This is a genomic window from Streptomyces sp. NPDC001100 (assembly GCF_053598575.1).
This window is the reverse complement of sequence record NZ_JBSFKO010000056.1, coordinates 1-56,723: the sequence shown is the minus strand read 5'-3', so window position 1 is coordinate 56,723 and position 56,723 is coordinate 1. Positions and strand designations below refer to the sequence as shown.

41 protein-coding genes, 1 tRNA gene and 1 pseudogene are annotated in these 56,723 nt (G+C 70.5%); 19 read left to right on the top strand and 24 right to left on the bottom strand.

All coding sequences use genetic code 11. The features are described 5' to 3' along the window. From ACWDEW_RS45440 to ACWDEW_RS45425, 4 genes are all read right to left on the bottom strand, one after another. On the bottom strand, window positions 1-1,396 hold a 1,396-nt coding region (locus ACWDEW_RS45440), incomplete at its 3' end, for a condensation domain-containing protein (protein ID WP_450521729.1). Between the two features lie 250 nt (window positions 1,397-1,646). Further along, window positions 1,647-2,975 (bottom strand): sensor histidine kinase, encoded by a 1,329-nt coding sequence (locus tag ACWDEW_RS45435; protein WP_450521728.1) that lies wholly within the window; start codon window positions 2,973-2,975, stop codon window positions 1,647-1,649. A gap of 1 nt (window position 2,976) precedes the next feature. Beyond that, window positions 2,977-3,630: a response regulator transcription factor gene (locus ACWDEW_RS45430; RefSeq protein ID WP_450521726.1), complete on the bottom strand. Its 654-nt coding sequence runs from the start codon at window positions 3,628-3,630 to the stop codon at window positions 2,977-2,979. A gap of 130 nt (window positions 3,631-3,760) precedes the next feature. Further along, entirely contained in the window at window positions 3,761-4,414 is a 654-nt protein-coding gene (locus tag ACWDEW_RS45425) for a response regulator transcription factor (protein WP_450521725.1), read from the bottom strand. 199 nt (window positions 4,415-4,613) lie between these two features. On the opposite strand from ACWDEW_RS45425, the gene ACWDEW_RS45420 reads away from it, so the two are divergent. Continuing rightward, window positions 4,614-6,578 (top strand): SMI1/KNR4 family protein, encoded by a 1,965-nt coding sequence (locus ACWDEW_RS45420; protein ID WP_450521723.1) that lies wholly within the window; start codon window positions 4,614-4,616, stop codon window positions 6,576-6,578. A 120-nt stretch (window positions 6,579-6,698) separates the two neighbouring features. On the opposite strand, the gene ACWDEW_RS45415 is transcribed toward ACWDEW_RS45420, so the two are convergent. The 3 genes from ACWDEW_RS45415 to ACWDEW_RS45405 form a co-directional block, all read right to left on the bottom strand. Continuing rightward, entirely contained in the window at window positions 6,699-7,151 is a 453-nt protein-coding gene (locus tag ACWDEW_RS45415; RefSeq protein WP_450521721.1) for an amidase family protein, read from the bottom strand. A gap of 28 nt (window positions 7,152-7,179) precedes the next feature. Beyond that, complete coding sequence (locus tag ACWDEW_RS45410) at window positions 7,180-7,953, bottom strand: hypothetical protein (protein WP_450521720.1); 774 nt, start codon at window positions 7,951-7,953, stop codon at window positions 7,180-7,182. Between the two features lie 323 nt (window positions 7,954-8,276). Continuing rightward, a complete protein-coding gene (locus ACWDEW_RS45405; RefSeq protein WP_450521718.1) occupies window positions 8,277-9,131 on the bottom strand; it encodes a class II fructose-bisphosphate aldolase in 855 nt (284 codons plus the stop codon). A 170-nt stretch (window positions 9,132-9,301) separates the two neighbouring features. On the opposite strand from ACWDEW_RS45405, the gene ACWDEW_RS45400 reads away from it, so the two are divergent. Continuing rightward, on the top strand, window positions 9,302-10,090 hold the full coding sequence (locus ACWDEW_RS45400; RefSeq protein ID WP_450521716.1) for a DeoR/GlpR family DNA-binding transcription regulator: 789 nt from the start codon (window positions 9,302-9,304) through the stop codon (window positions 10,088-10,090). 50 nt (window positions 10,091-10,140) lie between these two features. Here ACWDEW_RS45400 and ACWDEW_RS45395 read toward each other — a convergent pair whose 3' ends face one another. The 3 genes from ACWDEW_RS45395 to ACWDEW_RS45385 are packed head-to-tail and all read right to left on the bottom strand — an operon-like array spanning window position 10,141 to window position 13,255. Further along, window positions 10,141-10,968, bottom strand: a complete 828-nt coding sequence (locus ACWDEW_RS45395) for a carbohydrate ABC transporter permease (RefSeq protein WP_355977361.1) — start codon at window positions 10,966-10,968, stop codon at window positions 10,141-10,143. A 56-nt stretch (window positions 10,969-11,024) separates the two neighbouring features. Next, window positions 11,025-11,969 (bottom strand): carbohydrate ABC transporter permease, encoded by a 945-nt coding sequence (locus ACWDEW_RS45390; RefSeq protein ID WP_450521714.1) that lies wholly within the window; start codon window positions 11,967-11,969, stop codon window positions 11,025-11,027. A gap of 26 nt (window positions 11,970-11,995) precedes the next feature. Beyond that, window positions 11,996-13,255, bottom strand: coding sequence for an extracellular solute-binding protein (locus ACWDEW_RS45385; protein ID WP_450521712.1), 1,260 nt, complete (start codon window positions 13,253-13,255; stop codon window positions 11,996-11,998). Window positions 13,256-13,451: 196 nt separating this feature from the next. Here ACWDEW_RS45385 and ACWDEW_RS45380 point away from each other — a divergent pair, with 196 nt between their 5' ends. From ACWDEW_RS45380 to ACWDEW_RS45330, 11 genes are all read left to right on the top strand, one after another. Further along, the gene (locus ACWDEW_RS45380) at window positions 13,452-14,348 is read left to right on the top strand and encodes an SIS domain-containing protein (RefSeq protein WP_450521711.1); all 897 of its coding nucleotides are present in this window, start codon (window positions 13,452-13,454) and stop codon (window positions 14,346-14,348) included. Window positions 14,349-14,779: 431 nt separating this feature from the next. Then, complete coding sequence (locus ACWDEW_RS45375) at window positions 14,780-17,740, top strand: TIM-barrel domain-containing protein (protein WP_450521731.1); 2,961 nt, start codon at window positions 14,780-14,782, stop codon at window positions 17,738-17,740. A 54-nt stretch (window positions 17,741-17,794) separates the two neighbouring features. Then, on the top strand, window positions 17,795-19,660 hold the full coding sequence (locus ACWDEW_RS45370; protein WP_450521710.1) for a glycoside hydrolase domain-containing protein: 1,866 nt from the start codon (window positions 17,795-17,797) through the stop codon (window positions 19,658-19,660). Further along, window positions 19,657-23,298 carry a beta-galactosidase gene (locus ACWDEW_RS45365; protein WP_450521708.1) on the top strand — a complete coding sequence of 1,214 codons (3,642 nt, stop codon included), beginning with the start codon at window positions 19,657-19,659 and terminating at the stop codon, window positions 23,296-23,298. The genes ACWDEW_RS45370 and ACWDEW_RS45365 overlap by 4 nt, the downstream gene beginning before the upstream one ends. After that, on the top strand, window positions 23,295-27,002 hold the full coding sequence (locus ACWDEW_RS45360) for a beta-galactosidase (protein WP_450521706.1): 3,708 nt from the start codon (window positions 23,295-23,297) through the stop codon (window positions 27,000-27,002). The genes ACWDEW_RS45365 and ACWDEW_RS45360 overlap by 4 nt, the downstream gene beginning before the upstream one ends. Further along, a complete protein-coding gene (locus ACWDEW_RS45355; RefSeq protein ID WP_450521704.1) occupies window positions 27,002-27,328 on the top strand; it encodes a hypothetical protein in 327 nt (108 codons plus the stop codon). The genes ACWDEW_RS45360 and ACWDEW_RS45355 overlap by 1 nt, the downstream gene beginning before the upstream one ends. Window positions 27,329-27,465: 137 nt before the next feature. Further along, window positions 27,466-29,553, top strand: a complete 2,088-nt coding sequence (locus ACWDEW_RS45350) for a GDSL-type esterase/lipase family protein (RefSeq protein WP_450521702.1) — start codon at window positions 27,466-27,468, stop codon at window positions 29,551-29,553. A 33-nt stretch (window positions 29,554-29,586) separates the two neighbouring features. After that, window positions 29,587-31,032 carry an alpha-L-fucosidase gene (locus ACWDEW_RS45345; protein ID WP_450521700.1) on the top strand — a complete coding sequence of 482 codons (1,446 nt, stop codon included), beginning with the start codon at window positions 29,587-29,589 and terminating at the stop codon, window positions 31,030-31,032. Further along, a complete protein-coding gene (locus ACWDEW_RS45340) occupies window positions 31,029-31,967 on the top strand; it encodes a hypothetical protein (protein ID WP_450521698.1) in 939 nt (312 codons plus the stop codon). The genes ACWDEW_RS45345 and ACWDEW_RS45340 overlap by 4 nt, the downstream gene beginning before the upstream one ends. Next, a complete protein-coding gene (locus ACWDEW_RS45335) occupies window positions 31,964-32,878 on the top strand; it encodes a beta-glucosidase (RefSeq protein WP_450521696.1) in 915 nt (304 codons plus the stop codon). The genes ACWDEW_RS45340 and ACWDEW_RS45335 overlap by 4 nt, the downstream gene beginning before the upstream one ends. 20 nt (window positions 32,879-32,898) lie before the next feature. Next, window positions 32,899-35,997, top strand: coding sequence for an alpha-N-acetylglucosaminidase (locus ACWDEW_RS45330; protein ID WP_450521695.1), 3,099 nt, complete (start codon window positions 32,899-32,901; stop codon window positions 35,995-35,997). 142 nt (window positions 35,998-36,139) lie between these two features. Here ACWDEW_RS45330 and ACWDEW_RS45325 read toward each other — a convergent pair. From ACWDEW_RS45325 to ACWDEW_RS45310, 4 genes are all read right to left on the bottom strand, one after another. After that, window positions 36,140-36,213, bottom strand: a tRNA-Pro gene (locus tag ACWDEW_RS45325). 60 nt (window positions 36,214-36,273) lie between these two features. Next, window positions 36,274-37,188, bottom strand: coding sequence for a YceI family protein (locus ACWDEW_RS45320; protein ID WP_450521693.1), 915 nt, complete (start codon window positions 37,186-37,188; stop codon window positions 36,274-36,276). Between the two features lie 87 nt (window positions 37,189-37,275). Next, window positions 37,276-38,022, bottom strand: coding sequence for an NUDIX hydrolase (locus ACWDEW_RS45315; RefSeq protein WP_450521691.1), 747 nt, complete (start codon window positions 38,020-38,022; stop codon window positions 37,276-37,278). Window positions 38,023-38,048: 26 nt separating this feature from the next. Continuing rightward, window positions 38,049-39,515: an MFS transporter gene (locus ACWDEW_RS45310; protein ID WP_450521690.1), complete on the bottom strand. Its 1,467-nt coding sequence runs from the start codon at window positions 39,513-39,515 to the stop codon at window positions 38,049-38,051. A gap of 147 nt (window positions 39,516-39,662) precedes the next feature. Between ACWDEW_RS45310 and ACWDEW_RS45305 the strand changes: the two genes are divergently transcribed. Continuing rightward, complete coding sequence (locus tag ACWDEW_RS45305) at window positions 39,663-40,241, top strand: TetR/AcrR family transcriptional regulator (protein WP_450521688.1); 579 nt, start codon at window positions 39,663-39,665, stop codon at window positions 40,239-40,241. Window positions 40,242-40,264: 23 nt separating this feature from the next. Here the strand turns inward: ACWDEW_RS45305 and ACWDEW_RS45300 are convergent. From ACWDEW_RS45300 to ACWDEW_RS45290, 3 genes and pseudogenes are all read right to left on the bottom strand, one after another. Then, window positions 40,265-41,295: pseudogene (locus ACWDEW_RS45300) on the bottom strand (maleylacetate reductase). A gap of 35 nt (window positions 41,296-41,330) precedes the next feature. Then, entirely contained in the window at window positions 41,331-42,191 is an 861-nt protein-coding gene (locus ACWDEW_RS45295) for an intradiol ring-cleavage dioxygenase (protein ID WP_450521686.1), read from the bottom strand. A 27-nt stretch (window positions 42,192-42,218) separates the two neighbouring features. Further along, a complete protein-coding gene (locus tag ACWDEW_RS45290; RefSeq protein ID WP_450521684.1) occupies window positions 42,219-43,955 on the bottom strand; it encodes an FAD-dependent oxidoreductase in 1,737 nt (578 codons plus the stop codon). A gap of 161 nt (window positions 43,956-44,116) precedes the next feature. Between ACWDEW_RS45290 and ACWDEW_RS45285 the strand changes: the two genes are divergently transcribed. Then, the gene (locus tag ACWDEW_RS45285; RefSeq protein WP_450521682.1) at window positions 44,117-45,811 is read left to right on the top strand and encodes a helix-turn-helix domain-containing protein; all 1,695 of its coding nucleotides are present in this window, start codon (window positions 44,117-44,119) and stop codon (window positions 45,809-45,811) included. Between the two features lie 38 nt (window positions 45,812-45,849). Here the strand turns inward: ACWDEW_RS45285 and ACWDEW_RS45280 are convergent, their stop codons facing one another. Continuing rightward, window positions 45,850-46,368, bottom strand: coding sequence for a hypothetical protein (locus ACWDEW_RS45280; RefSeq protein WP_450521681.1), 519 nt, complete (start codon window positions 46,366-46,368; stop codon window positions 45,850-45,852). A gap of 123 nt (window positions 46,369-46,491) precedes the next feature. Between ACWDEW_RS45280 and ACWDEW_RS45275 the strand changes: the two genes are divergently transcribed. After that, window positions 46,492-46,836, top strand: a complete 345-nt coding sequence (locus ACWDEW_RS45275; protein ID WP_450521679.1) for a cupin domain-containing protein — start codon at window positions 46,492-46,494, stop codon at window positions 46,834-46,836. Window positions 46,837-46,852: 16 nt separating this feature from the next. On the opposite strand, the gene ACWDEW_RS45270 is transcribed toward ACWDEW_RS45275, so the two are convergent. Beyond that, complete coding sequence (locus ACWDEW_RS45270; protein WP_450521677.1) at window positions 46,853-47,884, bottom strand: LacI family DNA-binding transcriptional regulator; 1,032 nt, start codon at window positions 47,882-47,884, stop codon at window positions 46,853-46,855. A gap of 107 nt (window positions 47,885-47,991) precedes the next feature. Between ACWDEW_RS45270 and ACWDEW_RS45265 the strand changes: the two genes are divergently transcribed. The 3 genes from ACWDEW_RS45265 to ACWDEW_RS45255 all read left to right on the top strand — a co-directional run bounded on the left by ACWDEW_RS45265 (window position 47,992) and on the right by ACWDEW_RS45255 (window position 51,286). Beyond that, window positions 47,992-49,167: a phytanoyl-CoA dioxygenase family protein gene (locus ACWDEW_RS45265; RefSeq protein ID WP_450521675.1), complete on the top strand. Its 1,176-nt coding sequence runs from the start codon at window positions 47,992-47,994 to the stop codon at window positions 49,165-49,167. 95 nt (window positions 49,168-49,262) lie between these two features. Continuing rightward, window positions 49,263-50,267: a Gfo/Idh/MocA family protein gene (locus ACWDEW_RS45260; RefSeq protein WP_450521673.1), complete on the top strand. Its 1,005-nt coding sequence runs from the start codon at window positions 49,263-49,265 to the stop codon at window positions 50,265-50,267. Then, a complete protein-coding gene (locus ACWDEW_RS45255) occupies window positions 50,264-51,286 on the top strand; it encodes a Gfo/Idh/MocA family protein (RefSeq protein ID WP_450521671.1) in 1,023 nt (340 codons plus the stop codon). The genes ACWDEW_RS45260 and ACWDEW_RS45255 overlap by 4 nt, the downstream gene beginning before the upstream one ends. Here ACWDEW_RS45255 and ACWDEW_RS45250 read toward each other — a convergent pair. From ACWDEW_RS45250 to ACWDEW_RS45230, 5 genes are all read right to left on the bottom strand, one after another. Then, window positions 51,235-52,959 carry a hypothetical protein gene (locus ACWDEW_RS45250; protein WP_450521669.1) on the bottom strand — a complete coding sequence of 575 codons (1,725 nt, stop codon included), beginning with the start codon at window positions 52,957-52,959 and terminating at the stop codon, window positions 51,235-51,237. The two genes, ACWDEW_RS45255 and ACWDEW_RS45250, sit on opposite strands and share 52 nt — an antisense overlap. 94 nt (window positions 52,960-53,053) lie before the next feature. Beyond that, on the bottom strand, window positions 53,054-54,073 hold the full coding sequence (locus ACWDEW_RS45245; RefSeq protein WP_450521667.1) for a Gfo/Idh/MocA family protein: 1,020 nt from the start codon (window positions 54,071-54,073) through the stop codon (window positions 53,054-53,056). Between the two features lie 52 nt (window positions 54,074-54,125). Further along, window positions 54,126-55,034 carry a sugar phosphate isomerase/epimerase family protein gene (locus ACWDEW_RS45240; RefSeq protein ID WP_450521665.1) on the bottom strand — a complete coding sequence of 303 codons (909 nt, stop codon included), beginning with the start codon at window positions 55,032-55,034 and terminating at the stop codon, window positions 54,126-54,128. Window position 55,035: 1 nt separating this feature from the next. Next, window positions 55,036-55,950, bottom strand: coding sequence for an ATP-binding cassette domain-containing protein (locus tag ACWDEW_RS45235; protein WP_450521663.1), 915 nt, complete (start codon window positions 55,948-55,950; stop codon window positions 55,036-55,038). 5 nt (window positions 55,951-55,955) lie between these two features. Next, window positions 55,956-56,723, bottom strand: a 768-nt coding sequence (locus ACWDEW_RS45230) for an ABC transporter permease (protein WP_450521661.1), incomplete at its 5' end; no start/stop codon positions are given.

Genomic DNA, 56,723 nt, shown 5'->3' with positions numbered 1-56,723 from the left:
CCGCCCACCCACGGAACCGCTCCACCACCATCGACGCATCCACATCCCGCGCCGTACCGCTCCACCCGCTCATCACCAGGGCACGTTCGTCGTCGCCCGCGACTCCGATCCGCCGCACCGGCGCCGTCGGGTCCTCGACCGCGCGCGTGACGAATCCGGCCAGCGAGCGCTGGACCGCCCGCACCCACGCCCGGTCGTAGAGCGCCGCGTTCGCCTCAACGGTGATCTCGGTCCCGGAGCCCGTCCGGTCGATCAGCACCCCGAAGTCCTCGACCAGTCGGGTCGACACGTCCCGTGCGACGCCTCGGCAGTCGCCGAAGGCCAACTCCCCTGTCCGCGGCAGGATGTTCAGGTAAGGGCCGAAGTGCCAGCGGTCGCCCTCCGGCCAGCCCAGGTCCCGGCGTAGGTGTTCGCCCCGGTACCGCTGGTGGCGAAGGAGTTCGCCGACGGCAACGTCTGCCGTCCGGGCGAGGTCGAGGAGGCTCGCCCCGGCCGGGACCGGGAACCGTAGGGGCAGCATGTTCGCCCGGGTGATGCGGGCCCGCAGGTCCGTCTCGCCCACGCGCCCAGTCATGGGCAGGCTGAGCAGTGCTTCGGCCGCACCGGTCATACCGCTCACGAAGGCGCCGGAGGCGGCGGCGAGCAGCCGGGACGTCCGCAGGCCGGTGCTGTCCGCTGCGGAACGCAGCGCGTCCGTTGCGGCGGGTGCGAGGCTGCCTGTTTCGCGGAGCACCGCTCCGGCCCCGGTCTCCTGGAGGAATCCGGAGACACCGGAAAGGCGCGGGACCTCGGCCAATTCCGGCCGGTCCGAGAATCGGTCGTGCAAATACCGTCGGTCGTCGGTGAATTCGGGCGAGTTCCGGTACCTCGCCTCCTCGTCAAGTGCCTCAGTCAGCGAGACGAACTCGGTCTCCGGATATACGACACCCCTGACGAGGGCCGAATACACCTCGGCGACGCAACGCGCCATCAGCGTGCACGCATATCCGTCGAGCAGCAGATGGTTATAGCCCTGGAACCAGCAGTACCGATGGGGGTCGAGACGGAAGAGCACGAAGGAGAACAGCCGCTCTCCGCGCGGGTCTTCCACGCCTGCGAGTTCTTCGCGCATCCGGGTTTCCATCCACGCGCGCAGGTCGCCGCCGCCCGCGTCAGGCTCCTCGATGCGCAGCGACCATCGCCGATCGGGGTGCGGTACGGCGCGTGCGCTGCCGACCGCGTCCTCGGCGAATCGCACGCCCAGGATCTCCGTCTCCTCGACCGTCCGCCGCAGCGCGGCCTCGAAGGCGGGCACGTCGAGCGTGCCCGTGATCTCGACGGCCTGCCCGACGCTGTAGAGCGCGCGAGCGCCTCCGAGGCGCTGCGCGTGCCAGATTCCCTCCTGGCTGTCGGACAAGGAAAAGCTGCCACCGATTCGCTCGCTCATATCTAGGACTAACCCCTATTCCCTCTCCATGGGCATGCAGCTGCCCAATGCACCATTTCGCAGGAAACGCAAGGCAAAGAGCTTCCGCTCGGGAAGCTCCTGAGAATCCCCACCCGTGGACCGAAAAGCCCGGTGAAACGTCGTCAAAGCCCGTTCACGACCGGGGCCGGTCAATCAGAACAATACCTATCGGACGGTGTCGTCCAACCCGCCGTTCTGGTCACTTGGACGCAGTGGCCGCGCGCGGCTGTGACCAACCCTCGTATCGCTCCCCGGCCTTGACAAGGAGGGGAAAGGAGACCTCGACGACGAGCCCGCCGCCCGGCCTGGCGTGGGCGGTGAGGGTGGCGTCGTGGGCGGCGGCGATGGCGCGGACGATCGACAGGCCGAGGCCGTGGTGACCGTCGCCGGCGGTGCGGTACATGCGCTGGAACGGTTCGAAGAGCTGGTCGACCCGGTCCTTGGGGACCTCGGGGCCGGTGTTGGAGACCGTGAGGACGGCGCGCCGGTCGTGGCGCCGCACGGTGATGTCCACGGTGCCGTCGGGAACGTTGTAGTAGACCGCGTTGTGGACGAGGTTGGCGACCAGCCGCTCCAGGAGCGCGGTGTCGCCGGCGACCGGCGTCGGCTCGGTGCGGTCCTCGATCCGTACGCCGTGCCGCAGGGTCTCCGGGACCTGGGTGAGCAGCACGGACTCGTTGATCTCGGCCAGGTCGACGGGCTCGGTCCGCTCCACGCCCCGTTCGCTGACGGCCAGGGTGAGGAGCGATTCCAGCAGGGCTCCCTGGTGGGTGCTGATCCGCAGCAGGCGCTCGAAGTTCTCGCGGAACGACTCGGCGGTGGCGTCGCGGTCGAGGAGGGACTCCTCCAGGAGGGCGCGTTCCACCGTGAGCGGGGTGCGCAGCTCGTGGGCGGCGTTGGCGACGAAGCGCTTGTGGGACTCCAGGGCGGCTTCGAGCCTGGCGAGGAGCCCGTCGATGCTGTCGGCGAGTTCGCTGATCTCGTCGCGGGGGCCCGCGACGGCGAGGCGCTCGTGCACGTTGCTGGCGGAGATCCGGGCGATGCCGGCGTTGAGGGTGCGCATGGGCCGGAGCACCCGCCGGGCCAGGAGCCAGCTGAGCACGATGGAGATCGCGGCCATGATGGCGAGGGCGGTGCCGGACTGCACGAGGAGGTCGTGCATCTGGGCGTCGTGCAGATGCTCGGTCTGCCTGCGCAGTTGGTCGTTGAGCCACACGGTCAGGTCCTGCGGGGACCCGGACCCCGGGCCGGGCCGGATGACGGTCCCCGGTGACGAACCGCCTCCCGGTAGCCCTTCGTCGTGTACGGCGGTGACGACGTTGTGGGTGGGGCGGTTGACGAGCAGATAGGTGATGCCGAGCAGGACCGCGCCGGAGGCGATGAACAGCAGCCCGAAGAGCATGGCGAAGCGCACCCGGACCCGGCGGGGCGTGAGGAGGCGGACCACGGCTCGCACCCGGGCGGCACCGGGGCCGCTCAGCCAGGCATGGGCGCGAACTCGGGCGCGGGCCACAAGGGTTGTCGCCATGTCAGATCCGGTAGCCCTCTCCGGGCACGGTCTGGATCACGGAACGGTCGACGAGTTTGGTCCGGAGCCGGTTGACCGTGGCCTTGACGGTGGTGGTGCCGGGGTCGGTGACCTCGTCCCACACCTTGGCGAGCAGCTCGTCGGCCGGGACAGTCCGTCCCTCGGCACCGAGCAGGTAGGCGAGCACACCGAACTCCTTTGCGGTGAGGGGAAGTTGGGTGCCGGCGTGGCTGGCGGTACGGCGGGCGGGGTCGAGCAGGAGGGAGCCGCGGGCGAGGACGGGTTCCCGCACGGGGTGAGCGCGGCGGCCGAGGGCGCGGGTGCGGGCAAGGAGTTCGGCCCAGGCGAAGGGCTTGGGGAGGTAGTCGTCGGCGCCGAGGCCGAGGCCCTCGACCCGGTCGGCGATGGAGGCGGAGGCGGTGAGCATGAGCACCTTGGTGCGGATGCCCTCGGCTGTGAGTTCGGCACAGACCTCGTCGCCGTGCACGTCGGGGAGGTCGCGGTCGAGGACGACCACGTCGTAGTCGACGTCGATGGCGAGGTCGAGCGCGGTCCTCCCGTCGTAGGCGGTGTCCACCGCGAGGCCCTCGCGGCGGAACACCCTGGTGATCGAGTCCGCGAGTTCCGTATGGTCCTCAACCACCAGTACCCTCATCGCTCCCCCTACGAGACACACGTCACGGACCCCAGGCTCCCCCACCCCGGGTCACACCCGGGTTACTCCCCTCACAGGCTGGCGCACCGTCACCCGCCTGGCAACAACGGCCGTCCCGCGGTCGCGCCCGTCAGATCCGGTAACCGACGTGCGGGAGCGTCTCGATGACCGGCGGATCGCCGAGCTTCCGGCGCAGCCGGCTGACGGTGACCTTGACGGTGTTGCTGAACGGGTCGGCGTCCCGGTCCCAGGCCCGTTCCAGCAGTTCCTCGGCGGATACGACGGCACCGCCGGCGGCGAGCAGCACCTCCAGGACGGCCATCTCCTTCGGAGAGAGATCCACCTTGCGTCCGCCGCGGAGCGCGGTACGGCGGGCGGGGTCGAGCTCGATGTCGCCGCGGACGAGGACGGGAGGCACGGCGGGCTGATCGCGTCTGTCCAACGCCTGGACACGGGCGATGAGTTCGGCGAAGGAGAAGGGCTTGGCAAGGTAGTCGTCCGCGCCGAGGTCGAGGCCGTCGACACGGTCGGCGAGGGTGCCGGCGGCGGTGAGCATCAGGACGCGCGACGGGCTGCCCTGCCGGACGAGCGCACGGCAGATGTCGTCACCGTGGACGAGCGGCAGGTCACGGTCCAGGACGACGACGTCGTAGGCCCCGCTCGACGCCCGGCTCAGCCCCTGCTCGCCGTCGTGCGCGAGCTCGACCTCCATGGCATGCCGACGCAGCCCCCTCGCGACGCTCTCCGCGAGATCCTTGTGGTCCTCCACGATCAGTACGCGCATGCCCCAACTCTGGCAGCAGGAAGGTCACTTAGAGGTAACAGGGGACATAGGCGGCTCATCACGGTCGTGGCCTCCGACGCGGTGGACCACTGGGTGCGGGACCGGACAGTCACGGACTCGGATACCAACAGGCGGTCCCGCAGCGGTGGTTGCGGCCGACAGCGGGGCGTTGTCAGTGATGGGTGGCAGCATCGGGCGTATGACGGATTCCACGGCATTCGACTGGCGGTCCTTCCTGCTCGGGTGGAGCGGGGAGTGGGCCGATTCCCTGCCGGACGGCGAGACGCGGGGCGAGGGCGACGAGGCGGCGCGGCGGGCGCGCTGGCTGGGGTTCCCCGCCGCGTCTGAGGAGCGGATCGCGGCGATGGAGGAGCGCCTCGGCCGGCAAGTGCCCCCGTCGTACCGGGAGTTCCTCAAGGTCAGTGACGGGTGGCGGCACGCGGGCGGTTTCGTGTCGCTGCTGGCGGGGACCGAAGACGCCCGCTGGCACAACAACGCGTCAGGGCTCGCGGACATGTTCGAGGAGTACCTGGACGAGGACACGGGGCCCGAGGAGCGGCAGGAGTCGGACCTCTGGCGGCGCGGGCTGCAGCTCGACGTCGAGTCTGACATCACGTACGTCCTCCTGGATCCCGAGGACGTGGACGAGGACGGCGAGTGGGCCGTGTACACGTGGTCGAGCTGGCGGGCCGAGCCGCCCGAACGGCACGCGAACTTCCTCACGTTCATGCGGGACATGCACCGCGAGTTCCACAGCCTTCAGGCGCGCCGGAGCGACGGGGAGCCGGTGTTCGCCAACGACACGACGCGAAAACTGGACGCCCAGGTGGAGGAAGCCCGGCTGGAGGCGCTGCGCGGCGGCTGGGAAGAGGCCGTGAAGGCGCTGGACGAGGCCAAGGGATACAGCAGGGCGCGGGCCGCCGGGCTGGGGGACCAGATACGCCGACTGCTCGGCCAGACCTACATGGTGTACTACGACGGCCTGGTGACGGACCCGCAGTACGCGCCCGACCTATTGCCGCCGCTGGTCGCCGAGCACGCTAGACACTCGTACCGGGACGACTCCACACTGGCGTACCACCTCCGGGGCGCCGACGACGACCTGATGTCACTGGCTCACGCGACGCTGGATCAGGTGAGGGAGGGCGCGTACCGGTACACGGCGGCCGGACCGTTCGGGGAAGCGGTCGAGCGGGCACGGGAGTCGGCGCGGTGGGGAGACTCCGACGGGGCGTGGCGGACGCTGACGAACGCCCTTCCCCTGTGGGAGCCGCTGGGCCCGGACCATCTGGCACCGCTGGGGTGGGTGGCCGATCCCGTACTCGGGCCGCTGTTGACCCCGGAGCGGGGCCGCGAGCTGCTGTCCACGCCAAGGGGCGGACAGGTCGGCGAGGCACCGAGTCCGACGGCCGACCTCGACCCGGGCGACCTGGCGTGGCTCGCGGAACCGGACCGGGGCAACAACCGCACGTCCTACCGGTTCGTCCTGGTCGAAGGCACGGAGCCGAAGGAGTTGCCCGGACGCCTCGCGGACGCTGACGGGGACGGGCACGGCACTGTGCTGAACGAACCCATGACCTTCTGGGAGGCGCTCCAGAGGTCGCGGTACAACCGGAGGGAGTTCTCGTCCTACGACGACAGGGCCCTCATGGCAGTCGGCCGGGCCGGTACCGGCTGGAGCTTCGCCTTCGACGGCGCTCCCGCCCCGTTCGGCCGGCAGCGTTTCGTCTCCCCCGCCGCGACCGCCTGCGAGGGCACCCGCGCGGTGGTGGTGTGGAGCGGCTTGAGGACACCGCACGGGAAGCCGTTCTTCCACCTCTCGGTGGCACGAGACGGTGCCGAGCAGTACGCGTTCACGTACGCGGACGGAGAAATCCAGCGGAGCGGGGAAATACCGCGGGCGCTGGATCCGAGCCGGTTCTTCGACGACCCGGAGGACAGCGCCCGAGCAGAACGACCCCTGCTGGAAGCGGTGGCGGAGGAGTTCGGTGCGTCTCTACCGCGTCATGCCATCACGAACGGGCGCCTGCACACACTCACCACCCGCTCCTGGACCCGACCACCAAGGGACGGCGAGACGTACGCGGTGATCCGCATGCACCCGGCAGGCACGCGCCCGGCGGACGGCGAGCGGACGGAAATCAGCGGGCCGGAAAGCAGGTAAGCAGCCCGAGGGGACAATGCATGGAGCCGCCGGGTGGGCATCCCGGCCCGGAGCAGATGGACAGTGCCGGTTCCCCCACGACGGGATAGAGGGCTCGCTGCCCCAGGGTTCGGGGGACACCTACGGTGCGGGGAACCCGCCGACCGCCCGTTCACAGGTGTGCGCGACGCTCAGCACGGTGGTGTCGCCGAAGGGCCTGCCGGTGATCATCAAGCCGGCCGGGAGGCCGTCGACCAGGTCGGTCGGGACGCTGCACGAGGGGTGGCCGGTCGCGTCGAAGGGTGCGGTGTTGCCGACCATCGACAGCGCGAGGTGCAGGTAGTCGGCCAGGGAGATGTCGGCCGGCGGGATCTCCTTGGCCGTGTAGGGGACGGTGCGCATGACCAGCACGTCGTACCGGTCCAGTGCCGCGTCGTAGGCCGCGCGGACCTCCGGCAGGAGGCCGCGGGCCATGGCGAGAGAGCCCGCCACCGCGGGCGCGAACTCCTCCGACTCCTCGGCGGACAGGCCGAAGTGGAAGTGCTTGTCGATCGCCGCGAGGCGGGCGGCGTCAGATGCGGGGAGTGAGGACAAGGGACGACTCCTTTCAGCTGGACACGCATCAACCCGCCCGTGAGCAGCGGTTCTGTGATGTTGAGGGCGAACGTGTGCCGCCACCGGTGTGCGTGCAGCTTGAACAGCCCGGCCTCAAGACCCCGCCGCTTGAGCATGATGTTGATGCCGTTGGGGGCGAGCGGACGCATCCCGCGCTCGGCCAGCCACAGGTCCCGCAGGCTGGCCGCCTTGCGCTTGGCACGGGCCCGCAGGTAACGGCTGACAGCCCGTGCGTGTTGCAGCACAGGCGGATGATCGCCTCGTCCCGCAACTGGGCGAACCGCCTGCCCCCGCACGTACCGAGGACTTTCGCAGTCTCCTCGTCACGGATGACCGGGATCAGCTTCTGCGACATCTTGGGCTGGCTGACCCGCTCCATCGGCGACCGGTCGATCTCGCCCTCGCCCTCGCCCTCGCCGAGCATCAGCCACTTGAAGAACCGCTGCAGCGCCTTGTGCTTGTGCAGCGCCGTCGACGCCGACCGCGTCTCGATCATCCACGCCTGGAACGCCTCGACATACTCGCGGCGGCTGACTCCGCTCGGATCCTCGGCCGCGTCGTCGGCCTCCGAGTCCGGCGAGTACTCCCCCAGGTAGCGGCCCGACTGGGCGGCCGCGAGCAGATAGTTGTAGCGGGTGGTCTCCGGATAGTTCCCCGACCGCAGCGAACGGTCCCGGTCCCGCAGAAACCCCGGCCAGGTCGACAGACCCGCAGTGATCTTGGCCAGGTCCAGCAACGGCATTTTCACCGGCCTCCGAGTAAAGACGCCGATGAGCGGCATGCTCAACCCCGAAGACCGGAAACGACCCATACGAAAAGGGCCCCCGCAGGCTCTCGCCTGCGAAGACCCTTCACACCGTCGGGACGACAGGATTTGAACCTGCGACCCCTTGACCCCCAGGGGTGCAGATCACCCCTTTTGTCTGCATATACAACGCGAAATCAGGGTGTACGACGTCCGTTGCCGTGCGTGCCGTTCAAGTGCGCGGACACCGTGCGGTCCCCAACTGGTCCCCACGGCACGGGCACCAAGGCACCGACGTGGACTCCCGGGGCACCCGGGAGCGGTTCGGGACGCCGCCGGTCCGGCGGACCCCGGTCGGTTCATTCCGTCCCGTACCCGTCGCCCGACAAGATCCGCAGCGCCGAGGTCACGGCATCGGCCATCGCCCGGCGCGCCGCGGTGAGGGCCGGCCGGGGGTCGACGGCCGCGGGCGCCGCGTCGAGTGTGTCGCGGACCGCGCCGGTGAAGGCGGCATTCAGTGCCGTACCGATATTGACCTTGACCATGCCGGCCGCCACCGCCTGCCGGAGCTCCACGTCGGGCACGCCGGTCGAGCCGTGCAGAACCAGCGGCACGGGGACCGCCTGAGCGAGGCGGGCGATGAGACCGTGGTCGAGCCGGGCGGTGCGTGTGGTCATCGCGTGGGAGCTGCCGACCGCGACGGCCAGTGCGTCGACCCCGGTGGCGGACACGAAATCGCGCGCCTGACCGGGGTCCGTACGTACCGAGGGCGCGTGCACTCCGTCCTTGCCGCCGATCTCGCCGAGTTCCGCCTCCACCCACAGACCCCGGGCGTGCGCCCACTGCGCCGCGGCGCGCGTGGCCGCGACGTTCTCGGCATGCGGCAGCGCGGACGCGTCGAACATGACGGATCCGAAGCCGCAGTCTGCGGCGCATCGCAACAGCGCTTCGTCGGTGACGTGGTCGAGATGCAACGCCACGGGGACGGCGGCCGCCTCGGCGAGCGCGGCGGTGGCGCGGGCCATCGGGGCGAGTCGACCGCCGTGGAAGCGTATGGCGTTCTCGCTGATCTGGCAGATGACCGGGCGGCTCGCGGCTTCCGCCCCGGTGAGCACGGCCTCTGCGTACTCCAGGGTGACCACGTTGAACGCGCCGACGGCCCGTCCGTCGCGGCACGCGGAGTTCACCACGTCGGCGGTGGGAGTCAGCGGCACGGACGACCTCCGATCGCGGCATGCGAGTGATGCGGCAGCGGCTTCAGCACCGACTTTCGAAAAGTGCAGGGTTTTGCTCGTTTGGCGACCATAAAACACCCAATCAAGTGCTGTGGTTTCATGGAGGTGCGCACATCGTTGCGCATCCCCCTGCCAGAGAGTTGTGAGACATGGCGGCACCGCAGGCCCGGTGGAGCGCGCTGCTGGAGATGCTGACGCGCGACGGACGGCTCGAAGTCGAGCCGGCTGCCGAAGAGTTGCAGGTCTCCGCCGCGACGATCAGGCGTGACCTCGACGAGCTGGCCCGCCAGCAGATGGTCACCCGCACGCACGGCGGGGCCGTGCTCAACGCGATCGCCTACGACCTGCCACTGCGCTACAAGGCCGCGCGCAACGCTCCGGAGAAGGAGCGCATCGCGCACGCGGCCGCCGGGCTGGTGAAGGCCGGCGCCGTGGTCGGGTTGAACGGCGGCACCACGACCACCGAGATGGCGCGGGCCCTGGCCACCCGCGCCGACCTGAGTTCCGGCAGCGCGGAGACGGCGGTCACCGTGGTGACCAACGCCCTGAACATCGCCAATGAACTGGTCGTACGGCGCCACGTCAAGCTCGTGGTGACCGGCGGGGTGGCCCGGCCTGCGTCCTATGAGCTGATAGGGCCTCTGGCCACCGAACTGCTCGCGGAGATCGCACTGGACCAGGCCTTCATCGGGGTGGACGCCATCGACGTGGCCCACGGGGCGACCGCCCATCACGAAGGCGAGGCCAGCATCAACCGGGCGCTGGCCCGCCGCGCGCAGCAGGTCGTCGCGGTCGCCGACTCCTCCAAGCTGGGCCGACGGGCCTTCGCCCGCATCTGCCAGCTGGAGGACATCGACGTCCTGGTGACCGACAAGACCGCCTCGGACGAGCTGACCGAGTCGTTCGCGGCGGCCGGTGTGGAGGTCATCCGCGCCTGACCCCGCACGCCGCTCCCGTGGCGGCCCCGGCCGCGATGCGCATCCCGGCGTCATCCCCGGACGCCGCCCGCGGTCAGGCCGGAGACGAGGTGACGCTCTACGAAGACGAAGAGCACCACCACGGGCACGATCGCGACGAGCGAAGTGGCGAACAGGTACTGCCATTGCTCGTGGTACGAGGTGACGAAGCCGGGAATCGCCCTGGTCAGGGTCATCCGGTTGCTGGACGAGGTGATGGTGAGCGCCACCACGTACTCGTTCCACGCGCCGATGAAGGTGTAGACGAGCGCGGTCACCACACCGGGCATCGCGAGCGGCAGGACGACACGGGTGAGGGCGCCGAACCGCCCGGTGCCGTCGAGCCAGGCCGCCTCCTCCAATTCCTTGGGAATGCTCGCGAAGTACGCGTTGAGGATCCACACGCAGAACGGCAGGTTGAACGCCGCGTTCACCAGGATGAGGCCCTCGGCGGTGTCGGTCAGGTTGAGGCTGACCATCTCCCGGTAGATGCCGACCAGCAGCGCGGTCGGCGCGAACATCTGGGTGACGAGTACGAGCAGCAGGAAGGCGCCGCGCCCGCGGAAGCGGTGCCGGGCGGTGTAGTACGCGGCGGGCAGCCCGACGGCCAGGGCGAGCACGGTCGCCGCCCCCGCGACGTACAGCGAGAACACCAGCGCGTCCCCGACGCGCGGATCGGTGAGCGACCAGATGTGCGTGAAGTTCGACCACTGCCATCGGGAGGGCAGATAGGACGGCGGGGACTTCATCAGTTCGGGTGTCGGTTTGAGCGCCGTCAGCAGCATTACCGCGTAGGGCGCGAGAAACACCAGCGCCACCAGCCATCCGACTGCGGTGAGCAGGACGGTGCGCAGCTTCATCGGTCCTGGCCGCCTCCTGCGCGGCCCAATTCTACGGGTGATGACGGCTGTCCGGCTCACGTGGTGTCCTCCTGTCGGCGGACGACGCGCAGATAGACCAGCACCACAGCCAGAACCAGCCCGAAATTGACGACGGCCATGGCGGCCGACTCCCCCACCGACTGGTTGTCGAAGGCGAGTTTGTACAGGTAGGTGGTGGTCGTGTCGGTGGCGAAGCCGGGGCCGCCGCGCGTCATGGCCCAGATGATGGGGAACGAGTTGAACACGTTGATGACGTTGATGATCGCGGCGACCACCAGCGAGGGCCGCAGCAGCGGCAGGGTGATGCCCAGGTAGCCGCGGACCGGGCCGGCGCCGTCCACCCTCGCCGCCTCGTACACCTCGGCGGGGATGCTCTGCAGGCCGGCCAGCAGGACGAACGAGGTGAACGGCAGCGAGACGAACACCGCCACGCCCATCATCGCGACCAGGGCCTGCCCCGGATTGGCCAGCCAGTTGACGGGCGCGTCCAGCACACCGAGGTCCATGAGCAGCCGGTTGACCACTCCGTAGAAGTCGTTGAGCATCCAGCGCCAGATGAGCGCCGTCATCAGCACGGACGAGGCCCAGGGCACGATCATCGCCCACCGCACCAGCCGACGCCCGGGGAACCGGGAGTTCAGCAGTTGGGCCAGGCCGAGAGAGACCACGACCGTGACGGTGACGACCCCGACGACCCACACGAGGGTGCGCAACAGCACTCCGGGCAGGTCGCCCTCGGCGAACAGGTCGGTGTAGTTGCGGAGTCCGGCGAACCCCTGGGACAGCCCGGTGGAGCTCACCCGCGTCAGGGATGTCCGGGTCATCTCGACGACCGGCCAGACGACCATGGTCAGGATGAGGAGGGTCGCGGGACCGAGCCACAACAGCGGCTCCAGCGCGCGCCAGGTCCTGCGAGGGCGGTGCGGCACGGGTGGCGCCGGCACCGCCGGGGCCGAGCGTTCGGCCCCGGCGGTGCCCACAGTGACATCGTCTACGGCCACCGAGGTCAGTCGCCCTTCTGCGCGGTCTTCTGGATCTCGCCCAGGACCTTCGCCGGGTCGCCGCCCGCCACCGCCGTGCCGATGCGCTGTTTCACGGCGCCGTCGACCGCGGCCCACGCGGGATCGTCCGTGGGGGCGAACTCCGCCTCGGCGAGGGCGTCGACGAACGGCTTGTAGTAGGCGGTGTTCTGGCTGTCGGAACTGAGCACCGCACCAGCCGACTTGGTGACCGACAGGAACCCCTCGGTGGAGACGAACTCGGCGGCGTTCTCCTTCTGGTAGAAGAAGTCGAGGAACTTCTTCACCGCCGCCTTGTTCGACCCGTCGCTCTTCTTGAACGCGACGAGGTAGTCCTGCACGCCGAGCGTCTTGTGGGTACTGCCGTCCTTGCTCGGCAGGGCCGCGACGCCGTAGTTCAGCTTCTTGTCGACGGGGTCGATGAAGCCCTTTCGCAGGAAGACCGCCCCGTTCAGCATGCCGATCTTGCCCTGGGCGAACTCGTTGAAGACGTCCTTGCGGTTGGTGGCCTCCGGGTTGGGCTGGGTGACCTTCTCCTTCGTCAGTTTCCGCAGATAGGTCAGCGTGTCGACGTTGGCCTGCTGATCGATCGCCCACTTGCCCGAGGCGTCGGTCCAGCCACCGCCGTTGTTCATCGCCCAGATCTGGAACTCGGCCTGGGCCTCCTCGGCGCCCAGCGGTAACCCGAGGCCGATGTAGCCGGCCTCCTTGATCTTCTTGGCGTCGGCCTCGACCTCGGCCCAGGTGGACGGCGGCCCGGCGATGCCCGCCTTGGCGAAGATGTCCTTGTTGTAGAAGAACAGGCGCGCGCTGGAGAGCAGTGGCAGGCCGTACTGGGCCCCCTCGTACTGCGCCTGCTGCCGGAACACCGGGAGGAAGTCGGCCAGCACCTTGGGCGAGACGACGTCCTGCGCCTTGTAGACCAGCCCGTCGCGGGCGAAGTCGGAGAACTTGTTGTAGTTGAGGATGTCGGGTTCCTGCTTGGTCTGGACATACGTCTTGACCTTGGAGTCCATCTGCTCCCAGTCGACGACTTCGAGATTCACCCGGTAACCGGGGTTCGCCGCTTCGAAGTCCTTGATCAGCGCAGTCCAGTAGGCCTGGGTGTCGTCGTCGTACTTGGCGGCGACGAACCTGATCGTCCTGCCGTCGGATCCGCCGCTGTCCGAGGAGCTGCCCTTGCCGCATCCGGTGAGGGTCAGGGCCAGGGACAGTCCCCCGGCGAGGCCCACGAGGTGCCGTTTCACGGAGTACCCCTCCGCACGCATGGCGTGCTTCGTCAAGCGCGTGCTCGCCTGATTGCGTGCTCGCTTGCTTGTTTATGCTTGATTCTTAGTGCTATCAATCACGAAACGACATGATGCTCAATGAAACGCGCACGGTGTCAAGGGTCGCCGCATCACGTATCGGTCACGCCGTGCGCCCGAGAGGGGAGACCTCCCGATGAGTCAGACCGAGATCGAGATCGCCACCCAGCCCGACTGCTGGCAGCAGGCCATGGCACTGGCCCGGCAGTCCGACGGCCCCGCCACCTCGCTGCCCCGGCCAGGCGAGCGGGTGGCCGTCGTCGGCTGCGGCACGTCCTGGTTCATCGCCCAGGCGTACGCGGCACTGCGGGAGTCGGGCGGCCACGGCGAGACCGACGCCTTCCCCGCCTCCGAGATGCCGGCCGGGCGCGCCTACGACCGGGTGGTCGCGCTGACCCGGTCCGGCACCACGACCGAGGTGCTGGAACTGCTCCGCCGGCTGCGGGGGCACACCCCCACGACCGCGGTGACCGCGGTACCGCGGTCATCGGTGACGGGCCCGGCGGACGCCGTGGTCCTGCTCGACTTCGCCGACGAGACCTCGGTCGTCCAGACCCGGTTCGCCAGCACGGAACTGGTGCTTCTGCGGGCACATCTGGGCGAGAACCTCGGACATCTGCCGCGGCAGGGGCACTCGGCGCTGGACGAACCGCTGCCGGCCGGGGTGCTCGAAGCCGAGCAGTTCACCTTCCTGGGGCAGGGCTGGGCGTACGGGATCGCGCAGGAGGCGGCGCTGAAGATGCGCGAGGCGGCGGGCGCCTGGACGGAGGCCTATCCGGTGATGGAGTACCGACACGGCCCGATCAGCGTCACCGGACCCGGCCGAGTGGCGTGGTGGTTCGGGGACCCGGCGGCCCTGCCGTCCGGTCTCGCCGACGACATCGCCCGCACCGGCGGACAGTTGGTGGCCCTCGGCCGGGACCCCCTGGCCGGCCTCGTCGTGGTGCAGCGGCTGGCGGCCGCCCTCGCCTCGGCACGTGGAATGGACCCGGACAATCCACGCCACCTGACCCGTTCCGTGATCCTGGCCTGACCGGGCGACCCGGGGCAGATCTCGGGGAAGCCACAGAATTTACCCGCCCGTTACGAACGGTTCCCGGGCCCCGTCGAGGTCTCTCGGCGGGCTCCGGGACCGAACGCCACCAGGGACGACAGCTGCTCCACGGGAACCCTCGGAGCACTCGGAACGCCGCATGTCCCGCAGGTTGACAGGTGGCGGCTCTCGCAAGAGCATGAGCGAAATTGTTTTGATTCTTGCATCTGTGCGCAGCATCAAGCAGATCGCAAGCCTCGCCCGGCACCGCCTCTGCTCGTGCCCGTGCACCCGGTACTCCGCACGCCACCGGCACCAAGCACCGCCGCTCCTGAGCCACTGTCACCGTCCTGACCGACTGGAGGACACGAGTGCACGCCCGACTGAGCAGTCCCGGCGGCCTGTTGCTCACTGCCGCCCTGACCGCCGCCATGCTGATGGCGCCCGTCACCGGCTCTGCCACGGCAACGGCCGCCGCCCGCCCCGCCGCCACCGGCGGGCCGAAGGTGGCCCGCACCGCGCACGCCGTCACGGTCTCCACGCCGGCCTCCGCCGGTGCCCCCGGCTACACCCTCGACGTGGCCACCGACGAGCTCGCCCTGACCACACGCCGCGCCGGGAAGACCGTGCTCGCCACCGCCTCCGGCGACACCGGCGCCCTGCGCTTCACCGGAGCCGACGGCACCTGGCAGCACGCGACCGCCGTCACCGGCTGGACGTGGCGGAACGGCGTCCTGACCGTCACCGCCGACAGCACGCTCGACGGCGCCACGGTGGAGGCCCGGATCACCCCCGGCGCCGACCGCTACCAGCTCGACTGGGACGTCCACGGCGGCGCACCCGAGCAACTGGGCCTCGCCTACGGCCTGGCCTCCGCCGGTCACTGGTACGGCCAGGGCGAGGCGGAGACCCCGCAGGGCGGTCCGGGTGTCGATCAGCCCTGGCCGCTGGACAGCGGCCAGGTGGAGCACAGCGACTTCGGCCCCGCCTCGTACAACATGATCGATCCGTTCTGGTACACCTCGGCCTCGACCGGACTGCGGGTCGACACCGGCAGCACCATGGACGTGTCCGTCAACGGCGGCAAGGACGGCCTCGGCCGCTTCACCGTCGACGCGGCCGACACCTACAAGGCCACCGTCTTCGTCGAGTCCACCCCGCTGGCGGTCTACCGCGACTACATCGGCATCGTCGGCAGACCGAAGCAGAGCGACGCCACGTACGAGCAGTACGAGAAGCCGCTGTGGAACTCCTGGGCGCAGTTCTACACCGACGTCGACCAGCGGAAACTGCTCGACTACGCCACCGAGTTGCACGCGGCCGGCCTGGACGGGCACACCATCCAGCTGGACGACAAGTGGGAGTCCGAGTACGGCAATCTCACCTTCGACTCCACCACCTTCCCCGACCCCGAGTCCATGTCGGAGAAGATCCACGCCATGGGGTTCGACTTCGGCATCTGGGTCACCCTGTGGATCAACCTCGACTCCGACAACTACCAGTACGCCGCCGACCACGGCTATCTCCTCATGGACGCCTCCGACACCACCAAGCCCTGCGACGTGACCTGGTGGAACGGCACCGCCGGAATCATCGACCTCGCCAACCCGGCGGCCAAGGCCTGGTACGAGGGCAACCTGAAGAAGCTGATGGGCGACTACGGCATCAACGGGCTGAAGTTCGACACCCGCTTCTTCGACGAGAAGTGCGCGCCGCGCGACGGCTACCAGGCCACCGACTACCAGAAGCTCGGCACCCAACTGGCCGACGAGTACGACCTGCAGGGCGCCGGCATCCGGGTCCACTGGAGCTCCACGGCCCATGAGGCCGGTTTCGTCACCCGCCAGGTCGACAAGGGCACCGGCTGGAACTCCCTGAAGGCATCGGTCAGCCAGAACCTGGCCATCTCCACGATCGGCTACCCGTTCGTCGAGTCCGACATGATCGGCGGTTCGGGCGGCCAGGCCGCTCCGGACAAGGACGTCCTGATCCGGTGGGCGCAGTCGGCGTCGCTGATGCCGCTGATGTACTCCTCCACCTCACCGGTGGAGACGAACGACGTCACCACCGGCCAGAAGGTGACGTACGACCAGCAGACCATCGATCTGTACAGGGCCGCGATCAAGGCACACGAACGTCTGGCCCCGTACATCTGGGACCAGGTCCAGGCGACCCTGAAGACCGGTGACCCGATCATGCGTCCGTTGTTCTTCGACTTCCCGAAGGACCAGGCGAGTTACACGGTGGCGGACGAGTGGATGCTGGGCCCCGCGGTGCTGGCCGCGCCCAAACTCGGCTCCGGCGCGACCCGCACGGTGTACCTGCCGTCCGGCGCCTGGTACGACGTCAACCAGGGCACTGTCATCCACGGCCCGGCGACCCTCAAGGGCTATGCCGCGCCGCTCGGCGTGACGCCCTCGTTCGTGAAGCTCGGCGCCAAGGGTGCCCTGAAGGCGATCCGGGCGCTGAAGCGCGACGACGTGCCGGCCGCCTCCATCCTGATCGGTCCCGACGCGCCCAGCACCGGCTCCGGTGAGCCCTTCCTGGTGACCACCACGGCCACGAACTGGGGCACCCGGGCCATCAGCGGCGTCCGTACCTCGCTCGGCCTGCCCGACGGCTGGACCGCGCGGGCCAGCACCGCCGCGACCGCGCGCTCCCTGGCGCCCGGCGCCGCGTACACCACCACCTGGACGGTCACCCCGGCCGCCGACGCCGCATGGGGCAGCCACGACCTCACGGGCACGGCGACCTATCGGGCCTCCGCCGGGAAGACCACCACCGTCGAGGACACCGTGCAGGCCACGGTGGAAGCAGCCCCCGGCAGCGTCCACGATCCCTACCGGACGACGCAGACCACCGACGCCCAGTACGCCCAGGCCGGCGACCAGTTCGCCATCTGGGCGGGCGGGCAGGACCTGTCCGGCTGGAAGGACGAGAAGGGCGCCGTCTACCTGGCCGGCGCGGTCGCCGAGCAGTCCACCGTCCAGACGCAGCTGGTCTCCCAGAGCGGCGTGAGTCCGGCGGCCAAGGCCGGTGTCGCGATCGCGAACGACCTCACCGACCCGTCGAAGGGCGGCTACGCGCTCCTGGTCATGACCAGGAGCTACGGCCTTGAGTTCATGACCGACAGCAACGGCGACGGCGTCCTCGACACCTGGGCGGGCGGCGGCTTGACGTACTACCCGGCCCATCTGCGGCTGGTCCGCGACGGCACCAGGTACACCGCGTACGCGAGCAAGGACAGCGAGACCTGGACGACGGTCGGCACGGCGCAGGTGCCGTCGGCCACCGGGCGTGCGGACGCGGGTCTGGTCGCCAGCGCCGTCAACGCGAACTACCCGGGGGACACCACCGAGGCCGTCTTCAAGGCCCTCACCGTCACCTCCTGAGTCCCGCCCGGCCTTCCACCCAGTCCAGCACGAGCCCGAGAGGGGCCCCGGACCATGTCACGCGTTCCCACGGCCTTATCCGCCTTCGTCGCGGGCGTTGTCATAGCCGCGACAACAACGGCGATCGCCGGCACCGGCACATCCACCACGGACGTCGACGTCCGAGCGACGACGACCTGGCTGACCGTCAAGGTCGCCGACGCGATGGGCACCAGGGACACGATCACCTGGGTACCCACCGGCTCCTTCGCCTCCTCCGCCGAGGTGCGCGTCCCCCGCTACCCGACCACCGCCATCCAGGGCAAGGACACCAGGGACCTGTCCCTGTCCGCCGTCCGCAACGAGCAGGTCTCCGCGCAGCTGGCCATCGCCTCCGGCCACGACCTGCACGACGTGAAGGCGAGTGTCGGCGACCTCACCGGGCCCGGCGGGGCGCGGATCTCCGGCGCGGGCACGCAGATCCGGTTCGTGAAGTACGTGCCCGTGCAGCGCTCCAAGACCGAGATGGACTGGTCGGCCACCATCGACCAGGTCAGCTCCGCGACCGAGGTCTCCGGCGACCGGGACCCGGATGTGGTCGGCGACGCATTGCAGGAGGGCTCCTCGGTCGACGTGCCCGCCTACGCGGCGCAGCCGCTGTGGTTCACCTTCCACATTCCGAAGACCGCGGCCACGGGCACGTACACCGGTGCGGTCAAGGTGACCGCCGCCGACGGTACCAAGGTCACCTACCCGCTCTCCGTCCAGGTGGCGAACGCCGCCGTGCCGGACGCGAAGGACTACAGCTTCTTCCTCGACGTGTGGGCGCAACCGGAGACGATGGCGCTGAACAGCGGTGTCGAGCCCTGGTCGGACCGGCACTGGAAGCTGATCGAGGCGTACGACAAGGATCTGGCGAGCCACGGCCAGAAGGTCGTCAACACCACCATCGTCGACAACCCGTGGCACCACCAGTGGTCGCTGGGCACCCGTCAGTCGCAGACGGCCACGCCCTACTCCAGCATGGTGGCCTGGAAGTGGGACGGCAGCAGGTTCTCCTTCGACTTCTCCCGCTGGGACAGGTACGTCCGGACGGCGCTGAAGGCGGGACTCGGCCCCGACATCGGGGCGTTCTCCATGCTGGCGTTCCAGGACGTCGAGCATCTCACCTACACCGACTCCCGGACCGGGAAGAGCGTCGACGAGAACGTCGATCTGGGCGGCGACCGGTGGCGCGAGGCGTGGGGGACCTTCCTGCCCGCCTTCGTCAAACACCTCCAGAGCAAGGGCTGGCTGGACCGGACGTACCTGTCGTTCGACGAGCGGCCGGTCGACACCATGACGGTCGTCAAGGACTTCGTCCACGAGGTCGCGCCGGAGTTCGACAAGAGGATCTCGGTCGCCGGCTCGGCCGGCACGGCGGACCTCGCCTCCGACCTGTCCGTCAGCTGGGACACCATCGACCAGATGACGGCCGCGAAGGCCGAGGAGCGCCGCTCCCAGGGGAAGGTCACCACCTTCTACGTGTACGGCACCCCGGCCCACCCCAACACGCTGTCCTACTCCCCCGCCGTCGAGGCCCGGATGCTGCCGTGGATCTCCGCCCAGCGCCATCTGGACGGCTTCCTGCGCTGGTCGTACAACAGCTGGACGTCCGACCCCTTCACCGACCCGACCTACATCTTCACCCAGGGCGACGAGTACCTGGTCTATCCCGGCAGGAACGGCCCGATGTCCAGCATCCGCTGGGAGCAACTGAAGGAGGGGACCGAGGACTTCGAGCTGATCGACGAACTGCGTAAGAAGGACGGCGGCAACACGGACAGCGACGCCCTGACCCAGGCCCTCGGCACGGCGACGCGGAACCCGGACGGCCGTACGAAGGACGTCAGCGACATCGAGGCCGCGCGAGCCGCGGTGGTGAAGGCGCTGACGTCATGAAGAACTCCTGGCTCGCCCTCCTCACGGCCGCGCTGCTGGCCGCCTGCTGGCTGGCCGTGCCCGCCCCGCGGGCCGCCTCCCCCCGGACGGCGTCGGTCGCCGCGCACCAGGCGCACACCGTCACCTACGACCAGTACTCGGTGAAGGTCGACGGCAAGCCGCTGTACGTCTGGGGCGCGGAGTTCCACTACTTCCGGCTGCCGAGCCCGGACGCCTGGCGGGACGTGCTGCAGAAGATCAAGGCCGCCGGATTCAACTCCGTGTCCCTGTACTTCGACTGGGGCTACCACTCCACGAAGCCCGGCGTCTACGACTTCTCCGGCATCCGCAACCTCGACCGGCTCCTGGACGAGGCCGAGCAGACGGGCCTCTACGTGATCGCCCGCCCCGGGCCGTACATCAACGCGGAGGTGTCCGGCGGCGGCTTCCCGGCGTGGCGCAAGACACACGCCGGAGTGAACCGCACCTCCGAGGAGGCGTATCTGAAGGACGCCCGGGAGTGGATGAGCCGGATCAACCCGATCATCGCCCGCCATCAACTCACCCGTGGGACCGGCTCGGTGATCCTCTATCAGGTCGAGAACGAGTACCAGGGCGGCCGCCAGGACGCCGACTACATGCAGACCCTCATCGACTGGGCGCGCCAGGACGGCATCGACGTCCCGACCATGCTCAACGACGGCGGTGCCAACAAGAACTGGGTGAGCGGCAAGGGCGCCCCGGACATCTACGGCTTCGACGCCTACCCCCAGGGCTTCGACTGCTCCAGCCCGGACGTGTGGAAGAACCTCCCCGACTACTCGTACGTCAACGACTGGAAGCCCGAGTCCCCGCTGCTCATCCCCGAGGCGCAGGGCGGCGCCTTCGACCCGTGGGGCGGCGCCGGCTACGACGACTGCCGTGAGCTCACCGGCACCGACTTCACCCGGGTGTTCAGCAAGATGAACATCGCCGCCGGAGTCACCGGCCAGTCCTTCTACATGACCTACGGCGGCACCAACTGGGGCTGGCTCGCCGACCCCAACGCCGTCTACACCTCGTACGACTACGGTGCACCGATCACCGAGTCACGCCAACTGACCGACAAGTACCAGGAGTTCAAGCGGCTCGGGTACTTCGTCGACGCGGTGGAGCCGCTGGCCCGCACCGACAAGGCCGAGGCGCCCGCGCCCAGCGACGACGCACTGCGGATCGACCGGCGGGTGAATCCGGACGAGGGGACCCAGTTCTTCACGGTCCGGCACGCCGACACCCGGGTGAAGGACACCGACACGACGACCCTGTCCCTGTCCGGCCGGGACGGCGACTATCCGCGCGTACCGCAGCAGGGTGCGGTCACGGTCGCCGGGCGGGACGCCAAGCTCCTCGTCGCGGGCTACGACCTGGAGCGGCAGCGGCTCGTCTACTCCACCTCCGAGATCATGACCCATGCCCGGATCGGCGCGGACGACGTGGCGCTGCTGTACGGGCGGCGGGGCGAGACGGGAGAGACCGTGCTGCGGTACCCGTCCAAGCCGAAGGTGACCGTCCTGGACGGAAAGGCGGACGTCACCTGGGACGCCGCACGCGGTGACCTGCGGCTGAACTACACCCACCAGGGCCTCATCCGGGTACGCGTGGGCGACCTCGTCCTCCTCATCGCGGACGAGCAGGAGACCGCGCACTGGTGGCGGCAGGACACCGACGCCGGGCCGGTGCTCGTACGCGGCCCGTCCCTCCTGCGTACCGCACAGGTCGACGACGGCACACTGAAGCTGACCGGTGACTCGACGAAGGCCGCGAAGATCGAGGTCATCGCCGACGCCACGGACGTGACATGGAACGGGCGCCGTACGGCCGTCACGTCCGCGCCCCGCCCGGTCGGACTCCCCGCCCTCACCACCTGGCGCACCCGGGGCGAAAACCCCGAAGCCGCACCGGACTTCGACGACTCGGCATGGACCACCGCCGACCACCTCAGCGCCAACAACCCCGACCTCGCCGGGTACACCCCCGTGCTCGCCATGGACGAGTACGGCTTCCATCAGGGTGACGTCTGGTACCGGGGCCGCTTCCGCACCACGGGCAGAACGAGTGCGGTGACCCTGAACGCGAACACCGGCCCGCACGGCCTGTACGCGGCCTGGCTCAACGGTCACTACCTCGGCAGCGGCAGCGACGGAAGGCACACCTTCGACATCCCCGACGGGGCGCTCGCGGGCGACGGCGACAACGTGCTCTCCGTCCTCGTCGAGAACGCGGGTGACAACGAGGAATGGGGTCACGACTACTCCAAGGAACCACGCGGACTGCTCTCCGCCGACCTCCTCGGCGCCGACTCCACCGTCACCTGGAAGATCCAGGGCGACCGGGGCGGTGAACAGCCCGTCGACACGGCACGCGGCGAGTACAACAACGGCGGTCTGTACGGCGAGCGTTCGGGCTGGTCGCTGCCCGACTACCCAGACAGTTCCTGGCCGCGCACGACACTCTCCGCGCAGTCCGCGAAGTCCGGCACCGGCGTGCGCTGGTACCGCACCACGGCCCGGCTCGACCTGCCGCGCGGCCAGGACACCCCGCTCGCCCTCGAACTCACCGACGGGGCGGCCGGCAAGGACTACCGAGCCCAGATCTTCGTGAACGGCTGGCTCATCGGCCGCTATCTCGCCGACACCGGCCCGCAGTCCCGGTTCGTCATCCCCACCGGTCTGCTCAACGAGCACGGCAGCAACACCATCGCCCTCGCGGTCTGGTCCACGCGTGCCGGCTCCGGACCGGGCACCGCGCGCCTCGTCGACCTCGGCGCGAGCGCGGGCGGCATCGACATCGGGACCGTGAAGGCACCGTCGTACGACACGAAGACGTACACGGACGCGCCGGCAGGTGCCCGGCTCACCGTCGACGCCGAGCCCTTCCTGAGCGTGGGCGGGGCGGGCCGCGTGACCGTCTCCTTCCACGTCCCCCAGAAGCCGGCCAGCGACGTGGACCTGTCGCTCAAGGCCCCCGACGGATGGACGGCGAAGACGGCCGACCAGACCCACTTCGCCCGGGTCGCACCGGGTGCCACGGTCACCGCCGAGTACACCGTCACTCCGCCCGCCAATCCGGTGCCGTACGCACTGCTGTCGGCGACGGCCTCGTACCGGCAGGGCGGACGCACCGCCAAGACCACCGGTGAGCGGGCCGTCCAGGTCCCGCCGCCCGCGCCCGCGGGGGACGCGTACGTGAGCGATCTGCCGCTCGTGCGGGCCGTCAACGGCTGGGGCCCGGTCGAGAAGGACATCTCCAACGGCGAGAACGCGGCCGGTGACGGACGCCCCCTGAGCATCGGCGGCACCACCTACACGAAGGGTCTCGGTGTGCACGCCGACAGCCAGGTCCGCGTCTACCTCGGCGGCGTGTGCACCCGGTTCACGGCCACCGTCGGTGTGGACGACGAGGTCGGGGACGGAGGCAGCGTCTCCTTCAAGGTCACCGCCGACGGGCGCGACCTGTTCACGAGCCCGACGTTCCTGGGCTCCGACGGCGGTACCCCGGTCGACGTGGACGTCACCGACGCCCGATGGCTCGACCTGACCGTGGACGGCGGCGGTGACATCTCCGCCGACCACTCCGACTGGGCCGGCGCCCACCTGACCTGTACGGGAGGCACCGGATGAGACCCGTGAAACGCTGGCGTGCCGCTCTGGCCGGCCTCGTCTCCACCCTGCTGCTGACCGCGCTCGTGTCCACGGCCCCGGCCCGAGCGGCGGCCGAACCCCCGAGCCAGGTGCCGGCCACCAAGCCCTCGGCTTCGGCTTCGACCCACGACGTCACCTACGACCGCTACTCCGCCATCGTCGATGGCAAACGCGTCCTGCTCTGGTCCGGCGAGTTCCACTACTGGCGGCTGCCCAGCCCCGACCTGTGGCGTGACGTCCTACAGAAGATCAAGGCCAGTGGAATGAACGCGGTCTCCATCTACTTCGACTGGGCCTACCACTCGTCCGCGCCGGGAAAGTACGACTTCTCCGGCGTCCGCGACGTCGACAAGCTGCTCGACATGGCCCAGGAGGCCGGGCTGTACGTCATCGCGCGACCCGGCCCGTACATCAACGCCGAGACGGACGGCGGCGGTTTCCCCGGCTGGCTGATGACACAGAAGGGCCGCGCCCGCTCCACGGCCCCCGACTACCTGGCCGCGGCCCACGAATGGCTGCGGCACATCGACAAGGTCCTTGCCCGCCACCAAGTCAGCAACGGCACCGGACCGGTCCTGCTCTACCAGGTGGAGAACGAGCTCTACGACCCGGACGGCCGTGAATACGTCGTCGATCTGAGCAAGCAGGTGCGCTCCGACGGCATCACCGTCCCGCTCGTCGGCAACGAGCCGAACGCGCAGTACGCGGGCGGCGACGGGCTCGACTTCGTCGGCGAACTCGACCAGTACAACTCCTTCTGCAAGGGCCAGTGGTGGCTGCCCACGCTCAAGCGCCAGGACGAGACCAAGCCCCTCGCCGTCTTCGAGGCGGGCACCGGCTGGTTCCAGACCTGGGGCGACGCCGGGTACGACGAGTGCCGGCAGAAGATGGGCCCCGCGTACGAGAAGATCGTCGACAAACACGAGATCATGCAGGGCACCACCGTCCAGAACCTGTACATGACCTACGGCGGCACCAACTGGGGCTGGCTCGCCGACCCGCGCCAGGTCTACACGTCGTACGACTACGGCGCACCGATCACCGAGGCCCGGCAAACCGGCGCCGACTACGACGAGCTGAAGCGGCAGGGCCTCTTCTACACCACCACCGCTCCGCTCACGGCCACCGAACCGACGAACGCACCCACACCGTCCGATGACACCGTCCACGTCGAGGCGCGCGCCAACCCGGACACGAAGACGCAGTTCCTGTACACCCGCCACACCGACCCCATGGCGGACTCCGACGCGACCACGACCTTCGACTGGAAGACACCGGACGGCACCTATCCGGTGAGCGTCCGGCTGAACGGACAGACCGGCAAGATCCTCGTCGCCGGCTACGACCTCGGTGGGCAGCGGCTCGTGTACTCCACGAGCGAGCTGATGACGAGCACGAAGGCCGGTGCGCGGGACATGGCGGTGCTGTACGGCGCCGAGGGTGATCCCGGGCAGACGGTGCTGCGGTACGCCTCGAAGCCGGACGTCACCGTTCTCGACGGTGCCGCCAGGAACACCTGGGACGCCGAACGCGGCGACCTGCGGCTGGACTACACCCACAAGGGCCTGACCCGGATCCTCGTCCACGGTGGTGGCCGCCCCGACCTGCTGCTGCTCATCGGCACCGACGACGAGGCGGCCGGTTTCTGGCGGCCGGACGGCACGACCCTGGTTCGCGGCGCCGAACTGGTCCGCACGTCCGCCGTCCACGGCTCCACGCTCGCCCTCACCGGCGACGCGGCGAAGGCCGGCCCGCTTGAGGTGTTCGCGGCCCCCGGCGTACGGACCGTCACCTGGAACGGCACCAAGGTGACCACCGAGCGCACCTCCTCCGGCAGTCTGCTCGGCAGAATCCCCGGCCCCCGGAAGGTCATCCTGCCCGAGCTGACCGACTGGAAGACGTCCGCCGAAAACCCCGAGTCCGCCCCGGACTTCGACGACTCCGCGTGGACCTACGCCGACAAACTGACCACGGACAACCCGACCGAGCCGGGCACCCTGCCCGTCCTCTACCAGGACGAGTACGAGTACCACTACGGCTACGTCTGGTATCGCGGCCACTTCAAAGCCACCGGCACCGAGAAGTCACTCTCCCTGACCGCCCTCGCCACCAACCCGGACACCTCCTCGAAGGCGGTCGGCGTCTGTTCGGTGTGGGTCAACGGCCGGTTCGCCGGAACCAGTGAGACCGGCCGCCGCACCTTCGCCCTCGCCGACGGCCTGCTCAAGAAGGGCGAGGACAACGTCGTCTCCGTCCTGGTCGGCACGATGGGCCACAACGAGGACTTCACCTTCAACAGCGACGACCACAAGCAGCCGCGCGGTCTGACCGGGGCGTACCTCTCCGGCTCCGACGCACAGATCACCTGGCGCATCCAGGGCGCCCGGGGCGGTGAGCAGCCGATAGACACCGTGCGCGGGCAGATGAACAACGGCGGTCTGTACGGGGAGCGTTCGGGCTGGACACTGCCCGGCTACCCGGATCGCTCCTGGGACGACACCACGCTGCCGGCCAGCGACACCACCCCCGGCGTCGCCTGGTACCGCACCACCTTCGACCCGCGGCTGCCCAAGGGCCAGGACGTCTCCGTCGGCGTCACGATCGCGGACAACCCCGATCGCGACTACCGCGCCCTCATCTACGTCAACGGCTGGCTGATGGGTCAGTACGTCAACGACACCGGACCGCAGCACACCTTCCCGATCCCCAACGGCATTCTGCGCACCGACGGCAAGAACACCATCGCCATCGCCTCCTGGAGCGAGGACGCGACGAGCGGAGGCCTCGGCAAGGTGAGCCTGACGACCCTCGGCAACGTCACCTCCTCCCTGCGGGTCGCCGACGTGGCGTCCCCCGCGTACGACCCCGCCCGGTACGCCGATCCGACGGTCCCGGCCCGGGTGAGTGTCGACGCCCCGGACACCGTCGAGCCGGGCGGCGACTACCAGGTCACGGCCGCGGTCTCGGTACAGCGCGACGGCCGCACACTGCGAGGCGCGTCCCTTTCGCTCGACCTCCCGGACGGCTGGAGCGCGAACCCGGACACTCCGGTCGCTCTCGGCACGCTGAAGCCCGGCCGGCCGGCCTACGCGACCTGGACGGTCACCGTGCCCGACGACCAGAAGACCGGTACCGTCGCCGTGCTGCGCGCCACGGCACGCTTCACCGGCGGTTCGGCGACCGGCGAGGAGATGGTCGCGGCCCAGCCGCCACCGCTCACCGCCGGCGAGCACTACGTCAGCGATCTGCCCTTCCAGTCGTCGAGCAACGGCTGGGGTCCGGTGGAACGCGACCAGTCCAACGGCGAGAACGCGGCGGGCGACGGACTACCGCTGCGGCTGCACGACGTCACCTACGCCAAGGGGCTCGGCATGCACGCGTCCGCCTCGGCGCGGGTATGGCTCGGCGGCACCTGTACGAAGTTCACGGCAGCGCTGGGCCTTGACCAGGAGACGTACGGCCGGTCGGACGGCCCGGCCACGGTCGCCTACACCGTCCTCGCCGACGGCGTTCCGGTGTACGAGAGCGGGACGATGGACCGCGACACCGCGACCAAGGCGATCGACGTGGACGTCACCGGGGCCCGGCGGCTCGAACTCGTCGTCTCGGACGCCGGGGACGGCAACGCCCTCGACCACGCCGACTGGGCCGACGCCAAGCTGACCTGCGGCGGCGGTGCCTGATGCCCGGACACGGACAAGTGGTGCGCCGCGCCCCGGCGGTGCTGCTCCTGGCCGCCCCACTGCTCGGCGCGACCCCCGCGACGGCCGCCGTGTCCGGGCCGATCACGGTCACCACCCCTGGCTACCAACTGCGCGTCGACACCGACCGGTTGACCCTCACCACGGAACGGGCGGACCGGACCGTCCTGGCCACCGCGCCCAGGGCGTTCCGGTTCCGCATCGGCACCGACTGGCACATCGTCCAGGAGGTCACGGGCAGTACCCGCGGCGGCGACACCGTGGGGGGACACCTTTCGCCTGGGCTTTCGCCGACCTCATCGACCTGACCACCCTCGGCCTCGGCCGCGGCTGTTCCTGAGGAGGACCCGTGCTCGGATTACTCGGATTACTTGGACACCTGCGGGGACACCCGCGTGCACACCCGGGTGGGGACCGAAGGTTCGCCGCCCTGACGGCGGCGGCAGTGGCGGCCGTCCTGACGGCCCTGCTTCCGGCGGCTCCGGCCGAGGCCGGGGCCCGACAGCAGGGCTGGACGGGGACTTGGGCGACCGCGCAGCACGCGTCGTACGACCCGGGCACCTCGGAGGTGACCGCGCGGATCCCGGTGCACGTCAGCGCGGGCGGAACGAGTGTCCGGATCCGGTTGACCAATGAGTTCACCGACCAGCCGGTGACCATCGGGCACGCGACCGTGGGGCGACGCGCGGGCGGCTCGTCCGTGTCCGGCCCGCGCTCTCTTACATTCGGAGGGAAGCGGGACGTGACGATCCCGGCCGGCGGGCAGGCGGCGAGCGACGGGGTGCGGATTCCCGTCGTGGCCCGCGGCGACCTGGTGGTCAGCCTGTACTTCCCGGGCCGGCTGACCCACATCAGCCAGCACTGGATGGGGCTGCAGACCGTCTACTGGACGCCGGACGGCGTTGGGGACCACGCCGGGGACGCCGACGGGGCCGCGTTCACCAAGACCGACTCCACCTTCCCGTTCCTCACCGGCGTCGACGTACGGGGCGGTCCGGCGCAGGGCTCCGTGGTCGCGCTCGGCGACTCCATCACCGACGGGGCCGCCTCGACCTCGGACGCCGACCGGCGCTGGCCCGACTATCTGGCGGCCCGGCTGTCTGCCTGTACCACCCCCGCCGGAGTGCTGAACGAGGGCATCAGCGGGAACCGCATCACGGCCGGGACCGACGGCAACCCCTCCGCACTGGAGCGGCTGGAGCGCGATGTGCTGTCCCAGCCGGGCGCCCGGACGGTGATTCTCTTCGAGAGCGTCAACGACCTCAGCTGGGGCGGCGCCACCGGCGACCAGGTGATCGACGGCATGCGGGAGATCGCGCGGCGGGCCCATGCCCGCGGGCTGCGGGTGATCGGCGCGACCGTGGTTCCGTACCGGGGCTGGGGCGACTGGTGGACCGAGGCCAAGGAGGCCGACCGGCAGCAGGTCAACACGTTCGTACGCGACTCCGGTGGCACCTTCGACGGCTACGCCGACTTCGACAAGGCGGTACGGGACCCCGACGACCCGACCCGCTATGCCGCCGCGTTCGACTCCGGTGACCATCTCCATCCCAACGACACCGGGATGAAGGCGTTCGCCGACGCGGTCGGCCTCGCCGGTCTCGGGGTGGCGCGCGACTGCCCCTCGGCACGCGTCCGGCTCACCCCGTACCACCCGGACCTCCAGGTCGGCCACCCCACGGAGATCACCGCGACGGTCACCAACACCGGCCCCACGGCGGTCACCCGGGTCAGCAGCGCCCTGCGCCTGCCGGAGGGCTGGAGCGCGCAACCGGATAGGGAGACGGGACTCGGCTCGCTGGCCCCCGGCGCGCGCTCCGCCGTCACCTGGAGAGTCACCCCGGCCGCCGGAACGGCTTGGGGGGCGTACGACATCGGCGTCCGCGACTCTTATCGGCAGGCCGGGCGGGTGCGCCACGACGCCGACAGCGTGACCGCCGACGTCACCCCCGTTCCGTCCCCCGTGGGGGCTCCGTACGGCACGTTCGCCACCACCGACGACGCCCAATACGCCCAGAACGGCGACCAGTTCGCCCTCTGGGCGGGCGGTCAGGACCTGTCCGGCTGGAAGGACGAGAAGGCCGCGATCCACCTGCCGGACGCCGTGCCCGCCACGGGCTCTGTCACCGCCCGCGTCGTCTCCCAGACCGGCAGCGGGCCCTCCGCCAAGGCCGGGATCGCCGTCGCGAACGACCTCACCGCCCCCGAGAAGGGCGGCTACGCGGTGCTCACCATGTCCAAGAACTACGGCATCGAGTTCATGACCGACAGCGACGGCGACGGCCGCCTCGACACCTGGGCCGGTGGCGGCACCTCCTACCACCCGGCCTGGCTGAAGCTCGTCCGCGACGGCACCGCCTACACCGCCTACGCACGCACCGACACGGGCGCCTGGCAGCAGATCGGCACCACGACCGTGCCGTCCGCCGCGGCCGGAGCCCTCGACGCCGGGATGGTCGCGAGCGCGGTCAACCTCGACTACCCCGGCAAGACCACCACAGCCGTCTTCGACTCCTTCGCGACCAGCGGCTGAGTCCCTGCCGGTCACCGACTGAGAGGCATTTCCGTGACGCCAAGCCGTAGAGGTTTCCTGACCACAGCCACCGCCCTGGGCGCCGGCGTGCTGCTCGCACCGCCGGGCACCGCCCAGGCCCTCGCCGGCGGTATCGCCGGGGGCGGCAGCCCGGACTACGAGGCCACCAAGGCATCCCTCGACACCCACCCGGTGCCGCGCTGGTACAAGGACGCCAAGTTCGGCATCTTCATCCACTGGGGTCCCTACTCCGTGCCCGGTGGCTCCGCCCGCCAGATGGCCGCCGAGTGGTACCTGTGGTACCAGAGCTTCGACACCGACCCCACCTGGAAGTACCACCGCGACACCTACGGCCAGGACTTCCTCTACGACGACTTCATCCCGCAGTTCAAGGCCGAGAACTACGACCCGGACGCCTGGGTGCGGCTGTTCGAGCAGGCGGGCGCCGAGTACTTCACGCTGACCAGCAAGCACCACGACGGATTCGCCCTGTGGCCCAGTAAGGTGACGGACCGTCATGCGGGGAAGTACGGCCCGAAGCGCGACCTGGTCGGCGAGCTGATTACGGCCGCCCGCAGACGCGGCACCGTGCGGCCCGGCCTGTACTACTCGCTCGGCGAGTTCTTCAATCCGGCGATCGGCCGGCCGATGAAGAACTTCTACACCGGTGAAGAGGTCCCGATGACCGGCTACAAGCCGGTCGACGACTACATCGGGGACTACGAACTGAAGCAGCTGTACGAGATCATCGACCGCTACGACCCGGAACTGCTGTGGGCGGACGGCCAGTGGTTCCGGCCGACCGGCGAACCGCCGTGGCGCAGCGAGGAGCCCCTCGCCCACTTCTACAACCAGGCCAAGAACCGCAGAAAGCCGAAGGGTGTCGTGGTCAACGACCGCTTCGACACGCACTTCGACTACGCCACCTACGAACAGCGCACCAACCCCACGATGGACGCCCAGAAGTGGGAGTGCTGCATCACGATGGGCTACTCCTGGGGCTACAACAAGTTCGAGATCGAGGAGGACTACAAGACCTCCGAGTTCCTCGTCCATCTGCTCGCCGACGTCACCAGCAAGAACGGCAACCTGCTGCTCAACATCGGGCCCAAGCCGGACGGCACCATCCCGGACGTCATGCAGCGGCGGCTGCGGGACATCGGCGCCTGGCTGCAGGTCAACGGGCCCGCGATCTACGGCTCGACGCCCTGGCTGCGGGCCGAGGAGGAGGGCAGTCCGCTCGGCATCCGGTACACCGTCAGCCCGGGCAAGTTCAACATCATCGTGCTGGGCGCCCCCCGCGGCACCCTCTCCGTGCCCGCGGACATCCCTCTCTCCGCGACCTCGCGGATCCGGCTTCTCGGCCACGACAGGCCGCTGAACTGCACGCGTTCCGACGGCAAGGTCCACATCAGCGTCCCCGACACGCTGCCCAGCGAAATCGCCAACACCTTCACCGTCGACTGGGAGCGGCGATGAGCAGCGTGAGCACCCATACGGACACCCTCGGTCCCACCCTCACCGTCACCACCGAACCCGCCGAACCGCTCGGCGGCGACGCCGTCACCGCCACCGCGGTCCTCGTCAACGACTGCCCGTTCCCGCTGCGCGGCGCCGTCCTGTACCTGGTGGACCCGGGCAGCGCGACCGCCGCCCGCACCATCCCGCTCGGTGATCTGCGCCGCGGCTCGAAGCTCACCCGCAGCTGGCGTACGTCGATGCCGACCGACGTCGCCGGGGACGTCGCATTCACCGCGCACGTCCTCTTCGACGTGGACGGACACAGCGCCGACTGCACGCGGGCCGCGAAGACCGTCAGCGTGCCCTACGAGCCGAACGGGGTGCGGGACCCGTACCGGACGTTCGCCACCGCCGACGGCGCCCAATTCGGCCAGTACGGCGGCCAATTGGTGATCTGGGTGGGCGGCGCCGACCTGTCCGGCGGCCGTGACGAGAAGGGCGGCATCCTCCTTCCCGGCTCCGCCGCCGCGTCGAGCGTGGTGCAGGTCAAGACGGTCAGCCTCACCGGGAGCGACAATCCGAGCGCCAAGTACGGGATCGCCGTCGCGAACGACCTGACCGCGCCCGAGAAGGGCGGCTACGCGGTGCTCACCATGTCGCAGTCGTACGGCGTGGAGTTCATGACCGACAGCGACGGCGACGGACACCTCGACACCTGGGCCGGCGGCGGCGCCTCCACCCATCCCGCCTGGCTGCGCCTGGTCCGCACCGGCACCACCTACACCGCGTACTCCACCACCAACGGCCTCGCCTGGAACGAGATCGCGAGTGTGACCGTGCCCTCCGCGAGCAACGTCCTGGACGCCGGCGTGGTGGCGAGCGCCGTGAACCTCAACTATCCCGGCACGACGGTCCGGGCCGTGTTCGACCATTTCACCGTGGAGGAGTCGTGAACGCCTACCGACCCGAGAACGCCTACCTCCCCGAGGAGGACTTCCTCCCGCCGCCCGTCTCACTCACCGTCACCCCGCCCGCACCCGAGCCGGGCAGGGCCGTGACCCTGACTGCCACCCTCACCAACACCACCGGGATCGCGCTGTGCGGCACCGTGCTCTATCTCGCCGTGGACGACACCGAGGAACCGGACAGCCTGGGCAGCCTTGCGCCCGGACGGTCGGTGACCCGCACCTGGCGGACCCGGCTCGCCGACGACGCCGAGGGCCGGATCGTGTTCACCGCGCACGCCCTCTTCGACGTGCACCGGCACGGCTCCGACTGCACCCGCGCCAGCTCCTCCGTCGTGCTTCCGTACCGCTCGCTGCCCGGGGCCTTCGACAACTCGGGGATCGCCTCCGACGACGCCCTTACCGTCGCCGACATCGACGGCTCGAACTCCAGTCTGTCCGCCGAGGCGCTGTCGTCGGTGGGACTGACTCCAGGCGCCGAGGTCACGTACGACGGCGTGACCTTCACCTGGCCGGACACCGCGCCCGGCAACTTCGACAACGTCGTCTCCGTCGGCCAGACCGTGCTGCTGTCCGGCTCCGGCTCCCGGCTGTCCTTCCTCGGCACCAGCACCTGGGGCGAGGGCAGGGGTGACGGCAAGGTCGTCTACGCCGACGGTACGGAGCAGGCGTTCTCGGTCGCCGTCCACGACTGGTACGGGACGAGCTCCTCCGCCGCGGTCGTGGTGCCGTACCGCCACATCGCCACCGGCCGGGACGCCAACCCCGTCAGCCTGTTCACCTTCGGCGTCGATCTGGCGGCCGACAAGGAGCTGCGCTCCCTGGTCCTGCCCCACGTCAGCGACGGTCTCCAGTCGGGCGTCCCCGCCCTGCACATATTCGCCATGACGATCAACTGAGCTCTGCCGGAAGGACGTTCATGCACGACAACCGAGGCGACCTCGGCATCACCGGCGTCACCCGCAGACGGATCCTCACGGGTGCGGCCGCGCTGGGCGGCGCCGCGCTACTGACCCGCCCGCAGAGCGCGTACGCGGCCGGCGGCGCCCCGTTCGACACCGCTCCCGCCGCAGCCGCGCTGCAGCGGCTGCTTCCCGACCACCACCGGCAGGTCACCCTGCGGGCGGTCGACGACGGCACCGACCGCTTCCGGGTCACCGGCCGGGCCGGGCACATTGCGGTGGCGGGCACCAGCACCGGCGTGCTGCTGGCGGGCCTCCACACCTACCTGCGGCGGACCGCGCACGCCTCCGTCTCCTGGACCGGCGAGCAGCTGAACCTGCCGCACACCCTGCCCGCGCCCGCCGGGGAGATCACGGGAACGGCCAATGTGCCCCACCGGTTCGCCTTCAACGACACCAACGAGGGCTACACCGGCGCCTACCGCGACTGGGACGCCTGGCAGCACGAGCTGGACGTGCTTGCCCTGCACGGAGTCAACCGGGTCCTCGTCTACATGGGCGGCGACGCGGTGTACTACGACACCTTCCGCCGCTTCGGCTACTCCGACGCCGCGCTGCGCGCCTGGATCCCGACCCCCGCCCACCAGCCCTGGTGGCTGCTGCAGAACATGTCGGGCTTCGGCGGACCGATCTCCCGGCAGCTCATCGAGCGACGTGCCGCGCTCGCCGAGAAGATCGTCGACCGGGTCCGTGACCTGGGCATGACGCCGGTCCTGCCGGGCTACTACGGCACCGTCCCGGACGACTTCCCGGCCAAGCACGGCGGGGACGCGGCGGTGGTGGCGCAGGGCACCTGGGGCGCCTTCAAACGCCCCGACTGGCTCGACCCGCGCACCACTGCCTTCGACGACGTGGCCGCCGCGTTCTACCGGGCCCAGACGCAACGGTTCGGCGCGAGCACGATGTACAAGATGGACCTGCTGCACGAGGGCGGCAACCCCGGTGACGTGCCGGTGGACGAGGCCGCCAAGGCCGTCGAGGCGGCGCTGCAGAAGGCCCACCCGGGGGCCGTCTGGGCGATTCTCGGCTGGCAGACCAACCCGTCCAAGGCGCTGCTCGACGGCGTCGACAAGAGCCGGATGCTGATCGTGGACGGGCTCTCGGACCGCTACACCACCGTCACCGACCGGGAGAGCGACTGGGGCGACACGCCGTACGCCTTCGGCAGCATCTGGAACTTCGGCGGCCACACCCCGACGGGCGCCAACGCCCCGGACTGGGTGGAGCAGTACCCCAAGTGGCGTGACAAGGAGGGCAGTTCACTCGCCGGTATCGCGGCGATGCCGGAGGCCGCCAACAACAACGCACCCGCCCTCGCCCTCCTCACCGATCTGGCCTGGACACCCGGCACCGTCGATCTGGACAACTGGTTCGCCGCGTACGCCGTCTCCCGCTACGGCGGCCCCGACCGGCACGCCGCCGCCGCCTGGCAGACCATCCGCGACACCGCGTACAACATGTCCCGCGCGGACTCCTGGAGCGAGGCACCCGACGGCCTGTTCGGCGCCCGGCCGAGCCTGACGGCGAACAAGGCCGCCGCCTGGGGCCCGGAGAAGGACCGCTACGACACCACGGTCTTCGACAGCGCGCTCACCGAACTCCTCGCCGTACGCGGGGAGTTGAGGGACAGCTCGGCCTACCGGTACGACGTCGTCGACGTGGCCCGTCAGGTCCTGTCCAACCGCAGCCGGGTCCTGCTGCCGCAGATCAAGGCAGCGTACGACGCCGGGGAGAAGGCCCTGTTCGGCAGGTTGACCGGGACCTGGCTGGGCTGGATGGACCTCCTCGACGACCTGCTGGGGACCTCCGGGCAGCATCTGCTCGGGCCGTGGCTCGCCGACGCCCGCTCCTGGGGCGCCGACCGGGCCGAGAAGGACCGCCTGGAATACGACGTCCGCTCCCTCCTCACCACCTGGGGCGGACGCGCCAGCAGCGACGAGGGCCTGCACGACTACGCGAACCGGGAGTGGTCCGGGCTGGTCGGCGGCCTGTACCGGACCCGCTGGAGGACGTACTTCGACGCACTCGCCACGGGAAAGGACCCGGCGACGATCGACTGGTTCGCCCTGGAGGACCGCTGGGCGCACGGGCACGAGACGCACCCGACCGTGCCCCACGGTTCCGAGTACGCCCTGGCCCGCCGCGTGCGCGACCTGCTCGCCGGCACTCCCCATCAGGCGGCCCTCAGCGCGGGGGCCGACCGGGGAGCGGTGGCCGAGGGCCGGCCCGCGACGGTGACGGTCACCTTCACGAACAGGAACGGGTTCGCGACGGCACGCGACGTGGCCCTCTCCGTCACGGCCCCCGAGGGCATGGCGGTGAAGCCGCTCGATCCGGTGCGTACGGCGTCGGTGGCCTCCGGCGAGACGATCACCGCTCGCTTCGAGGTCTCGTTGGCGGGCAAGCCGACGCACCTGGTCGGCCAGGTCGTCGCGGCGGCGGCCTACGCGGGCGGTGGGAAGGCGGTCGCGCCGGTCCGGCTGGTGACCGCGGCCGGGGTCGGCGACCCGTACCGCACGGTCTCCTACAACGACGCCGTGTTCGGCCAGGCCGGCGACGAGATCGCCGTCGAGGGTGCCGGGGCCGACCTGTGGGGCGCCACCAACGAGTTCGGGGCGGTGTACCGGGCGGGCGTGTACGGCGACAAAACCGTGGCCGAGGTCACGGTCACGTCGCAGGACGCGACCGGGGGCTGGGCGCGGGCGGGCCTCGTCGTCCGCAACGACCTGGGCACCCAGGGGAGCACGGGCTATGTGAACCTTGCGGTCACACCGTCCAACGGCTGTGCGCTCAGCTGGGACACCGACGGTGACGGCCACTTCGACTCGATCGCGCTGTCAGGCTCGTTCACCGCCCCGGTGCGGCTGCGACTGACCAGGTCCGGCGCCTCGTACACCGGTCAGGCCAGCACGGACGGCATCACCTGGACGACGGTGGGCAGTGCCACTCCGGGAGGCGCGGCCGCCGCACAGGACGTCGGGGTCTTCATGACCGCAGCCAACGGATGGACCGGCACACGGGGCAGTGCCACGTTCGACGCATTCACGGTGACCTGATCCCTGCGACCGCGCACCTTGACCGGGTCAAGGTGCGCCACAGCCCCGTCAAGTGCGCTGGTCCCCAACCGGTCCCCAAGAATGATCAAGGGGTCGTTTCAGATCTCCTCTGAAACGACCCCTGACCTACGACTTCGAAAAGTCGGGACGACAGGATTTGAACCTGCGACCCCTTGACCCCCAGTCAAGTGCGCTACCAAGCTGCGCCACGTCCCGGTCGCGTCGCACCCGGTCGGTCGGGTGAACGCGCAGGTAAACCTTACCGCATGCGCCGGGTCACTTCGGCGGCGTCGGGGTGTCGTGGGTGCGGTACATCGCCTGGATGTCCAGCTCCAGCTGGACCGTGGGACCGACGACCGCGATGCCCCGGGCGAGCATGCTGCGCCAGTTCAACGTGTAGTCCTCGCGGTGCAGTTCGGCCGTGGCGAGGGCCGCGCAGCGGAGTTCCTCCGCGTAGCCGCCGTTGACGGTGCCCAGGTAGGTGGTGTCCAGGTTCACCGAGCGGCTCACACCGTGCATCGTGAGCGAGCCCTGCAGGGTCCACTTGCTGCCGCCCCGGTACGCGAACCGGGTGCTGGTGAAGTCGATGTACGGGTAGCGCTCCACGTCGAGGAAGTCACCGGAGCGCAGATGGGTGTCCCGCGTGGTGTTGCCGGTGGTGATGCTGGACGCGTCGATGCGGACTTGGACCTTGGACTCGGTCACCTCCTGGGCGATCTGGATGCCGCCCTGGAAGCGTTCGAACCGGCCGTGCACATGGGCCATGCCGACGTGCTTGGCGATGAAGCGGATCGCGGTGTGCGGCGGGTCGAAGAGCCAGGTGCCGGGCGGCGGGAGTTCCTGGGCGCGGCCGGGCTGGAGCCACACGCGTTCGGTGGGCGCGGCGGTCCCGGCGGCGATCTCCACCGTCTCCTGGTGCGGCTGGAGTCCCTGGGCCGAGACGAGGAGGCTGTAGCGCCCGGGCGGCAGTGCGGCGAGGAAGAAGCCGTACGGGTCGGTCGTACCGGAGGCGGTGACGCGGTGCGAGTCCAGGGCCGTCACCGTGACCTCGGCGGACGCCATGGGCGAGCCCATCGGGTCGACGATCTCACGGCCGAGGCCGCCGGCGCCGGGTGGGAGGGGGAGCGAGAGGCCCGCCGCCGGGGCGGAGGCGCCTTGGGGCAGCCAGCGCCTGAGCAGTGCGAGGGCCATGGTGATCACCTTTCTTCACAGCAGTCGTGCTCCGCCGATCCTGAAGGCTTCGTCGTCCCCGCGGGTGTCTCATATCGAGACACCCGTTCAGCCGCCTTCCGCGTAGCGGCGGACGATCGGCTCCAGATAGTCCGCGTGCGGGCCCGCCAGGTCCGGGAGTCGGTCCGGGGAGCAGATCAGGGCGATGCGGTTCAGTTCCGGTTCGCGGCCCTGTGCCGTCTCCGCGGCCACCACGTTCTCGAATCGTTCGCGCAGGCGCGCCTCCGGGAGGGACGGGGCGCGGAACAGGACGCCGACGCTGCCGTTCCCGGCGCGGGTGACGTTCCAGTACGTGAGGTCTTCGGGCGGGACGTCGATGCCGGCCTCCTCGCCCAACTCCCGTGCGGCGTGGCGGCGCAGGGCCTCGAAGTCGAGGGGGTCGTCGCCGTCCGGCGGTTCGACGGATCCTCCCGGCAGTTGCCAACGTCCCGGCGCCGCGGTGGAGTTCGACATGCGTCCGACCAACAGCCGCCCGTCGTCGGCGGGTTGGAGGACGGAGGCGAAGAGGGCCGGCATCGACGAGGCGTGGCCCGGGACGCGTCGCAGGGCGAAATGCCGGTACGTCGTTCTGACCCAGGACACGACCAGGTCGTACGGGCCCTCCCGTTCCGCGCCCGCGCACACCACGACCGGCCCGTCGAAGAAACTCGGGTTGGCACGCACCAGGTCGTCCCAGGCCCGGTTCATGGCGAGCCGCTCCTCGGGGGTGAGCCGAGGAGCGGCTGATTCGACGAGCCTGAGCCGGTGGACGTCCAGGAGTTCGGCGCCGGGGCGCCGCGCGCTCTGTTCGATCATCGGCTCATGCCGGCACACCGGCCGGGTCAGTTGAGGGCGCCGGGAGCCATCACCGACGCTTCCTCCTCCGCCTTCAGGAGCGCCGACTCGGAGGTGCCGACGGTCGTTCCTCCGCCACGGCCGGCCCGCCGTGCCGGCACCAGGAGCGCGGCCAGCGCGGCGCCGAGGAGCAGCACCGCGAGCAGCGCGAATCCGTGGGTGTACCCGGAGCCGTACGGCAGGCCGGATGCCTGGAGCCGGCCGGTGACCAGGACGCTGGTCACCGCGGCGCCGATGGAGCCGCCGATGGTGCGGATGTTGGCGTTCATGCCGGTCGCGGCGCCGGTCTGCTCGGGCGGGACGCTGCCGACGATGAGGTTGGCCATGGAGGCGAAGGCGAGTCCGATGCCGAGGCCGAAGATGCCCGCGACGAGGGCGATCTGCCACTGCTGGTCGTGCCAGAGGGCGAGGATCCCGCAGGCGACCGCGCCGAGTGCGGCACCGGTGGTGAGCAGCGCCTTGGCGCCGACGACGGGCTCCAGCCGGCCGCTGAGCACACCGGAGACGAACATCGCGACCAGCATGGGCAGCATGAGGAGCCCGGACGCGGTGACGCTGGCACCGAAGCCGTAGCCGGCGGACGCGGGGGTCTGGACGAAGCCGGGCAGGAAGGACCAGATCGAGTACATGCCCGCGCCGAAGAGCAGCGCGGCGGTGTTGGTGGTCCACACGGAGGGCAGGCGCATCACCTTGAGGTCGATGAGCGGGCTGCGGGAGCGGGCCTCGGCGTACAGCCAGGCCGCGAAGAGTACGACGGCCGCGGCGAACAGGCCCACGACCCGGATGGAGCCCCAGCCCCACCGGCTCGCCTGGCTGAGCGGGAGCAGCAGAGCGACCAGCCAGCCCGAAAGGAGCACGGCGCCGGACCAGTTGACGCTTCCGTCGGCGCGGCTCGGCGACTCGGGGACGTAGCGCAGGGCGATGAGGGTGGTGACGGCGACGATGGCGACGGGGAACCAGAACAGCCAGCGGTAGTCGAGCGCGGACACGATGGGTCCGGCGGCCACCATGCCGACACCGCCGCCGGCGGCGATCACGGCGGACAGGTTGCTGATGCTGCCCGGGACCTGGGACGCGTCGAACTCGTCGCGGATGATGCCGAAGGAGAGCGGGAACAGCGCGCCGCCGATGCCCTGGACGACCCGGGCGACGATCAGTACGCCGATGTTGGGCGCGAGCGCTGCGACGAGACAGCCGGCCAGGACGGCCAGCAGGACGGCGACGAGCGTGCGTTTCTTGCCGATCAGGTCGCCGACGCGGCCGAGTATCGGGGTGAAGACCGAGGCTGACAGCAGATAGGCCGTCATCACCCAGGTCGCGGTGGACTGGGAGGTGTGCAGCGCGTGCTGGACGGTCGGCAGGGCCGGCGCGATCAGCGACTGCAGCATGGAGAAGACGCCCGCTCCCGTCGCGAGGACCGCGAAGGTGAGGCGGGTGGTGGATGTGCGGGGCATGGAGAGCCTCTCCGAAACAAGCGGGCAGGGCACGTCCGCACGCACACGTGCACGGCGGTACGCACCGGCCACTGCTAAAGTGGAGGTACCCCTCCACCATAGCGGAGGCATACCTCCGGTTCAACCGAGTCCGCCCGGGAGGCACCAGTGACGGCCCAGCCGTTCCCCGTCAGCGAAATCGTCGCGGCCCAGCGCCCCCACCGAAGGGACGCCGCCAGAAACTACGACGCCCTGCTGGCCGCCGCCCGCGAGGCCTTCGCGGAGCACGGCGCGGAAGCCTCGCTGGAGGACGTCGCGAGACGCGCGGGCGTCGGCATCGGCACGCTCTACCGCAACTTCCCGACCCGCCGGGCCCTCTTCGAGAGCGTCTACGCGGACGAGGTGAACTCCCTGTGCCAGGCCGCCCTGGACTTCGCCGGCCTGGAGCCGTGGGAGGCGCTGACGTCGTGGCTGAACCGTTTCGCGGGCTACATGGTGACCAAGCAGGCGGTGCGCCAGGCGTTGGAGAACGACTCGGAGATCTTCGGGACCTGCCGCGAGTCGATGTTCTCGGCGGGCGGCCCGCTGTTCGAGCGCGCGCAGAAGGCGGGCGTGGCCCGCACCGACATGGACTTCGGTGATCTGCTGCGGATGGTCGCCGGCATCACCGGGACGACGTTCGTGGACGACACCCAGCGCGACCGGGTCCTGGCGATCGCGCTGGACGGCGTCCGCACGAACCACTGACCACCGTCCGCACGAACCGCTGACTACACGGGGGCGGTTCCCTCGTACGCCGCCCGCAGCAGCGCGAGCACCCGTCCTCGGTGACCGGGCGGGGGTTGGCGTACGCCTGGCTCACCGCCTGCGCCGCCGCCGTCGCCAAGTCACCTTCCTTCAGGCCGAGTTCGGCGAGCGAGCGCGGTGCGTCGAGCCGCCGCGCCAGATTCCACAGGGCGCGCGGAGCTTCCTCGGCGTCCAGCGCACGGGCCACGGCGGCCGCCGCCTCCGGCGCCGCGGGCGCGTTGTACGCCAGCGCGTACGGCAGCACCACCGTGTGCGTCTCCGCGTGCGGCAGGCCGAAGGTGCCGCCGAGGACATGGCACAGCTTGTGATGGAGGCCCATGGTCGTGGCGCCGAGGCACGAACCGCACAACCAGGCCCCGTACAGCGCACGGCTCCGGGCCTCCAACGACCGCGGCTCGGCGGCCAGTTCGGGGAGCGCGTCCGCCAGCGCCCCCAGGCCCTCCTCCGCCATCATCGCGATCAACGGCGAGGTGTCCGGGGCGTACAGGGCCTCCACGGCGTGCGCGATCGCGTTGATGCCGCTGGTCACCGTGAGCGGTACGGGGAGTTCCAGGGTGAGTTCGGGGTCGTAGACGACGCTGCGGGGCCGGGCGGCGGGGTCGCGGCCGGTGCGTTTGGCGCCGTGTTCGGTGAGGCCCCAGACCGGGGTCATCTCCGAGCCGGAGTAGGTGGAGGGCACGGCGATCAGCGGCAGGCCGGTGCGCAGGGCGATGGCTTTGCCGAGGCCGATCGACGAGCCGCCGCCGACCGCGACACACCCGTCGGCGCCCAGCGAGCGCGCCAACTCGACGGCGCGGTCGGCGACTTCGACCGGGACGTGCATCTTCGCCTCGGCGTGCACCCCGGCACACGCGTCGCCCAGCGAGTCGGCGACGGCCCGAGCGGTGTCGGCGCCACGGGCACCGGAGAGCACCAACACCCGTCGCAGGCCCAGCCGTTCGGCCTCACCGGCGGTCGCGGTCAGTGCCGCGCCGGGGCGGAAGACGACCCGCATGGGCTGGGCCTCGTAGGCGAAGTCGAGGAAGCCCCTCACGAGCGCCGCTCCAGTACGAGGTCGAACTGTGCGAGCCGGAAGGGGTTGTCGATGCCGAACTCACGTGCCAGGGACGGGTCTTCGGTCGGGGTGAAGTCCTCGACGAGGCTCTGCTTGACTGCGAAGACGGCGTCGGAGTCGAGGTAGTCGCTGCCCGCGACGAAGATGTGGGTGGTGACGGGGGTGTGGCCGTCGGCCGAGGCGATGAAGTGGATGTGGGCGGGGCGGTAGGGATGGCGGCCGGTCGCCCTGAGGAGGTCGCCGACCGGGCCGTCCGTGGGGATGGGGTACGGGCTCGGCACACAGGTGCGGAACCAGAAGCGGCCCTCGGCGTCGGCGGTGAACAACCCCCGTCCGTTGCCCGCGGGTTGGACGTCCGGGCGCTGTACGTCGTAGAAGCCGTTGCCGTCGGCCTGCCACACGTCGAGGAGGGCGCCGGGGAGCGGGGTGCCGTCCCCCGACACGATCCGGCCGCTGACCACGCAGGGCTCGCCGCCGCCCACCAGGTCGATGTTCGCGCCGAGTTCACGGACCGGCGACTCGGTCATGTGGAAGGGGCCGAGGACCGTCGACTCGGTGGCGCCGGCCTCGCGGTCGCCGTTGATGGTCTCCACGAGCATCGACAGGCCGAGCACGTCCGACAGGAGGATGAACTCCTGCCGGGTGTCCGTGCAGGCCTGCCCGGTCTCCGTCAGAAAGCCGATCGCCCGCTCCCACTCCGCCTGGGTCAGCCGGGTTTCCAGCGCGAACGCGTGCAGATGCCGGATCAGGCCCGACAGCAGTTCGTGCAGGCGCGGGTCGGCGGTGTCCCGCAGACTCGCGACGGCCTCGTCCGTGACGGTGGCGTGAGTGGTCATTTACGGCTCCCTACCGGATACGAAATGTCAGCCGTGCCCGAGGATGCGGCGCAGCGCGTCCGTGAGCAACTGTTCGGCGTTCTCGGCCGCGTCGGCGTGGCGGAAGGCGACGTAGCCGTCGGGGCGGACGAGCAGGACGCCCCCGTCGGAGATCTCGCTCAGGCGGGCCCAGTCGCCGTACGGGTCCTCGTACTGCTGTCCGGGGCCGACGGTGACCGTGGCGATGTCGAGGGGCTGGGACTCGGCCGCGCGCAGCCAGGTCTCGCCGCCGATGCCGGTGAGGAGGGTGAAGCGGCCCTTGCCGACGGTGTCGAGGGTGGAGACGGTGCGGGTACCCGAGGTGATCCAGGCGTGCGGCAGCTTGGCGCCGGGGCGGGAGCTCGGCTGGTGGTACAGCTCCCGGTCGCGGTCGAAGCCGGGGTCGGGCGTGCCGTCGGGGACGATCGCGTCGGACGTGTAGCGCTGGTTGAGGTCGACGCCGTGCGCGTTGAACTCGTAGACCTTGTAGGCGATCGCCTCGCGCAGCGCGGCCCGCTGCTTCTCCGCGGCCTCGGTGGCGTCCTTGCGGGCCTCGATGTTGGCCCACAGCTGCTCGGGGGTCTGCGGGGAGAGTCCGTCGAGCGCCTCGAAGATCGGGGCGGTCTCACCGATGGACTTGTTGGCGCGGGTGACGATCTGCTTGCCGACGGGCGCGCGTTCGGCGTCGTAGGTGTCGAGCAGCTTCGGCGTGGCGGTCCCGTCGAGGACCAGCTTCAGCTTCCAGGCCAGGTTGTAGGCGTCCTGGATCGAGGTGTTGGAGCCGAGCCCGTTGGACGGCGGGTGGCGGTGCACGGCGTCCCCGGCGCACAGGACGCGGCCGTTGGAGTAGGTCTCGGCGTACATCTCGTTGACCGTCCACGCCGAGGACGACTTGATGGTCACGGCGATGTCGTCGTCGCCGACCAGCTGCCGTACGACGGACAGCGCGTACTCCTCGGTGAGGTCGGGGGCGCCGGTGCTCACGTCGTAGCCCCACACGATCAGCCACTCGTTCCAGGGGCTGACACAGCGCACCAGACCCGCGCCGATGCCGCCGACGGTGGCGCCGGGGGCGAGCACCCAGTAGAGGGTGGAGGGGCGGTGGGCGGTGTACTTCGTGAGGTCCGCCTCGAAGACGATGTTGATGCTGCCCGCGACCCCCATCTGGCCGCCCATCGGCAGCCCGGCGTCCTCGGCGACCTGGGAGCGGCCGCCGTCGGCGCCGATGAGGTACTTGGCGCGGATCGTGTACTCGTCGCCGCGCAGCCGGTCCTCGACGGTGACCGTGACGCCGTCCTCGTCCTGGACGAAGGACTTGTAGACCGTGCTGAAGCGGACGTTCGAACCGCGCGCGAGCGCCGCGTCGATGAGCACCGGCTCCATCAGGTGCTGCGGCATGTCGCACATGCGGGTCGGGCTGGCCAGGTCGTGGGCGGCCTGGACGAGCGGGTCGTTGCCCCAGGAGCGGATCCGGCCGAGTTCCTCGCCGGCGAGGCTGGTGCAGAACGTGGTGTTGCCCATGAGGTTCTGCGGGGTCGCCTTGGCCAGCACCTCGTGCTCGACACCGAGGTCGCGCAGGACCTCCATGGTGCGCTGGTTGGTGATGTGCGCGCGGGGCGTCCTGGTGAGGCGCGAGTAGCGCGTGACGACGATGTGGGGTACGCCGTAGGTGCTCAGCGCCAGCGCGGCGGCGGCACCGGCCGGGCCGCTGCCCACGATCAGTACGTCGGTCTCGACAACGTGCACGGCGGGACGCTCCAGGGGGTGAGACAGGTTGAGACTGGGGTCAGAAAGACACCGACTCTTCACGATCATCATGCGGGCCGAACACCCTCGGGTGTCTCATTACGAGACAGTTACAGCCCCGCGGCGGCCGCCGTCACGGGCCCGATACGGTGTGAGGCGTCATGACCATCGTGGAGCACTCCCCCGCCCTCGCCCCGCTGCGCCAGGCGCGCGAGCGGTTCCTGACCGGCCGCCCGCTGCCCGACGGCGTCCCGGACGAGGTCCTCGCCGCGTGGCGGCGCGCCCGCTTCTTCGGCGTACGGCACGACCTCGACGGTCCGCTGCACGATCCCGGACCGTCCGTCGAATCAGCCCTGTTGGAAGCGGCGCGGCCGGTGCTTGAGCGCATCGCGCCGGCCCTCGGCGGGCACTCGGCGCTGCTGCTGACCGACGAGCGGCCGCGGGTGGTGTGGACGGCGGGCGAGGTGCCCGGCGGCGACCGGTGCCGCGACCTGTCCGAGCGGGCGGTGGGCCACAACAGCGCGGCGCTCGCCCTGCGTGCCCGGCGCCGGGCCGAGGTGCACGGCCCCGAGCACTTCCTCGACGTGTGGCAGGACGTGTCCGCGGTCAGCGTGCCGCTGTTCGCCCCGGAGACCGGACAGGCGCTCGGCACGGTGACGGTCGCCTCCGGCCTGTGCGCCGACTGCGGCCCGCATCCCGGTGCCGCCCTCGCGGAGGCCGCGGCCGTCGCGGTGGAGGCGGAACTCCTCGCCCGCTCCCGTACGGCCGAACGGGTGCTCCTCGACGCCTACACCCGCGCCGCGCACGGCCCCGGCCGCGCGGTCGTCGCCCTCGACGGCCGCAACCGCCTGATCAGCGAGGCCGCCGTCCGCCTCGCCACCCCCCAGGTCCTGGCCGCCCTGGAACGCGCGAGCACGAGCCAGGGGTCGTACGACGCGACGCTCCCCGACAACGCCGGGTGCACCGCCGCGATCACTCCCGTACGGCACGCAGGCCGCGTCCTCGGGATCGTCGCGGTGCTCGAGGCGCGGGCCGTCGAGGTGCCGCGTCCCGTTCCGCGCCCCGTCCTGGGGCTCGCGGGCGGCTCGGGGCCCTGGCGGCACGCGGTCGCGCGGGCGGTCGAGCTGGCCCGGGTCCCGGAGCCGCTGCTGCTGACCGGCGAGCGCGGTACCGGCAAGACCGCGCTGGCCCGTGAACTGCTCGGTGAGACCGTGCCGTTGGTCGCCGACGCCGCCGAGTCGCCGGAACTGGGCGTGAAGTACAGCGAGTTGGCCGACGGCCGCCCGTTGCTCCTGCGGCACGCCGAGCGGCTGGCGCAGCCCGATGTCGCCGCGCTCAACTCCCTGCTCGAAGAACATCCGGACGTGCGTCTGCTGGTCACCTACACGCCGGGCACTCCCCCGGGCCCCTGCTTCCAGCGCCTCCTCGACACACTGGCCGCCCGGTCGGTCGCCCTGCCCGCGCTGCGTGAACGCCGGGAGGACGTACGGGAGTTGCTGCCGGTCCTGGTGCCCCGGCCGGCCCCGGGACAGCCGCCGCTCAGCTGGACGCTGGACGCGTTGCGGGCCCTGGAGGAACACCCGTGGCCCGGCAACGTCACCGAACTCGCGCATGTCGTCAGGACGTTGGCGGAACACCGGCAGGTCACCGGTCCGGTGCGGCGGGCCGAACTCCCCGACCCCGTCCGGGAGGGACCCGCGGCCCGGCGGCTCAGCCCGATGGAGCACGCCGAACGCGCCGCGATCCTGGCCGCGTTGCGCCGGCACGGCGGCAACAAGGCGCGGGCGGCCGCCGCGCTGGGCATCGGGCGTGCGACCCTGTACCGCAAACTGCGCGGCTATCAGGGCGTCTCGTGAGCAGCAGATCGACCAGGTCCGTCCGAGACTGAACCCGCTTATTTGATCAGGGCGTTCGCCACGACCACGACCACGCCGAGCAGCGCGTCCACCGCCCCGATGGCTACAGCGAGGGTCCAACTCCGCGCCGACCAGCGGGCGGTGACCAGGCCCAGGCAGAACAGCAGCGCGATGTTGAGGACGAAGGCCGCGTACTCGACGCCGTTCGCGGGCCACCAGCCCCAGCCCGCCCCGGCGAGCAGCAGCACGGTGGGCAGCGCGGCGGCGACCAGCGGCCACTCGTCGCGCAGGGTGCGCAGGGCGTCCCAGCGGCGGTGCGGGGCACGCTCGGCGATGTAGTGGGCGTACCCGTGGGCGAGCGCCGAGGCGCCCGCGGTCACCAGCAGCCACACGGCGTCGTAGCGGCGGCTGCCCTTGGACGTGTGCCCGTACTGGGTGAGCGCGGCGACCATCGAGCAGGCGAGGACGGCGCCGTAGACGCCTCCGAAGAGGATGTTCTCCCGCGTGTCGTGCGAGTGCGGCTGCGGGTCGGGGACGGCCTCCGTGGTCTGCGCCATGCCCTCCACGATCACCCGGCGCCACCCGCGCCGCCACTCCGCGACGAAGTGTCCTCCCACCTGGGCCGATGTCCCACACAGTGTCCACATCCGGGCCCTGCCGGTCCGGGCTAGGGTCGCGGCATGACGCACAGTTTCGTTGTCCGCATCCCCGACGCCGAGCTCGAACCCGAGCCGCTGGACCCGGCGCAGATCGTCTCCGGTACGCCCGAGGTGACCGGGAAGGTGGTGTGGGAGTCCGAGGACGGGCGGCAGATCCGGGGGATCTGGCAGATCACCCCGGGTGTGGTCACCGACACGGAGGCGGACGAGCTGTTCGTCGTGATCAGCGGCTCGGCCACCATCGAGGTCGAGGGCGGCCAGACCCTTGAGGTCGGTCCCGGGGACATGGCCGTGCTGCGCGCGGGCGACCGTACGACGTGGACCGTGCACGAGACGCTGCGCAAGGCGTACGCGATCACCCTCTGACGATCGCTGTTGATCCTCAACGGGCCGCCGCCACCGGCATGTTGTAGGGCGTGACGACCTGGATCGCGGACGGCAGGGTCGGGCCGGCCGGCGGCAGCGCGTCCTGGGCGCGCATCACGATCCGGCAGGCCTCGCGGACGTCCTGGCGCAGGTCGTGGTGGAGGACCGCCGACAGCCGCTGCTCGTGCAGCAGCCGGGTGTTGTCGTGGTCGAGGTCGTGCGCGACGAACACGGCGCACTCGCGGCCCAGGTCGGCGAAGGCGCGCAGGGTCGCGATGTTGCCGCCGCCGATCGAGTAGACCGCGCGGATGTCCGGGTCGCGCTTGAGGGCGGCCCGGACCAGTTCGTACTGGGTGGCGTCCAGGCCGTGGCCCTCGGTGATCTCGACGAGGGACCGGTCCGGGTAGCGGGCGCGCATGGTGCTGCGGAAGCCCATCTCGCGCTCCTCCTCGTTGCGGAAGAAACCGCTGCTCAGGCTGGTGAGGACGTTGCCGGGGCGGTCGCCGAGCCACTGGCCCATCAGGTAGGCGGCGGTGGCGCCCGCGGCCCGGTTGTCGATGCCGACGTAGGCGAGACGGGCGCTCGCGGGCAGGTCGGTGACCAGGGTGACGACCGGGATACCGGCGGCGACGAGCCGGCCGACGGCCGCGGTGATCTCGGGGACGTCCGGCGCCTTCAGGATCACGCCCTGCGAGCCGCGCCGGGCGATCCGGTCCAGCGTTGCGACGAGTTCCTTCACCGGCGCGGTCTCCCGGAAGTGGAAGCGGGAGCGCACCACGGCCGGGTGCAGATCGGGCAGCTCCGCCTCCAGCGCCACCCGTACGGCCGTGGAGAAGCGCTCGGGCGTCTGCATCACGATGTCGATCATGAACGTACGTCCGACCAGTCTGACCTGGGTGCGCTGCCGGTCGAGATCCGCGATGGCCTGCCGGACCTCACGCACGGTGCTCTCGCGGACACCGCCCCTGGCGTTCAGAACCCGGTCCACGGTGGCCTCGCTGAGGCCCGCCTGACGTGCGATTTCCCTGATCGGGAAGGGGTGGCCCACCGGTCGTCTCCTTGAGGGGTTTTTGATGGCTCGCTGCCGGTTGTTCGAAGGGTTTGTACTGACAAGAATGACAGGACCGCACCACCACGTGACCCGAGGGGACGACGATGTCCTTCACATCCGAAGAGCGCCCCGCCTGGCTCACCGAGCGGGACTGCGATCTCGACGCCTTCCGCACGCTCGTCGAGCGGCCCACCGACCTCGGCGACTTCCCGTACGCGTCCTCGGTCGAGCGGAACGTCCTCGTCTACGACAGCGACCGGCTCCGCAAGACGGTGGCGGCCGGTGAGCGCCGCGAGGTGCAGGCCGAGCTCGTGCGGGTGTTCGCCGAGGGGCCCGGCATCATGGTCCTGCGGGACGCGTTCCCGGACCCACAGGTGGTGGACCGTGCGACCGAGGTCTTCGAGGCGCTGATCGCCGAGCAGCACGCCTCGGGCGCGGGCGCCGGGGACCACTTCGCGAAGCCGGGGGCCAACGACCGGGTGTGGAACGCCCTGGAGAAGGCCGCGCTCTACGACCCGGAGGCGTTCGCCGACTACTACGCGAACGACATGCTGGCCCTGGTGTCGGAGGCCTGGCTCGGCCCCGGCTACCAGGTCACCTCGCAGATCAACGTGGTCCACCCGGGCGGCGCGGCCCAGACCGCGCACCGCGACTACCACCTCGGCTTCCTCGGCAACGAGACCGCCGCCTGCTACCCGGCGCACGTCCACCGCCTCTCCCCCGTGCTCACCCTTCAAGGAGCCGTCGCGCACTGCGACATGCCGGTGGAGTCGGGGCCGACGATGTACCTGCCGCACTCGCAGAAGTACGAGCCGGGCTATCTGGCGTGGCGACTCCCCGAATTCCAGGCCTACTTCGAGGCCCACCACATCCAACTCCCGCTCGCCAAGGGCGATGCCGCGTTCTTCAACCCGGCGCTGTTCCACGCGGCCGGCACCAACCGCACCGCCGATGTGCGGCGCATGGCCAACCTGCTCCAGGTGTCCTCCGCGTTCGGGCGGGCGATGGAGACGGTGGACCGCGAGGCCGTCAGCAACGCGGTCTTCCCGGTGCTGCTCGGGCGGAAGGCCGAGGGTGTGGGCGAGGAGTGGCTGGACAGGGTCGTCGCGGCCAGTTCTGAGGGCTACCCCTTCCCCACCAACCTCGACAACGACCCGCCCGTCGAGGGGCTCGCCCCGCCCTCGCAGGCCGACATCGTGCGCCGCGCGGTGCGCGAGGGGTGGGCCCCGCAGGCGCTCCGCGGGGAGCTGCGGGCCGGCGCCGAGCGGCGCGAGAGCTGAGGCGCACCCCCGAACGACGTTCACCGTCTCGCGAGCAACCCCCCGCGAGAGACAGCAGCAAGAAACCCGCACCTCTCAAGAAAGCAAGAGCCCTCATGCGCATCGGAATCCTCGGCCTCGGCCGCATCGGCGCCTTCCACGCCGAGACCCTGTCCGGACTCGACGTGGTCGAGTCCCTCGTCGTGGCCGACCCGTTCGCGGAAGCCGCCAAGAAGGCCGGCGAACGGTTCGGCGCCGAGGTCGCGGACTCCCCCGAGGCCGTGCTGGCCGCCGGGGTCGACGGTGTCGTGGTGGCCGCGGCGACCGACGCCCACCCCGGCCTGATCCTGGCCGCCGTGGAGGCGGGCATCCCGGTCTTCTGCGAGAAGCCCGTCGCCAGGACGATGGCCGAGGGCGTCCAGGTCCTCAAGGCGGTCGAGGGCAGCGGTGTGCCGATCCAGATCGGCTACAACCGCCGCTTCGACACCGGCTTCGTCAACGCGCGCGCCGCCGTGCACTCCGGCGAACTGGGCAAGCTGCACACCGTGCGCTCCACCACCCTGGACCCGGCGCCGCCGCCCGCCGCGTACATCGCCGCCTCCGGTGGCATCTTCCGCGACTGTTCCGTGCACGACTTCGACATCATCCGCTGGGTCACCGGCCGTGAGGTCGTCGAGGTGTACGCGGTCGGCGGCAACCGGGGCGCCGAGTACATCAAGGAGGCGGGCGACGCCGACACCACCGGCGCCATCCTCACCCTGGACGACGGCACCATCGCGGTGGTCTCCAACTCCCGCCACAACGCCCGGGGTTACGACGTCCGCATGGAGATCCACGGCTTCACCGACTCCATCGCGGTCGGCCTGGAGGACAAGCTGCCGCTGCGCTCCGTGGAGCCCGGTGTGACCTTCCCCGCGGGTGTCCCGCACGACTTCTTCATGGACCGCTTCACCGCCGCCTACCGCGCCGAACTCACCGCGTTCACCGAGGTCGTGGCCGGCACCCGCACCTCCCCCTGCACCGTCGCCGACGCGCTGGAGGCCGGCTGGATCGCCGACGCCTGCACCCTGTCGCTGCACGAGCACCGCCCCGTCACCATCCAGGAGGTACGCGAAGCATGAGCGGTCCGGGCCGGGAACCACTGCGCATCGGAGTACTGGGAGCGGCTCGGATCACCGAGCAGTCCCTGATCGGGCCGGCCCGGACGACCGGCCACCGCCTCGTGGCGGTGGCCGCCCGCGACCGGGACCGCGCGGAGGCGTACGCCGCGGCGCACCGCGTCGAGCGGGTCGCGGACTCGTACGCCGACCTGATCGCCGACCCGGAGGTGGAGGTCGTCTACAACCCCCTCGCCAACGGTCTGCACGGACCGTGGAACCTCGCCGCGCTGGAGGCGGGCAAGCACGTCCTGTCGGAGAAGCCCTCGGCGAGCAACGCGGAGGAGGCGGCCGAGGTCCGGGAGGCCGCGACGAAGGCCGGCACGGTCTTCATGGAGGCCTTCCACTACCTCTTCCACCCGGTCACCCGCCGCCTGCACGAGTTGCTGGCCTCCGGCGAACTCGGCGAACTGCGGCACGTCGAGACGCTCGTGGCGATCCCGGCCCCGCCGGACACCGACCCGCGCTGGTCGCTCGACCTGGCCGGCGGCGCCGTCATGGACCTGGGCTGCTACAGCCTGCACGCCCAGCGCATGCTGGCCCCCTGGGCGGGCGGCGCGCCCCGGCTGGTCTCGGCCCGGGGCGGCGAGCGCGCGGGCGCACCGGGCGTCGACGAGTGGCTGGACGCCGATCTCGCCTTCCCGAGCGGCGCCACGGGCTCGGCCCGCTGCCACATGGCCTACGACGAGATGGTGATGAGCTGCCGGATCACCGGCAGCCGGGGCGAGGCGTTCGCGCCGAACTTCGTCCTCCCCCACCTGGACGACCGGGTCGTGATCCGCACGACGGACGGCGAACGCACGGAGCGGCTCGGCCGCCGCTCCTCGTACACCTACCAACTGGAGGCGTTCGCCGCCCGGTTGAGGAACGGCGCACCTCTGCCGCTGGGCCCGGACGACGCGGTCGCGACGATGACCCTCATCGACGAGTCCTACCGCGCGGCGGGCTTCGCGCCCCGGCCGCGGGTGTCGGATCTGCGGTAGACGAAGGTCGGGTACGGCTCCCCGACCACCCGCTCCCACGCCCGGACGACGTCGATGTCGTCCGGGCGTTCCGCGCGGGCCCGGGCGAACGCGATGACACACCGGGCGTGGACGTCTCCGGCGTCGGTTCGGCGGGTGAGGTCCAGCAGGGAGCGCAGGGCGGCCACCGCCTCCTCGGGCCGACCGGCGGCCAGCCGGTCCTGGACCTCGGTGTCGAGCGCGACGGCGAGAGCCGAGGCCGTGACGGCCAGTTCCGCCTCGACGCCGGGCACGCCGATCAGCTCGCTCAGGACGGCTTCGGCCTCCTCGTAGCGGGCGACGGCGGCGGTGTGGTCGCCCGCCAGGTCGAGGGCCCGGGCCAGGACCCTCAGGCGGCGTGCCGTCAGGGGACCGTGGGTCTCGCGGTCGGACTCGGCGAGCCGACGGGTGAGGGCGACCGCTTCGCGGGCGCTCGACACGGCCGACTCGGCGTCGTCTGCGCTCTGCTGACGGATGCTCAAATTGGCCAGGGCGCGGGCGAGTTGGTCCTCGCGGCGCCCGGAGCGCCGGTATGCGGCCACGGCCCGTTCCGTGTCCGCCACGGCCTTGAGGTGGTCGCCGCTTCGCCGGTGACAGCGGGCCAGGTCGTCCAGGGTGTCGGCGAGCAGCGGCTCGAAGACCTCCGGACGGTCGGCGGCGAGGCGGGTGTACAGCCCGGCCAGTTCCGTGAGGGTGGTCAACTGCTCGTCGTACGCTGCCGGTTCGTCGAGGACGAGGGCGAGGCAGCGCAGCGCCTCGGCGAGCAGCTCGGGCTGGTCGGCCAGTTCACGGGCCTCGGAGACCGCCTCGTCGGCGGCCGTGCGCGCGGCAGCGGGAGAGTCCGTCGCGCTGCGGCAGAAGGCCAGGTCCGTGAGGAGCCGGACGCGCAACGGCAGGACGAATTCCGGATAGAACCTCGCGATCGCCCCGTACACCTCGTCCCTCGCCTCGGGCCCGAGTGCCAAGGCCTCCTCGTATCGGCCGAGCGCCCGCAGTCCGCCGGCCAGCTCGACCAGTACCTGCGCCCGCAGCCGCAGGAAGCGCGACAACCGCCGCAGGGACATGGCCCGCAGGAGGGCGGCACACTCCAGGTACACGGCGACGGACTCCGCCGTACGGCCGGCGAGGGCGAACGCGAGGCCCTGCGTGCGCAGGGCGACCGGCAAGGCACCCAGGCTTCGGTCCCGCCGCGCGGGAGGCGGCGAGCCGCGGTACAACCGCACGCACTCACCGGCGAGTTCCTGGGCCTCCTCGGCCCGGCCGCCGAGGACGAGTGCCTGCGCCCGCGCGTGCAGGGCGCACGCGGTCAGGGCCGGGGACCTCCGCGCACCCGGCACACCCAGCGCCGCGTCCACGACGGTGCCGGCTTCCGCATACCGCTCCGCCAGCACCAGGGTGTGGGCGTGCACGACCAGTGCGCGGCTCAGCGCGTCCATGTGGTGTTGCCCGGGGCGGGTCTGCTCCGCCTTGGGGCGGTACAGGGCGACCGCTTCCTGGGCCCAGGCCGACCGGCGAGCGGGCGGCGGCAGGTGCAGCAGCGCCCAGCCGGGGACCGCGCAGTGCAGCAACGCGGCCCCGAGCAGCGGAACTCCCGGACCGGGAGCCAGGCGTGCCGTCACGCGCAACAACGGCAGCAGCATGCGGACCGGCCCCATCCGCGCCCCCCCTTTGTCGCCCGCGGTCAAGTAGGACTCAAGGCGAAGGACAACGGGGAACAGGCGGTGGTTGCGCCGGTCCCCCAAGAAGTGGCTATCGGTAGAACGCGGGCCGCTCCACCAACTCCACCTCCACCCGCACACCTTCCTCCAACGCCCGTACCCCCGCTTCGCACACGGCCGCCGACGCGTAGCCGTCCCAGGCGGTCGGGCCGGTGACCTCGCCGCGGCGGGTGGCGTCGACCCAGGTCTGGACCTCGCGGTCGTAGGCGTCTGCGAAGCGTTCGGTGAAGTCCTGGGCGATGGTGCCGCCCCAGCGGCCGGCCATGTTGGTGACCATGGCGTGGCCGTCGCCGATGCGGGCGGTGCCGCGTTCGCAGACGATCTCGGCCTGGACCTGGTAGCCGAAGCCGCAGTTGACGAACATCTCGACGTCGACGATCGCGCCGCCGTCGGTCTCGAAGACGACGAACTGCGGGTCCTGGAGGTCGTCCGGGGCGCTCGCGGAGGGGCGCGGGCGCAGCACCTGGACGGCCGTGATCTCGTGCCCGAGGAGCCAACGGGTCGCGTCGGTCTCGTGGGCCACGGAGTCGCTGATCAGCATGGAACTGGTGAAGAAGGGCGGGCTGGCCGCGTTGCGGTGCCGGTTGTGCAGCATCAGCGGTCGGCCCAACTGGCCTGTCTCCAGGAGGGACTTGAGCTTCATGTACTCGGCGTCGTAGCGTCGCATGAAGCCGACCTGGACCCGGCGGTGGCCGAGGCGCGCCTCGGCCTCCAGGACGCGCAGCGCGGAGGCCGCGTCGGGGGTGAGCGGCTTCTCGCACAGGACCGGGAGGTCGTGCTCGAAGGCCGTCAGCAGGGCCGCCTCGTGGGCGGGGCCCGGTGAGGCGATCAGGACCGCGTCGACGTCGGCCGCCGCCATCGCGGCGGCCGGGTCGGTGTACGCGGTGCAGCCCTCGATCCCGGACGCGATCCGTTTGGCGCGCTCGGCGTCGACGTCCACGACGGCGCTCACCCGGGCGCCGTTGACCACGTCCTCGATCCGGCGGACGTGGTCCGCCCCCATCTTTCCGGTTCCGACCACTGCCACTCCGAGCGTGTCGCGCGGGTTCATGGCCATCGGCCGTCCTTTCGGCTCGTCAGGGTCGTCACGTTGCTCACGTTCGTCAGGCGCCGCAGGAGCGGAGGAACTTGCGGGTGCGCTCCGCGATGGGGAGGGGCTTGTCCGGCTCGCACGGGTACATGTCCTGCTCGACGATCGCGAACAACTCGACGCCCAGGCGCTGCGCCGCGACCAGTACCGGCTCCAACTCCGGTACGCCGGACGGCGGTTCGCACATCACGCCACGCTGCACGGCCGGTCCGAACGGAATCTCGTTCCGGACGACGTCGGTGAGGATCTCCGGGTCGACCTGCTTGAGGTGCAGATAGCCGATGCGCTCGCCGTAGGTCTCGATCAGCTTGACGCTGTCGCCGCCGCAGTAGGCGTAGTGCCCCGTGTCCAGGCAGAGGTTGACCAGTTCGGAGTCGGTCGAGTCGAGGAAGTGCTCGACGTGGTCCTCCGTGTCGAGGTGGGTGTCGGCGTGCGGGTGGACGACGATGTCGAGCCCGTACGCCTCCTTGACCTCGTGCCCGAGGCGTTCCATGCCCTTGGTGAGGTGCGCCCACTGCTCGCCGGTCAGCTCCGGCGGCTCCAGGATCTCCGCGGTCTTGTCGTCCCGCCAGAAGGAGGGGATGACCACGAGGTGCTCGGCGCCCATCGCCTGGGTGAGTGCGGCCACTTGGCTCACGTGCTCCCAGGTGGCGTCCCAGACGGAGGGCCCGCGGTGCAGGCCGGTGAAGACCGTGCCCGCCGAGACCTTCAGGTCGCGGCGCGCGATCTCGTCCGTGAGCCGGGCCGGGTCCGTCGGCAGATAGCCGTAAGGACCCAGCTCGATCCACGAGTAGCCCGCCTGGGCGACCTCGTCCAAGAACCGCTGCCACGGCACCTGTTGGGGGTCGTCGGCGAACCACACGCCCCAGGAGTCGGGGGCGGAGCCCACCCGGATGCGGTCCAGAACGGGACGGTCGGGCATGTCAGGACGTCCCTTCGGAACCGCTGCCCGCCGAGGACTTGAGGTCCGTCTCCTCGGGGAGTTCATCGACGTCGACGCCGCGGACCTGGGACAACTCGTGCTTGAGTGCGGCGAGTTCGGTGCCGCCGGCCATGTGGTTGGTCAGCTCCTCCAGCGTGATCTCGCTGCGTTCGGCGGAGAGTTCCATCGTGCCCAGCCGCAGCACGCTGAAGTGGTCACCGACCATGTAGGCGTGGTGCGGGTTGTGCGTGATGAAGATGACCCCGAGACCGCGTTCGCGGGCCGCGGCCACGTACTTCAGCACCACACCCGACTGCTTGACACCCAGCGCGGCGGTCGGTTCGTCCAGGATCAGGACGCGGGCGCCGAAGTAGACGGCGCGGGCGATGGCCACGCACTGGCGCTGGCCGCCGGAGAGGGTGCCGATGGGCTGGTCGAGGTTGTCCAGGACGATGCCCATGTTGCGCAGTTCCTCGTCCGCGGTCTGCTTCATCCTCTCGATGTCGAGACGGCGCACGGGCCAGGGGCCGCGGGTCATCTCGGAGCCGAGGAAGAAGTTGCGCCACACCGGCATCAGCGGCACCACGGCCAGGTCCTGGTAGACGGTGGCGATACCGCGGTCCAGGGCCTGGCGCGGGGTGGTGAAGTGCACCGGCTCCCCGTCGACGAGGAACTCGCCCTCGGTGTGCTGGTGCAGCCCGGAGATGATCTTGATCAGCGTGGACTTGCCCGCGCCGTTGTCCCCCAGCACACACGTGACCTGGCCCGGACGGACCGCGAGGTTCACCCCGTGCAGGGCACGCACATTGCCGTAGGACTTGCCCGCGTTGCGGAGCTGGACGAGGGGATGGTCCCCGTCCGTGGGCGGCGTGTCGGTCAGGATCGCGCCGTGGGTGCCGGTCGTGTTGTCGGTCATCGAGGTCACCTCCGGGTCGCGGTGCGCTGCACCCACAGATTGATCATGACGGCGCCCAGCAGCATCACGCCCAGGAACGCCTTGAACCAGTCGGGATTCCAGCCGGCATAGACGATGCCCTGCTGGACCATGCCGAACATGAACGCCCCGAACACCGGGCCGATCGCCGAGCCGGCACCACCGGTCAGCAGACAGCCGCCGATGACGGCCGCGGAGATGTAGATCAGCTCCTGCCCGACACCCTCGCCGGACTGCACGGTGTTGAAGGAGAACAGCTGGTGCATCCCGATGAACCAGGCACCGAAGCCGACCAGCATGAACAGCGAGATCTTCGTGAACGCCACCGGCACACCGACAGCACGCGCACTGTCCTTGTTCCCGCCGACCGCGAAGACCCAGTTGCCGTACTTGGTGCGCAGCAGCACCCAGGTGGCGATCGCGGCGAACACCAGCCACCACACGATGGTGATCTTCACCTGGACGCCGCCGACATCAAAACTCGACGCGAAGACCTTCTTGGCCTGGTCGAAACCGTCCATGTTGCTGATGTCGTCGGTCGCCACGTTCCCGGTCACCAGCTTGGTGACCGCGAGATTGACACCCTGCAGGATCAGGAAGCTGCCCAAGGTGACCAGGAAGCTCGGCAGACCGGTCTTCACCACCAGCCAGCCGTTGAGGAAGCCGATCCCCAACGACACCAGCAGCGCGACGATCACACCGACCCACACGTTCATCGTGAGCTGGTAGCTGAGCATGCTCGCGGTCAGCGCGGA

Bases quoted from the DNA above. Each gene is read 5' to 3' on its own strand.
- ACWDEW_RS45435 (WP_450521728.1), bottom strand. From the start codon at position 2,975: ATGGCGACAACCCTTGTGGCCCGCGCCCGAGTTCGCGCCCATGCCTGG.
- ACWDEW_RS45430 (WP_450521726.1), bottom strand. From the start codon at position 3,630: ATGAGGGTACTGGTGGTTGAGGACCATACGGAACTCGCGGACTCGATC.
- ACWDEW_RS45425 (WP_450521725.1), bottom strand. From the start codon at position 4,414: ATGCGCGTACTGATCGTGGAGGACCACAAGGATCTCGCGGAGAGCGTC.
- ACWDEW_RS45420 (WP_450521723.1), top strand. From the start codon at position 4,614: ATGACGGATTCCACGGCATTCGACTGGCGGTCCTTCCTGCTCGGGTGG.
- ACWDEW_RS45410 (WP_450521720.1), bottom strand. From the start codon at position 7,953: ATGCCGCTCATCGGCGTCTTTACTCGGAGGCCGGTGAAAATGCCGTTG.
- ACWDEW_RS45400 (WP_450521716.1), top strand. From the start codon at position 9,302: ATGGCGGCACCGCAGGCCCGGTGGAGCGCGCTGCTGGAGATGCTGACG.
- ACWDEW_RS45395 (WP_355977361.1), bottom strand. From the start codon at position 10,968: ATGAAGCTGCGCACCGTCCTGCTCACCGCAGTCGGATGGCTGGTGGCG.
- ACWDEW_RS45380 (WP_450521711.1), top strand. From the start codon at position 13,452: ATGAGTCAGACCGAGATCGAGATCGCCACCCAGCCCGACTGCTGGCAG.
- ACWDEW_RS45375 (WP_450521731.1), top strand. From the start codon at position 14,780: ATGCTGATGGCGCCCGTCACCGGCTCTGCCACGGCAACGGCCGCCGCC.
- ACWDEW_RS45370 (WP_450521710.1), top strand. From the start codon at position 17,795: ATGTCACGCGTTCCCACGGCCTTATCCGCCTTCGTCGCGGGCGTTGTC.
- ACWDEW_RS45365 (WP_450521708.1), top strand. From the start codon at position 19,657: ATGAAGAACTCCTGGCTCGCCCTCCTCACGGCCGCGCTGCTGGCCGCC.
- ACWDEW_RS45360 (WP_450521706.1), top strand. From the start codon at position 23,295: ATGAGACCCGTGAAACGCTGGCGTGCCGCTCTGGCCGGCCTCGTCTCC.
- ACWDEW_RS45355 (WP_450521704.1), top strand. From the start codon at position 27,002: ATGCCCGGACACGGACAAGTGGTGCGCCGCGCCCCGGCGGTGCTGCTC.
- ACWDEW_RS45340 (WP_450521698.1), top strand. From the start codon at position 31,029: ATGAGCAGCGTGAGCACCCATACGGACACCCTCGGTCCCACCCTCACC.
- ACWDEW_RS45330 (WP_450521695.1), top strand. From the start codon at position 32,899: ATGCACGACAACCGAGGCGACCTCGGCATCACCGGCGTCACCCGCAGA.
- ACWDEW_RS45320 (WP_450521693.1), bottom strand. From the start codon at position 37,188: ATGGCCCTCGCACTGCTCAGGCGCTGGCTGCCCCAAGGCGCCTCCGCC.
- ACWDEW_RS45315 (WP_450521691.1), bottom strand. From the start codon at position 38,022: ATGATCGAACAGAGCGCGCGGCGCCCCGGCGCCGAACTCCTGGACGTC.
- ACWDEW_RS45310 (WP_450521690.1), bottom strand. From the start codon at position 39,515: ATGCCCCGCACATCCACCACCCGCCTCACCTTCGCGGTCCTCGCGACG.
- ACWDEW_RS45295 (WP_450521686.1), bottom strand. From the start codon at position 42,191: ATGACCACTCACGCCACCGTCACGGACGAGGCCGTCGCGAGTCTGCGG.
- ACWDEW_RS45285 (WP_450521682.1), top strand. From the start codon at position 44,117: ATGACCATCGTGGAGCACTCCCCCGCCCTCGCCCCGCTGCGCCAGGCG.
- ACWDEW_RS45280 (WP_450521681.1), bottom strand. From the start codon at position 46,368: ATGGCGCAGACCACGGAGGCCGTCCCCGACCCGCAGCCGCACTCGCAC.
- ACWDEW_RS45275 (WP_450521679.1), top strand. From the start codon at position 46,492: ATGACGCACAGTTTCGTTGTCCGCATCCCCGACGCCGAGCTCGAACCC.
- ACWDEW_RS45265 (WP_450521675.1), top strand. From the start codon at position 47,992: ATGTCCTTCACATCCGAAGAGCGCCCCGCCTGGCTCACCGAGCGGGAC.
- ACWDEW_RS45260 (WP_450521673.1), top strand. From the start codon at position 49,263: ATGCGCATCGGAATCCTCGGCCTCGGCCGCATCGGCGCCTTCCACGCC.
- ACWDEW_RS45255 (WP_450521671.1), top strand. From the start codon at position 50,264: ATGAGCGGTCCGGGCCGGGAACCACTGCGCATCGGAGTACTGGGAGCG.
- ACWDEW_RS45250 (WP_450521669.1), bottom strand. From the start codon at position 52,959: ATGGGGCCGGTCCGCATGCTGCTGCCGTTGTTGCGCGTGACGGCACGC.
- ACWDEW_RS45245 (WP_450521667.1), bottom strand. From the start codon at position 54,073: ATGAACCCGCGCGACACGCTCGGAGTGGCAGTGGTCGGAACCGGAAAG.
- ACWDEW_RS45240 (WP_450521665.1), bottom strand. From the start codon at position 55,034: ATGCCCGACCGTCCCGTTCTGGACCGCATCCGGGTGGGCTCCGCCCCC.
- ACWDEW_RS45235 (WP_450521663.1), bottom strand. From the start codon at position 55,950: ATGACCGACAACACGACCGGCACCCACGGCGCGATCCTGACCGACACG.